A 47,908-nucleotide genomic window follows, 5' to 3' on the forward strand; every position below is an offset into this window, starting at 1 on the left:
GGTGCTAATAGTCCTTTCATGGCATTTTCTATCTCTTCTATAACTTTATAAATTATACTGTGCAATCTAACATCAATTTTTTCTTCTTGAATTTTTTGTTTTGCGTTAGCATCTGGTCTAACATTAAAACCTATAACAACAGCTTTAGATGCAGCCGCTAAGGTAACATCAGATTCATTTATTGCTCCTACACCTGTATGTATTATTCTTACATTAACTCCATCTACTTCGATTTTAGCCAGTGACATTGATAATGCCTCTACAGATCCTTGCACATCAGCTTTTAAAATTATATTTAAATCTTTTGCTTCCCCTTGTTTCATTTGTTCAAATAAACTATCAAGAGATAATGAAGCTTGCGATTCTCTTTGACTTTCTATATATTGTTGCTGTCTAGCTTCTCCTATTTGTCTTGCAGTTTTTTCATCACCAAAAACTACAAATCTATCTCCGGCATTAGGTACGTCTTGTAATCCTGTTATTTCTACAGGAGTTGATGGGAGTGCATTTTTTATTGATTTTCCTCTATCATTTATCATTGCTCTTACTCTACCAAATGTATTACCTACTACTATTGGATCAGATATTTTAAGAGTTCCATTTTGAACTAATAATGTAGCTACTGTTCCTCTTCCTTTGTCTAATCTAGCTTCTATTACAGTTCCTAATGCTAATCTGTTTGGATTTGCTTTTAATTCTTGCATATCAGATACTAATAGTACCATTTCTAACAGTTCATCGACTCCCTTATTTTGAAGTGCAGAAATTGGAACGAATATAGTTTCACCACCCCATGCTTCTGGAGTTAATCCATACTCTGCAAGTTCACCCATAACTTTTTCTGGATTTGCTTGTGGTTTATCTATTTTATTAACTGCTACTATAATAGGAACATTAGCTGCTTTAGCATGATTTATTGCTTCTATAGTTTGTGGCATAACTCCATCATCAGCTGCTACTACTAATATTGTAATATCAGTAATTTGTGCTCCTCTTGCTCTCATAGTTGTAAATGCTGCGTGTCCTGGTGTATCTAAAAATGTGATTTTTCTTCCGTTTAAATTTACTTGATATGCTCCAATATGTTGAGTTATACCACCTGACTCTTCAGATGTTACTTTTGTATGTCTTATATTGTCTAGTAAAGTAGTTTTACCATGATCTACATGACCCATAATTGTAACAATAGGAGCTCTTAACACTAAATCTTTTTCATCTTCTTCAACATCAAAATATATGTCTAAATCTTCTTTGTTGACTTCTAATTCTTTTTGAATTTCTTTTCCATATGCTATTGCAATAAGTTCTATTTGTTCAAAAGTTAATGTTTGATTTATATTAGCCATTATTTTTAATTCAACAAATAATTTTTTTATTAAGTCTGTTGAACTAATTTCAAATTTTTCAGCTAACTCTGCTACTGTCATTACTTCTTTTACTAATATTACATTTGAATTAATATTATCTTCAACAGAGGATACAATTGTTGCTGGTTGTTCTTTACTGTTTTTCTTTCTCTTATCTTTTTTTATTTTTTTCTTTTTATTAAGTTTAGGTTTTTTATTTTTTTTATCTACTATCTTTTTATTTTTTTCTTTATGATGTTCTTTTTTATTAAATATACCCTCTAAATATATAAATCCTTCTTCAGATAAATAAGACATATGTTTTCCTGCTTGTATATTAGCATCAACTAATATATTTATGATTTCTTTTGAAGATTTGCCTACTTTTTTAGCATACTCATATATTCTAATTTTTTCTACCATAAAATATTTCCTCCTTATTTATTTTTTATCATGTTGATAATTTTTTTAATAATTTTTTTGTTTGTTACTCCAATAGCTACTCTATTATCTTTTCCTATTGCTTTGCTTAATTCATTAATAGTAAAACAAGATATAGTATCAATATCATAATAATATGCTTTATTTATTAATTTTTTTTTTGTGTTTTTTCCACAGTCACTTGATACTATCAATAAATTTATATTTTTATTTTTTATATTTTTAATTAAATTTTCTTCTCCACTGACTATATTACCTGACTTTGCCATTAGCCCTATTAAATTAAGTACATCTTCCATTATTTCTTAGGTATTGACTTTCTATAAATTAATCTTATTATTTCATCATAAATAGGTTTTATTTTTTCTTCATTTTCTTCATAAAACTTTTCTAAAAATTTCATCTCTTGTGCTTTTCTTATAATTTCAAGATCAGCAATAACATATGCTCCTCTACCCGAAGCTTTTCCTGTAGAGTCTACTAATATTTCACCATCTTTATTTTTAACTATTCTTAATAAATCTCTTTTTAAATACATTTTATTTGTAATTATACATTTTCTCATAGGAAGTTTCTTTTTTTTCATATTATTCCTCTTGTTTTTTATTTGTTTTTATATCTATTTTCCATCCTGTTAGTCTTGCAGCTAATCTTACATTTTGTCCCTTTTTTCCGATTGCTAATGACAATTGTCCTTCATCAACATTTACTATAGCTGTCTTATCCTCTTCACATAGTTTTATATCTAAAACTTTTGCAGGAGATAATGAGTTGATTATAAATTTATCAACTTCTTTATTCCATGGTATTATATCTATTTTTTCTTCATTTATTTCACTTAAAATATTATTAACTCTTATACCTGATGTACCTACACATGCTCCTACAGGGTCAATATTCTTGTTTTCCGAATAAACCGCTATCTTAGTTCTTTCACCAGCTTCTCTAGATACAGATTTTATTTCTACAGTACCATCATAAATTTCTGGTACTTCTTTTTCAAATAACCTTTTTATAAAATCGGGGTGAGTTCTAGAAACGAGTACGTGTGGTTTAGATCCTTTTGTAGGATTATCTACTTTTACAACATATACTTCAATCGATGTTTGAGGAACATAGATTTCTCCTTTAACTTGATCTTTTTCTCCTAATATTGCCTCTATGTTTCCTAACTTGACATAGACATATCTAGAATCAACTCTATCTACATAACCAGATAAAATTTCTCCTTCATATTTTACATATTTATTATATAAAACTTCCTTTTCAGCTTCTCTTAATCTTTGAATTAAAGCTTGTTTGGCAGCTTGTGCTGCTACTCTACCAAAATTTTCTGGAATGTCCTCTTCTTCATATATATCGCCGACTTCATATGCTGGATTGACTTTTAGTGCATCTTCTAATGAAAATTCTATTCTATCATCGTATACTTCATTTACAACGTCTTTTCTTATTATGAATTTGTAATCTCCAGTATCTCTATCAAAATTAACTCTTACATTTTTAGAAGAATTATAATTTTTTTTATATGCAGATAATAATGCTAACTCTACTGCATCATATAAAATTTCTTTATCAATACCTTTTTCTTTTTCTATTAAATCAATTGCTTTAAGCAAATTCTTGCTCATTTTTCTTCTCCTTTAAATAATAATACTAAATAATTAAATTTTTATTGCTAATCTTATTTTCGAAATTTTTTTATATTCTATTTTTAAATCTTGCCATTTATTTTTATATTTATAATTTATTGTGACACCTATATCATTAACATTTTCTAAATATCCCAAAAATTCTTTAATTCCATTTATTTTTTCATATGTTTTTACTAATACATATTTTCCTTTTGATCTTTTTATTTCTTCTAAATTTCTCAATGTTCTTTCTGCACCTGGCGAACATATTTCTAGATAATATCTTTCTTTTATGAAATCTTCTTCATCTAATTTGCTAGCAACTTTCTCTGTTAACGATACACAATCATCTATTGTAATTCCACTATCTTTATCAATGTAAATTCTTAAAAAATTTTCTTCATTTTCCTTTGTATATTCTACATCATACAAATAATATGTTGTGTCTTTAATTATCTCATATGTCAACTTTTTTATTTTTTCTATTATTTCCATAATTTATTATTTTGCCCTTCTTTTCAAATAAAAAGAGCGGAGAATATAATTCACCACCCTTCGGTTAATATATTAATTATAATTAATATATTAACTTATTTTTTTATTTTTGTCAAATTATAGCATTTTATAAACATTAAAATTTAATAAATATACTTTTTATAATTGTTTATGATATATTTCATAAATCTTTCTTTTAGCCAAATCATATTTTGCTGATACTTCTTTTATTGCATAAGAAGTTTTATATCCTTCTTTTATTAAAATATCAATTTCTTTTATAATTAGTTCATTAGGAATTTCTTCTTTTTGAATTCTATGAGGTGAAATAATAAGCACAAATTCCCCTTTTTGTTTCAAAATTGAATCACTTATTAAATTTTTTATATTTGATACTGTATCTGTTATAATTTCTTCATGAATTTTAGTTAATTCTCTGCCTACACTTATTAATCTTTTTGAATCAATTTTCTCTATTTCTTCTATCAAATTTTTAATTCTATGAGGTGACTCATAAATTATGCTAGTTAGATTATTTTTTAATATTTTATTTATCATAATATTACGATCAGTTTTTTTTCTTGATAAAAAACCAAAAAAAGTAAAATTATATGACTCTATCCCACTTCCAACTAATGCTGTAAGAGCAGCGTTAGCTCCTGGAATAGGAACTACATTTATTCCATTTTCTTTACATTTTTTAACTAAAATATATCCGGGATCTGAAATACAAGGCATACCTGCGTCCGATACTAATGCTATGTTAGTTCCATTATTAAGTAATTTTATTATTTTTTCACTAATTTTATTTTCATTATACTTATGGTATGAAATTAATTTTTTATTCTTAATTTCATAATGATTAAGTACTTTTAATGTGTTACGAGTATCTTCACATGCAATTATATCAACTAAATTTAATATTTTTAATGCTCTTATTGTAATATCATCCAAATTGCCAATAGGTGTTGCTACTAGATATAACATTATAATTTATTTTCCTCATTTATTTTTTTTATTAACATATTTTTTTCACTTGTCATATTTAGAGTAATATATTTTATTTTTTGTTTTTTTGTATATTTTTTTAAAATAAATTCATTTTTTAAAGCTTCACTCTTTGTTTTAAATTCATCATAATAAACTAATTTGACAGGTGTCCTACCTCTTGTGTATTTACTTGCTTTTTTTAAATTATGTTTTAGTATTCTTAAATATAAATTATTAGTATATCCTATATAAAAAGTATTATCATTACATAATAAAATATATGTAAATTGTTTTTGATTACACAATATCATACACTCTTTTCATTTCTTCAGTATACGTTCCATTATCATTATAAATATACAATGGTTTATCAATTTTCACATCTTTACTATTAGAAATATTACCTTCTAATAAAATTATTTTAGAATTTTCCGACTCTTTTTTGCTATAGACAAATCTAATTCTTTTAATAGATATTTTATATTTTCTACATTTTTCTATTATTTCAATCATTCTATATGTTCTATGCACTAAGAAAAAACTACCATTCTGTTTCAAAAGATATTTTATACTTTTTAAAACATCATCTATATTACATAATATTTCATGTCTAGAAATATCATGATTTTCTTTTTTTCTAATTTTAGGCATAGATGACATAGTAAAATATGGCGGATTACATACTATATTATCAAAAGTTGAAGGATTAAAGATATTTTTTATATTCCTTAAATCTCCACATAATGGGGTAATATTTGATATTTTATTTATTTGTATATTTTTTTTTATTAAATCATTTAATTCTTCTTGTATTTCTAAAGTGTATATTTCAGAATTTGTTTTTCTACTCAATAATAAGGAAACAACTCCACTGCCTGCACACATATCTAAAATTTTCTTGTTAGACTTTTTTACAACTTTCGAGAAATATGCTAAAAGAAATGAATCTGTAGAAACAGAATAATGATTTTCCAATTGTATTATTTTTAAATCTTTTGATAAAAAATCTATCTTTTCTACTTTTAACATATTTATTTACCTTATCTCTATATTTGATTTACACATTTCAAACAAAAAAGAATCTAATACTAGTCTAGCATTAATATTATTTTCTAATTCATTTTTTGATTTCAATGCCAGTTCATATAGTTTATTTAAATATTGATTATTTTTAATATTGTTATATGTATATCTTAACAACATACTAAAAAACACAGAAATATCTTTTTTCACCTTTAATTTATCCATAACATAAAAAATAACAAAAAACTCAGTTGGTGAATATTTCTTCAAAAATTCTTCAAAAACTTCTTTAACAAATTCTTCTTCATTACTTATTGTACTTAATTCGTTATTATTAAAATATCCTACATTTAGAATCTGACATCTTGAAATTATTGTACTTATAACACTTTTAATTTTTGTAGTTGTTAAAAATATTAAAACATCTTTTGGAGGTTCTTCTAAAAATTTCAAAACAGCATTAGCTGCTTGAGATGTAATGTTTTCTATGTTTTTTATCCAATATACCTTTTTATTTAATAAAGGAGAAATAGAAAAATTAAATTTTAAATTTTCAATATCTTCCTTTTTTATAGTTCCTTCTGTCTCAAGGCAGTAAAAATTAATATAGTTTTTTACATTTATTTGATTACATATTTTGCAACTATTACAATAATTTATTCCACTAGGGCAAAAAATTTTTTTTGTAAAAAGTAAAATAATATTATCTAACTCTTCTTCATTATTACTATGAAAAATATAAGCATGAGATAATTTATTTTTCATTATAATGTTGTCTAAATAATTTTCTAATTTATTTGCCATTCCTTAAATTTTTCCTGAATTTTTTTTATAACAATCTCTTTTACACATTCTTGATCTTTATTAGCATCGACAACGCATATTCTATTATTATATTTTTTTAATAACTCTACATAACCCTTTTTTACATTATTATAAAATTTTTTATTTTCATTATCTAAAACATTATTTACCAAACGGTTTCTAAGTCTGCTAGATGCTACATCGATATCCACATCCAAATATATAGTAAAATCAGGAGTTAGACCTTCAATAGCAAAATTATTTATATATAAAATATCTTCTTTTTTCAAACCACGACCATATACTTGATACGCTATAGAACTATCCAAAAATCTATCAGAAATTATTATCTTATTATTTTTTAAAGCTGGTATTATTTTATTGACTACATGTTCTCTTCTACTGGCAGCAAACAATAATGCTTCTGTTTTTATATCTATTTTTTTATTAACAATAATTTCCCTTATATTTTCTGATATTTCCGTTCCTCCAGGTTCTCTAGTCAAAATTATATCATAACCTAACTTTCCTAAATAATTATTTATATATTTAATAACCGTACTCTTCCCTGAACCGTCTATACCTTCTATTGTTATAAATTTTCCTTTCATGACCTCACCAATACATTAAACAAAAGTAAAATATTTTTTACTAATTGTTAATAGATTTTAAATAATCATCCTTAAATTTTTTTATTCCTTCATCAGTTAACGGATGTTTTATTAATTGACATATTACTTTATAAGGAACAGTTACTATATCGCACCCTATTTTAGCACATTCTAAAACATGGATAGGATTTCTTATACTTGCAGCTATTATTTTAGAATTTATATTATATACATTAAAAATACTTACAATATCAGAAACTAATTTCATTCCATTATTAGAAATATCATCCAATCTACCTATAAAAGGAGAAACATAGTTTGCTCCTGCTGAAGCTGCTAAAAGAGCTTGAATAGGTGTGAAAATTAATGTAACATTTGTTTTTATTCCTTCTTTTGAAAGTATAGATACAGCTTTCAAACCATTTTTAGTCATTGGTATTTTTACAACCATATTAGGATGAATAGCTGAAATTTTTCTTGCCTCATTTAATATATCCTCAGTTTTGTCTGTAGTAGCTTTTATTTCTCCACTTATAGGACCATTAACTATGCTTGTTATTTGATTAATTACTTCATTAAAATTTTTTCCTTCTTTAGCAATAAGAGAAGGATTAGTAGTAACTCCAGAAATAACACCTAAATCGTAAGCTTTTTTTATATCATCAACATTAGCAGTATCTATAAAAAATTTCATTTATATTCCCCTTAATTATTATTCTATATATTAAACTATGTTATCATAATTATTTTTAAAAATCAATTAAGCTTAATTTCTTATTTTTTAGTATAATAAATACACTTTTAGTTTTTCTCTAACTTTTTAACATATTTTAAAAAACTTTTTGAATATAGGATATATTTAATTATCTATGATATAATAAAAAGAGGAGTTATAAGGAATTAATTAAAATAAAACATTAAACTATACTCCTGTAATTGATTTATTATATATGGAGGTAAAAATGAAAAATCATATCAAATATAGTCCATTTTTTTTATTTGTATTTACATTATTTACATTATCTGGTTTTCTATATTATTTTTCTATTAATAGAGTTCAGTATTTAATTAGTTTAAATTTTATACTTTTTCCAATTATGATTTTTATTATTAATTTTATTTTTTCTTTTATATATGAAAAAATATATATTATTTTTTCTATTTTTATTTGTATTGCATATTTATTTCATTGTTTATTAATTTTAAATTTAGATATGGTGTTTTATATTTTTATTTTTTTTATTATTAGTTTATGTGCTCAATCAACAGGAATCTTAATCAAATTTATAAAAATTAAAATAGCAAAATAAAAAAGTGATTTTATTAAATCACTTTTTTATTTTGCTATTTTAACTGCTCGAACTTCTCGTATAACATTTACTTTAATATTTCCTGGATATTGCATTGTTTCTTCTATTTTATTTTTTATTTCTTTTGCTACTTTAAAAGCTTTTGTATCATCTATTTCTTCTGGATTTACAATTACTCTTATTTCCCTACCAGCTTGTATAGCATAAGTTTTTTCAACACCTTTATGTTGATTTGCAATTTCTTCTAAATTTTGCAATCTTTTTATATATGCTTCAAGTGATTCTCTTCTAGCTCCAGGTCTAGAAGCAGACAAGGCATCTGCAGCAGCCACAATTACTGATATAGGATCAATTACTTCGCAATCACCGTGATGTGAAGCGATAGCATTCACTACAATAGGATGTTCTTTATATTTTGTAGCTAACATAACACCGATTTCTACATGTGAACCTTCTATTTCATGATCTATTGCTTTCCCAATATCATGTAATAATCCTGCTCTTCTAGCTAATTGAATATCTAATCCTAATTCTCCAGCTATTAGTCCAGAAATATATCCTACTTCGACAGAATGTTGTAAAGCATTTTGTCCATAACTAGTTCTATATTTCATTTTTCCTAATATTTTTATCAAGTCTGGATGCATATTATGAATTCCTAAATCAAATGTTGTTTGTTCTCCAATTTCTCTTATAACCTGATCTATATTTTTTCTCGCTTTATCTACTGCTTCTTCTATTTTAGCAGGATGAATTCGTCCATCAGATATCAACATATTTATAGCATTTTTTGCTACTTCTCTTCTTATAGGATCGAAACCAGAAAGAAGAACTGCCTCAGGTGTATCATCTATTATCAAATCAACTCCTGTTAATGTCTCTAAAGCTCTTATATTTCTTCCTTCTTTTCCTATTATTCTACCTTTCATTTCATCATTGGGTAAATTAACAACTGATAATGTTGTTTCAGAAACAACATCAGAAGCATATCTCTGAATAGACTGCACTATTATTTCTCTAGCACGTTTATCTGCTATATTTTTAGCCTCAATTTCTCTATTTCTTATATAGATAGCTGTATCTCTATCCATTTCATCTTCTAATGAAGACATAATTTCATCTCGAGCTTGTTCTTCAGTTAAGTTTGCAATTCTCTGCAACTCTTGTTCTTGTTGAAATTTCAACTCATTCAATTCTATATTTTTTATTTCTATATTTTGAAGTTTTTCTTCTATTTTCAATTCTCTAGAGCTTATTAATTCATCTTTTTTATTAACTAGCTCTGATTGTCTATCTAATATAGTTTCTTTTTGAATTAGTCTTTCTTCATTTTTCTTTATATCTTGTTTTTTTAATTCTATTTCATTATTAGCATTATTTATAATTTCTTTTGCTTCTACCTGAGCAGAAATTAATTCCTTTTCTAAAACAAATTTTGCTTCTTTTTTAGCCTCATTTATTATATATTCTGAATCTCTCTTTGATAAAACTAATTTTTTTTGAATAGTATTTTTGGCAACAAAATACCCTAATAAAATGCCAACAAGCAAAGTTGCAATTATTTCTATATAAAACATTTGCAACCTCTCTTAAATATTTTTTGTGAAATTATACTTATCACATATCAAATTTTACAATATATATATTTAATTGTCAATAAAAGTTAAAATTTAAGTTACTTAAAAAAAAAAGATTGATGTAAAATCAATCTTAAAATTATACTTATACTATGATGCTAATCCTCTTATAGCTACTCTTTCTAACTTAATTTCAGTTTTTTGTGATATTTTTAAAATAACCGTTGATGTCCCAATTTCTACAATTTCACCATATATTCCCGCAAAAGTTACAACTTTATCTCCTACCTTAAGTGATTCTTGTAGTAATTTAAGTTCCTTATTTCTTTTATTTTGTGGTCTTATTACAAAAAAATACATAAGTGCAAAAATCCCAATAAAAATAACTATATTATAAATATTCTGCATAAAATTCTCCTATTCTCTATAAATTTCATTAATCTCAATTCTACTATATATTAATATAAAAATAAACTATTTTTAAAAATTTTTAGGATTATTTTTATTTAATCCATATTTTTCAAAAAATTCATTTTTAAAATCAAGTAATCTATCTTCTAAAATTGCTTTTCTTATATTTTTCATTAATTTTATTAGAAAATATATATTATGTGTTGTTGCAAGTCTTGCTCCAAAAATTTCATTTGATTTAAATAAATGCCTTAAATATGCTCTTGTATAATTTTTACAACAATAGCAATCACATTCTGGGTCTAGTGGAGTATAATCAGCTGAATACTTAGCATTTTTTATAACAATTCGTCCTATACTAGTCATACATGTACCATTCCTTGCTATCCTTGTAGGAAGTACACAATCAAACATATCTATGCCTCTAATAACTCCTTCTATTAATGCATCAGGAGATCCTACCCCCATTAAGTATCTGGGTTTATTTGAGGGTAATAATGAAGTAGTTTCATCTAATACTCTATACATAACATCCTTAGGTTCTCCAACTGATAACCCTCCTATAGCATATCCAGGAAAATCCAATGATACTAAATCTTTAGCACTTTGATATCTAAGATCTTTATATCCCTCTCCTTGAATAATACCAAATAGACTTTGTTTATCAGGATTTTTTTGTTCATTTAAACATCTTTCGGCCCATCTAGAAGTTCTTTCAACAGATTTTTTTATATAATTATAATCATGATTAAATCCTGGACATTCGTCAAAAGCCATCATTATATCACTGCCTAATGCTGTTTGAATCTGAACAGATTTTTCAGGCGATAAAAATAAATCAGCACCAGATAAATGATTTTTAAAATATACTCCTTCTTCTTCTATTTTTCTTAATTTGCTCAAAGAAAAAACTTGGAATCCACCGGAATCTGTAAGAATACTTGAATTATAATTCATAAATTTATGTAAACCACCAGCATTTTCTATTATTTTTTCTCCAGGTCGTAACCAAAGATGATAAGTATTAGATAATATTATATCAGCACCTAAATTTTTAACTTCTTCTGGTGACATAGTTTTTACTGTTGCTTGAGTCCCTACTGGCATAAAAACAGGAGTTTCAAAACTCCCATGAGGTGTATGGACAATTCCTAACCGTGCTCCTGTTTGTTTACATGTTTTTATGTGTTGATACCAAACAGCATTCTTTTTTATATTTCTCATAACATATTCTCCTAAATTAATGTATTAACATTGCATCACCAAAACTGAAAAATCTATATTTTTCTTTAACTGCAATATTATATATATTCAATATTTTTTCTCTATTGTAAAATGCACTGACTAGCATAATAAGTGTTGATTTAGGTAAATGAAAATTTGTCACCAATGAATCTACACATCTGAATTTAAAACCTGGATAAATAAATATATCAGTAAATCCTGAAGACGAAACTATTTTTCCATTATTATTTTTTGCTACTGTTTCTAAAGTTCTTATAGTAGTCGTTCCTACAGCAATAATTTTTTTGTTATTTTTTTTAGTTTCGTTAATTATTTCTGCAGTCTTTTCATCAATTTGGTAAAATTCAGAATGCATTTTATGATTCTCAACTTCATTAACAACCACAGGACGAAAAGTCCCAATTCCAACATGCAAGGTTATATAGCAAACATTTATACCTTTTTCTTTTATATCATTTAATAGTTGTTTTGTAAAATGTAATCCAGCTGTAGGAGCCGCCGCAGAACCTAAATTTTTAGAATATACAGTCTGATATCTTTCATTATCCTTTAATTGTTCTTTAATATATGGTGGTAATGGCATAGTCCCTAATATTTCTAATTTTTCTTGAAATATTCCTTCATAAGTGAATTTAAAATATCTAAATCCATCATCTTTAGCCTCAATACATTCTGCTCTCATAATACCATTAAAATCCACAATAGTTCCTACAGCCACTCTTTTTGCTGGTTTTACTAAACATTCCCACACATCATTAGATTTATTTTTTAATAATAAAATTTCTATTAAAGCACCAGTAGTAATTTTTTTACCAAAAAGCCTAGCTGGCATAACTCTAGTATCATTCAACACTAATGTATCTCCGGAATTTAAGTAATCTATTAAATTATAAAATTTTTTATGTTGATATTGATCAGTATCCTTATCTACAACTAAAAGTCTACTTTCATCGCGTTTATCCATAGGATGTTGTGCTATTAGTTCATTAGGTAATTTATAGTCAAAGTTTTCTAATTTCATTTTTTCTCCTTAATTATTAGAATTAAATAAATAATTATTTATCTATTATTTTCAAGTTTAATAATAGAGTGAATATTCATTATTACTCCCAAAGTAGTAGCCAATATAAACATAGAACTACCTCCAAAACTAAAAAAAGGAATAGGAACACCTGTCATAGGTAACGAAGCACTAACTCCCCCTATATTAATAATAATCTGAATTAATAATAAAGAAGCAAATCCCAAAGAAAATAATGATTCAAAAGTACCATGAGATTTTAATCCTGTGTATATTACTTTTAAAACAACTATAAGTAATAATAATATTAAGAACAAAACACCGATATATCCTAATTCTTCTGCTGTTACTGCTAATATAAAGTCGGTATGTGCCTCTGGTAAATACCCCAATTTTTGAATTGAATTTCCTAATCCTCTTCCAAAAACTCCTCCATTACTGAAAGATATTAAAGAATTAACAATATGATTATCAGAAATGGTATTCCCCGAAAAAGGATTTATAAATGTTTTAAATCTGTTAACTCTATAAGAACTTTTACCAGAAAACAATGAAGATAAAAGTAAAAAAAACATTAAAACTAGAAACGATATAGAAGAAATTTTTAATATTTTTAATATATTACTGAAGCACATATTAGAACATAATAATATTACAAACACTACTGTTGTAGTTATTAACATTGTTCCTGAATCATTTTGAATAAAAATTAAAAATATAATAAATAAAGGAATAGCAAAAATATGGAGTATATTTTTCAAAGAAGTAGGTCTAATTAAAATTTTTCTTCTTGATTCAAACATTAAAGCCATGTACGCTATTACGAATATCTGAGCCGCAGTAGAAGGTTGAAAAGTAAAACCGCCTATTCTTATCCAAGAATGAGCTCCATTTACTGAAGATTGCAAAAATGGTAATAATAACAATATTGCCAAAAAAATTGCAAAAATTTCATAAAATTTTTTTTCCTTAAATATTCTATAAGGAAATATAACAGAAAAAAATAAATAAGACAATAAAGATAAAATTGCCCACAGTATCTGTTTTTTAAAAAAGTAATTTGATGAAACTTGAACACCACCCGTAAACATTCCATATTTATTTCCTATCATGCTTGCACTATATACCATAATACAGCTAAATATAAGTAAAACAATCAATGATAGTGTAACTAAAAAATCAATTCTTTTATATTTTTTGTTTTGTATCGCTATTTTTATTTCTTTTCTAATATTCATTTCTTTCTCTTTGTATATTTATATAATAAATTTAAACTTCTTCTTTTAAAATTCTTAATTCTCTTTTTATTATTGTAACAGATTTTAAATAATCGCTTTGATCTATTAATTTTAATCTATATAATTCTGCTATTTCTAGGCCATATAAGTTTAGCATATAAATTCTATTTTTCATATAAATTAAAATATCAAATTTTTTCAATAATTGTTGAACATCATAAATTGTTTCCATATTTAATTATTCCTTAATACTTATTTCATTTTTAAAATCTTTATATTCTTTTTTATTAGATAATGACAACGCCGTTTTAAGATATTCTAAACTTTTCTTATTATTACCTTTTTTATACTCAATAAGTGCTAATTGAAAATAAAATTCAGGAAACTCATTATCAAAATTAATTCCATCTAAAAAAACTTTTTCAGCATCATAATAAGATTGATTAACAATTTTATACATTCCCAGTTCATAATAAGTAAGTGAAGATTTATTACAAGAATTTAAATCTTTTTCTAAATATTCAATACTTTCATCAATTTTACTAATGTCTTTATTAATTATTCTTTCATTTACATATTTTAAATTATAATTATTAATCCTAATTTTCAAATTATAATTTAAAAAAAGAATACTTAATTCCGCAATAAAAATAAAACAAATGCACATAGCACTAAAATATATATATATTTTTTTTTCAAATAATATATATAAAAAAATACCTAATATAAATATAAAAGAATATAATCCTAAATTAATACTTTTTTTCAATATAACATTAATTAAAAAAATATATGCGATAGGAAGAAAAATAGATATAATCAAATTGAAATTATTTTCTATATTTTTAAACTGAGAAATAAAAATTGCTCCTAAAATTCCAGTAAAGGATAATATATTATAATCTTCTAAAAATTTTAATTGTCCCAATATCATAAATAAATTTAAAATAAAAGATATAATTAATACTATAATCAAAACTTTTTTTATATGCATATTTTTCCCAACTATAAAGGAGGATATAAATATCAAAAAAATTACTATGAAAACAGATAAAAAACTTTTATAAACCAAAATATCTGTAAATAATCTATAAAATTGTCCAGATATAATTTTTTGATAATCATATTCTATTAAAGAATATAAATTAAATTTCAAAAAATACTCAAAAAATTTGTTCAAAAAATATATTAACAAAATAAATACAGATATTAGATTAAATTTAATATTAAAAGGAAAATTTATATTATCTTTTTCCAAATAAGGTTTTAATATCCTATTTTTTAATCTTCCTTCATCATAGATAACGTTTTCAAAAAAGGTTAAATCAGATTCTTCTATAAAATTAAATAGATTTTTATAAGTTAAAATAATTCTTTCAATCGATAACACATTGGATATTTTATATTTTTTATACTCTAATATGTTCTCATTATTTGATAAAAATAATATTTTTATTTTTAAATTACTTAATCTAAAAACTTTTTTTAATCTTTTTTCGTTTTGAACAATATTATAAACTATTGAGTCTACGGAATTATCATCAAATTTTTCCTTATATATAAAACGAATTACTTCATTTTTATTATTTATTAACCAAATATCATCTTGTCCTTGTTTATAATATAAAACCTCATATTTATACTTAGTCGTATATAAGTAAACAAGTTTCCAAAAATTTTTAGAATTAAGCATATGTTACAGTACCTTTTTTAAGTTTATATATTTAATTAAATTAAAAATAAATATATACAGCTAATAACAAGTAATACTAACTACATATACTTAATTTTAACAAATTGATTATACTAATCTTTCTATATTTTAGCATATGAAATAATAAAAGACAATATTATAAAATCAATATTGAATTACAATCAATTTTTTATATAATATTAAATTTTATAATTTTTAAATTATTTTTTCTTTTATATAAAATATAAATGTTTTTTATAAAAAAAATACCAACGTCAAAAACAAATACTCTTTTGTCTTTTGTGTTGATATTTCTTTTTTTATTTTAAAGCTGTTTTTTTCTCTAAATCGTTTATCAACGATTATATTGTACAACCAATATTTTTTTTACAAGTTTTTTTATTTAGAATTATCTTTACTTTTATATTTGTAATAAGCAAAATAATAAAAACTTGCTACTAACCCTATACCTCCTATAGCGTTACCAATCCAAACAAATAACATATTTGTCAAAAATTGTACTAATGTTATATTAGCACCAGCAAACATAGCTGCAGGAATAACAAACATATTTGCTACAACGTGTTGAAATCCTATCGCAACAAACGTCATAACAGGGAACCATGTTCCTAATATTTTTCCTATAACATCTTTAGCACAAAAACATAACCAAGCTCCCATACTTACTAACCAGTTACATCCGATACCTGATACTATCATCTGTAATGGAGTAGAAAAAACTTTTGATTCTGCTGTATGTATTGTTTTTTGGATAACATCACCCTCTGTAAGACCTACTATATGTCCAAAAAAGTATGCAACAAAAAGTCCTCCTACTACATTTGCTAATGTAATAATAACATAATTATTCAATAGTTTAGAAAATGCTATTTTTTTAGATAAACAGGCTGCTCCTACTGCCATCATATTACTTGTAATGAGTTCCCCTCCTCCAATTAATATACAAATTAAACCTACGGGAAAGACACAGGCACCAACAAAAGTACCAAAACCTCCCCACTCATGAGGAAATGTTCCAGCTACTCTTATATATGCTAGATATCCTACACTGATAAATGCTCCCCCTAAAAATCCAAGAATTATCTTATAAATTAGGTTAGCGTTGGCTTTTACTTTTCCTTTTTCAGCTGAGTATTCAAAAATTTCACTCGGCTCTAAATACAATTTGGTCATATATATTACTCCTTATAAATTTATTCACAAAGAAAATTATACTATAACAGATTATTTTTTTCAATAGCTCATTTTCCTGAAAGAACAGATAAAATATCGTTAAATAAATTTATTAGCTGAAGTAGTTTATCTGAATTTGATTCTAAAATTAATGTTATTTTTAAAATTTTATCAAATTTAACTATTAAATTATCATAATTACTTAATGATATAAAAAGCAATTTACCATCTATTTTTCCAATAAAATCTTTTTCAAAATATATATCTATATTTTTTTTATTTTCATTTATTTTAGATATCATAAGATTTTTTGATAAAATTCTTATGATATTTATATTTAATAAATTAGCAACTTCTTTTGGAAAATTAGAATATCTGTCTACTAATTCATTATTTATATTATTTATTTCTTCTATAGTATTGGAATTTGTAATTAATTTATAAAAATATAACTTATCCGCATCACTTGTTATATATTCTTTAGGAATATATGCACTTACATTAAGGTTCATAAGAATATTATTTTCTTCTTTTTCAACAAATAAATTTTTAATATCTTTGCTATTGTTTTTCAAAATATTTTGATAATATTCTATATTTTGATTTTTATCTTTTTTAATTATAGGTTTGATGATTTCTTTTTGTTCTAATATCTCTTTTTCTAACATTTGAGAATATAAGGTATATCCTACTGAATCAATAAAACCATGTTGTTTACCACCTAACATATCTCCTGCTCCCCTTATAGATAAATCTTGCATTGCAACTCTAAAACCACTTCCTAGTGAAGTGAAATTTTTCATTGCTAATAGTCTTTTTTCAGAATTTTCATTTAGTAATTTTTTAGGTTTTATCATGAGGTATGCGTAAGCAATTCTACTACTTCTTCCTACCCTACCTCTTAATTGATAAAGTTGACTTAATCCAAATTTATCTGCGTTTTCTACAATAAGTGTATTTACATTAGAAATGTCGATTCCATTTTCTATTATTGTAGTAGTGAGGAGTATATCATATTTTCTATCTATAAAATCTGTTAATATTTCTTCTATCTGATTTTTTGTCATTCTTCCATGAGAATATGCAATTTTAGCTTCAGGTACAATACTTTTCAAAAAATAATATTTGTTTTCCATTTTTTCTACATTATTAAAAATATAAAATATTTGTCCTTCTCTTTGAATTTCTGTTAAAACAGCATCTCTTATGGTTTTTTCATTTTCTTCTACTATATAAGTTTGAATGGGATGTCTTTGCAATGGTGGAGTTTCTATGATAGATAAATCCCTAATACCAATGAGGCTCATATGCATTGTTCTAGGTATTGGCGTAGCACTTAATGTAAGAACATCTATACTATTTTTTAATTTTTTTATTTTTTCCTTATGTTTAACACCAAATTTATGTTCTTCGTCAATTATCAAAAGTCCTAAATCTTTATATTTAAAAGTTTCATGTAATAATTTATGAGTTCCAATTATAATATCAATTTCCCCATTTTTAAGTTTATCTTTAATTTTATCTATCTCTTTTTTAGTTTTAAATCTACTAACAACATCTATATTTACCGGAAAATTAGCAAATCTTGTTATAAAATTATCATAATGTTGCTTAGCTAATAAAGTAGTAGGAACTAATACTGCTACTTGTTTATTATCCATAATAGCCTTAAATGCAATTCTCATAGCTACTTCAGTTTTACCAAATCCTACGTCTCCACAAAGCAACCTATCCATAGGTTTTTCATTTTCCATATCCTTTTTTATTTCTTCTGTTACTTTCAATTGATCTGAAGTTGGGATAAATAAAAAATCACTTTCAAATTCTTGCTGTAATACATTATCTTTGCTAAATGAAAAACCTCTACTTATTTCTCTAGATATATATAACTTTATTAATTCTTTAGATATATTTTCAATTTCTTTTTTCACTCTTTTTTTTGTTTGATCCCATTTTTTTGTTCCCAATTTACTTAAAACAGGCCTACTTTCATCACTAGATGATTTATATTTTTGAATATATTTCATATTATCTATATCAACAAAAATTTTATCATTATCTCTATATGATACTTCTAAATAATCTTTATAGACTCCATTCGCCTTGATATTTTTTATACCTTTATAAATGCCAATGCCATGAAAAAGATGTACAATATAATCTCCAATTTCTAAATCTTGGTAATTTCTTATTTTTTCAGAATTACTATTTTGTAACAAATATTTTTTGGAATTAATTTTATTTTTCTTGAATAATTCTCTTGGCGTTATTAATATAAATTTATTTTTTTCAATTTCAAATCCTTTAAATCTAAATTCACTTTTTTTTAAACATATTTTTGATTCTTTAATTTTATTAAATAAAAATTCATCTAAATTATAATCATATAAAATTTTTTCTATATACTCTTTTTGATTATTAGTATTATATATAATTAAAATTTTATAATTTTTTTCTAATCTTATTTTCAATTCATATACTAATATTTTAATATTATGAAATAAAGGAATATCCTTAATCTCTAAATTATTACAATTCTGAGCATTATTAGAACTTAATGTAGATAAATAAATTTTATTATTTTTTAAATTTCCTAGTTCTTTTTCAAAATTATATTCCACTCTATCTTCATAAAAATTTAAATTTTTATGAAGATTTTCCCTTAACTCTTTGGTTTCTTCTATTATTTTTTTATAATTATCAAATATAATAACATAATTTTCTTTTATATAATTTAGTATATTAAAACTCTGTTTTTCGTATATAAATTTAGAAAAAATTTCTAAACCATTAAAAATTTTACTTTCTTCATATACATTTATTTTATTTGAAATAACATTTCTATATTTTGATAATTTTTGATCACTGATATTATAATTATTTGACAATATTAATTTTAATTTTTTTACTATTAAATCTTTTTCATCATTTGATAAAAAAAATTCACTCGTTGGATATATACTGCATTTATCTATATTTCTAATTGACTTTTGTGTGTTGATATCGAACTCTTTCATAGAATCCAAATCAGAGTCAAAAAAATCTAATCTTATAGGATTTTTTCCCACCGGACTATATATATCTATGATACTACCTCTCACAGAAAATTCTCCTATATTATATACATTACTTTTTTTTTCATATCCAATATTTATTAATTTATCTTGTAATTCGTCAAAAGAGATATTTTTATTAAAATCTATATTAATTATACTATTAGAAAAATCTTCAGGATTTTTTAAATTTTTTAAAATAATTTTAGGAGTAATTATTAAAATCATTTTTTTATTATTTAACAAATTATTTAAAATATTTATAGAAATATTTTGTAAATCATTACTTTTATTAATAAAAGATTCACTAAATTTAATTTCAGGATATAAAAATACTTCATCAACTATATTGGATAGTGAAGAATGAATATATTCTGCTTCTTTTTCTGAATATGTGAAAATTATCATTGTATTGTTAGTATCAATAAAATATCTATAGATTATTAGTATTTTACTTGTTATATTATTTCCATAATATTCTATATTATAATCAATAGTTTTATTTATCCCTATTATATTTATTAATTCATTTAATATCATTATTCTACCTAATTATATTTATTCATTAATTCAAGAAAAGATAATTTTGAAAAGTCTTCTATGCAAGAAATACTTTTATCAAAAATATTTTTTAATTCTTCTAATTCTATCCTTGAAAATTTTCCTAAAACATAATCTTTTATATCAATTTTATTTGTAGGTCTACCTATGCCAATTTTCAATCTATTAAATTCAGTACTATTTATATTCTCAATTATATTTTTTATACCTCTATGCCCTCCACTTCTTCCTTTATTTTTCAATTTGAAATTAGCTAATTTAGTATCTAAATCATCATATACTACTAATAAATCATCTTTTTTAATATCATAATAATTCATAAATTTTCTTACACTTTCTCCTGATAAATTCATAAAAGTGTTTGGTTTAACTAAAATATTTTTTTCATTATTTATATATGTTATTGTATATTCAGAATTGAATTTTTTTTTATCAAATTTTATGTCTTTACATTTTGCTAAATAATCTAATATTATAAATCCTATATTATGTCTTGTATTTTTATAATTTTCTCCAGGATTTCCTAATCCTACTATTAATTTCATAAAAACCTCCTCAAATAATAAAAGACAACAATTGTTGCCTTTTATTTATTTATTTTTATTTTTACTCAAATAAATCACTTACTGATTCATGTTTATGAATCCTATATATAGCTTTTCCCAATAATTCCCCTGTTGATAATGGAACCATCTTACTTATTTTTTTATTCTCTGGTATGTTTATAGTATCAGCATATACTAACTCTTTAATAGGAGAATTTTCCAATCTTTCTAATGCTGGTCCACTTAAAACAGCATGAGAGCAACTTGCATATACTTCTTTCGCTCCCTGTTTAAGTAAAGCTTTTGCACCTAATGTTATTGTTCCAGCCGTATCTATTATATCATCTATTAATATGCATGTTTTTCCTTGAATATTACCTACTATATTCATTACTTCTGCTACATTAGGTTTTGGTCTTCTTTTATCTATTATTGCTATAGGAGTATTAAGCTTATCAGCTAATTTTCTAGCTCTTGTAACTCCTCCGTGATCTGGAGAAACTACTACTACATCATCCAAATTATCTAATTTATTAGCGAAATATTTTGCTATAATTGGCACACACATTAAATGGTCAACAGGTATATTGAAAAATCCTTGTATTTGTAGTGCATGTAAATCTATGGCAATAACTCTATCTGCTCCTGCAGTTTCTATCAAATTAGCAACAAGTTTAGCTGTAATTGGTTCTCTGCTTCTTGCTTTTCTATCTTGTCTTGCATATCCATAGTATGGCATAACAACATTTATTGTATCTACAGAAGCTCTTTTTAGTGCATCAATCATTATTAAAAGTGTCATCAAAGTTTCATTTGCTGGACTACTAGTAGATTGTAACACAAAAACTTCACTACCTCGAACACTTTCTTCTATATTTATTGATATTTCACCATCGCTAAATTTTTTAACACTACATTTACTAAGTTTTATTCCTAACGTTTCCGCTACTTTCTCTGCTAATGGTATGTTAGAATCTAATGAAAATAACATAAGTGGTTTTTCTTCAACGAGCATTTTATTTCTCCTTAATTTAATATTATTAAAATTTCATTCTTATGTTATTTTATCACAAAGAATACTTCATTTCTATATAATTTATAAATAAAATAAAAATAGTAATAACAAAAATTATTACTATTTTTTTAATTAATTATATTTTTTTAAGATTTCTTTTAAATCTTCTTTACTTCTAAAGCCAGTAAGTTCTTCAATAACTTCATTATTTTTCATTATAAGCAATGTAGGAATAGACATAATTCCATGTTTAGCTGCAATTTCATGATTTTCATCAATATTAATTTTCATAAAATTAATATTTTCTAATTCTGGTTCTAATTCTTCTAATACTGGAGCTAACATTTTACAAGGACCACACCATGGTGCCCAAAAATCTATAAGATTTATCCCTTCATTATCTATTTCTTTATAAAAATTTTCATCATTTATTTGTTTCATTTTTTTCTCCTTATAATTATTTCATATTAACAACAGTGACTCCTAAACCACCTTCATTTTCATTACCAGATCTGAAATTTAATATATACTTGTTTTTTTCTAGATATTTAGCTATATTTTTTCTTAAAATCCCAGATCCTACTCCATGAATTATAGTAAATGAATCATACCCTGCTATAAGAACTTTATCAATATACTTTTCTACTTCAATTAATGCATCTTCAGTATTTTTTCCTATAACATTAACATCTAAAGATATATTATCATTATTTCTTTTAAAAATAAAGTTATTTGTTTTTTTATTTTCATCTTCTTTTTCTTCATTATTTAATAAAATAACTTCTTTTCTATTCAATACTATCTTTAAAAGACCTAATTTCACTTGAATTTTGTCATTTATAATTTTTGTAACTAATGCTTTTTGATTATATTTTATTACCAAAACACTGTCTCCTACAGATATTTTATCACAATTATTATTAGTTATATCTTTATTACAATTATCTGATAAATCATATCTAAGTTTTTCTATTTGTTGTATATAATCATTTATTTCATGTTGCTTTAGTGTTCTAGAATTGTCTTTCATGCTATTGTAAATATTTTTTATTTCTATTTTTTTAGATTCTATTTCTTCATTAAATTTTCGTTTTAAATTATTATTTAATACTTCCTTAGATTTTTTAAAGTCCTTTAATATGTGAATAAATGTACTTTCAATTTCATCTAAAGATTTTATTTGTTCATCTAAAAAAGCTATTTTGTCTGAATATTTTTTTATATTTTCAGAAAGTTTTTCTACATATAAATTATTTTCATTTTTTAAATTTTTCAAATTTTTTTCAGCATCAGCTATAATATCTTTTTCTAAACCTAACATATAAGAAATTTTAATTGCATTTGATTGCCCTGGAAGACCAATTATAAGCTTATAAGTAGGTTTAAGTGTTGTCAAATCAAAATATAAAGATGCATTTTTATAATAATTTGACTCATAGCAATAATTTTTTATTTCTGAATAATGAGTTGTACAAAAAATTGTTGCTTTCTTTTCTTTAAACTTATTTAATATTGCTATAGATAGTGCAGCTCCTTCTATTGGGTCAGTTCCAGAACATAATTCATCTAGTAAAACTATACTATTTTCATCAGAATTTTTTACTATATTTATAATGTTTTTTATATGTGATGAAAATGTAGATAAATTATTTTTTATAGATTGATTATCACCTATGTCTATAAAAATATCTTTATAATATCCTATTTTAGAATTAGCATCAGCTGGAATAAACATGCCTATATGAGCTAGAAAAATAGCCACCGCTAAACTTTTTAATAAAACTGTTTTTCCTCCTGTATTTGGTCCAGTTATTATTAAAGAATCTCCATTATTACTTAAAAATATATCATTTTTTACTCTATGTGATTCGTCAATTAATGGATTATATAAATTTTTTAATTTTATAATTTGATTATTTAAAATTATTGGAGGATTAAAATTTTTAGATATACAAAAATTCATTTTTGAAAAAGAAAATTCTATTTTTGAAAAATTGAGTAATGAATGTTCTAAAGAATTTGTTTCTTTTGATATTGTTTCCGTAACTAATTTTAAAATTCTATTTATTTCTTGCTTTTTCTCTCTTTTTAAAATAGAAATTTTATTGTAAATATTTACTATCTCATTAGGTTCAATATAAAAAGTGTTTCCTGTAGATGATTTATCATGAATAATACCATCAAAATCATTTTTAAATTCTGATTTTACTAATATTACATAATGATCATTTCTTTTAGTTATTATATTTTCAGATAGTTTATTCTGAAATTTTTTTACTATTGTTGCAACAGTATTTTCTAAAGATTTTTCAAATTTTAATATGTTTATATTTAATGTTTTAAGTTCATGAGATGCATCATTTCTTATATATCCATCTTCATCAAGGATTTTATTTAAAAAATTTAATAATTTAGTATGGTCTTCTACATTATCAAGATACCCTGATAATATTGGAAAATCATTTTCATCAAGCGTAGTTTTTTTAAAAAAATTTTTGAAATTTTTATATATTTTTAAATTATTTAATATTTTATATATTTCCTTTTCAGATAAAATACTTTTAATTTTAGATTTTTTTAATATATCATAGTAATCATATATCTTAAAATTTATTTCATTGCCATTATTTTTAATAAAATAATATGTTTCTAAATTTTCTTTGTGTATTTTTAACAATTCTTCATATGATTTAATATATTGTAAATTTTTGATTTTTTTTATAGACATTTCAGAAAAACAATATTTTTCTATATCATCCAATATCAAATCTAAATTTATTTTTTTTATAACAGACGTTTTCACAAAATCTCCTTTTATATATTTAATTTACATTTAATATATCAATTAAATAAAATATTCAAAACAATATTCTATTATATCAGATGTTTTATAGTAAATAAAATTTGAAAGCATTGATTTATTAATTTCATAATATAATATTTCATTTACTTTAAATGTCATTATTATATAAATAAAAATAAGTAATACTATATAGACTTGTAAAAATCCTAATATTCCTCCTAAAAATGAATTAGATATATTTATTAAAGGTAATTTAGATATTTTATTTAATAACCTAAATATAATTCTTATAATAAATTTTACTGAAATGAAAAAAATAAAAAATAAAATTATTTTCATTTGATTCTCAGACAAATTAATATTTTTAGAGAAAAAATCATTATTTTTTACAATATCGTCAATGTTAATGGTGCTGGCTATTAATAAAAAAATTCTCCTAGTCAACATAAATGATATTATTGAAGATATAAAAAAATTAATAAAATTTAATAGTGATTTTATCAATCCTTTTTTATATCCTCTAATAATACCATATAAAAATAAAACAATTATTATAATATCTATCATTATATTCTCCTTAAAGTAAAAAATGTTAATCAATAGACTAACATTTTTTATTCAACACTTATAATATATGGATATACTGGTTGTTGTGATTGTACTTGTTCAATCTCTACATCTGGATAATATTTAGAAATTAAATCTTTTAAAAATAATGTATTTTCCTCAATACTATCTTTTCCCAAATAAATTGTTATTATCTCAGAATCTTCGTCTACAGAATTATTTATAATATATTGCAATGTTTCCTTTATATTATTTTTAGAGCAAACTATCTTATCGTCTATAATTCCTATATAATCTGATTTTTTTATTTCTATTCCATCTAATTTAGTATCTCTAACTGCATATGTAATTTCTAACGTCTTAACCGTTTTTATTGCATTTTTCATATTTTCATAATTTTCATTAGGATCTTTTTCTTCATCAAAAATTAATAATGCCGATATTCCTTGTGGAGCTGACTTACTTTCAATTACGAAAACATTTTCACTAACAAGTTTGGCAGCTTGTTTTGCTGCTAATTTTACATTTTTATTATTTGGCAAAATATAAATATTTTCTGCATAAACAGATTTTATTGCATTTAAAATATCTTCTGTTGAAGGATTCATAGTTTGACCTCCTTCTACTACATAAGATACTCCATATTGTTTAAAAAGAGAAGATAATCCTGAACCCATAGATACTGTAATTATTGCATATTTTTTCTTTTCTTTGTTATTTCGGTTTTTTAAAACCTCTCTATGCTGTTCTCTCATATTTTCTGCTTTTATTTTTATCAATTCTCCATAACTTTGTCCATAATTAAATACATTCCCTGGATATTCAGAATGAATGTGTATTTTTACATATTCATTATCTGAAATGACTAAAAGAGAATCTCCAAATTTATTTAAATCTTCTTTAAATATTTTTTCATTATATGTTTTTTTATTTTTATCTAATCTTACAGTAAATTCAGTACAGTATCCATATTTAATATCCTCTGGAGAAATAAAATCCATTTTAGAATGTTCATTATCAAAATTCATATTAACTATATTAGTTTGAACATCAGAAATATTAGAAATTTCCTCTCCTTTTAATGAAGCTAAAAATCCTTGATATACACACACCAATCCTTGTCCACCAGAATCTACTACTCCTACTTCTTTTAAAATAGGTAACTTATTAGGCGTATCTTTTAAAGTGATTTCTGCAACTTTTAATATTTCTTCCATCACTTTTATTATTGAAGATGTACTATTAGATATTTTCACACCAGCTTCTGCAGATTCTCTTGCTACTGTTAAAATAGTACCTTCGACAGGTTTTATTACCGCTTCATATGCAATATCGACTCCATTTTTAAATGAATTAGCAAAATCTTTTGCATCTATTTCATTTTTATCTTCAATATATTGTGATAATCCTCTAAATAATTGGGACAAAATAACTCCAGAGTTACCTCTTGCTCCCATTAATAAACCTTTAGAGAAACTTTTTCCTACTTTTCCTATGCTTTCTTCTATATTTTTTTTAACTTCATTCGCTCCAGATGTCATTGATAAATTCATATTTGTTCCTGTATCTCCATCTGGTACTGGAAAAACATTTAGTGCATTAATTTTTTCTGCATTTCTTGATAAGTTTTTAGCTCCAATATCAATCATTTGTGCAAAAATTACTCCATTAATCTTTTCCAATTTTTTTAGCCTCCTATTTATCTACAACCTTTATTCCTTGTATATGAATATTTATCGAATTAATTTTAATTCCTAATGTTTTTTCTATTTGATATTTCACTGTTGACTGTACATTATTTGCAATTACTGATATTTTTGTTCCATATATTACAATTATATACATATCTATGTTTATAATATTTTCATCTCTGTTAACTACTATTCCCTTAGAATAATTTTCTTTTCCTAAAATTTCATTAATACCATCTTTTACTTGATTTTTACTTGCCATACCAACAATTCCATAGCAGCTAACAGCAGCACCACCAGCTACAGAAGCGACTACGTTGTCATTTATAAAAATAGTACCTAAATTATTTTTTATTTCGATAGCCATAAATTATCCTCCTAAATTGGTTTCTTCCCTACAAGTAAACATTGGTTAAATTATACAATGTTTATATAGAAATTACAAGTATAGAAAATATCTTATATTATAATTATAATAATTTTTTAAGATATTTCCCTGTATAACTTTTTTCACAACTAATAATTTCCTCTGGTTCCCCTTTTGTAATTATATTTCCTCCTAATTCTCCTCCTTCAGGTCCTAAATCTATAACGTAATCTGCAGATTTAATAACATCTAAATTATGCTCTATTATAACAATAGTATTACCCAAATCGGCTAATAAGTTAAGTATAGATAACAATTTTTTTATATCATCCATATGCAAACCTGTAGTAGGTTCATCAAGTATATATAGTGTTTTTCCTTCCGATTTTTTATGTAATTCACTTGCTAATTTTACTCTTTGTGCTTCTCCACCCGATAGAGTAGTAGAACTTTGTCCCAATTTTATGTATTCAAGACCTACATCAATCATTGTTTTTAATTTCTTCGAAATTTTTGGAATATTTATAAAAAAGTTATAAGCATCTTTTACTGTCATATCTAATATTTCTGATATATTTTTATCTTTATATTTTATTTCTAATGTTTCGTTATTATATCTTTTCCCATTACATTTATCACATAATACATAAACATCTGGTAGAAAATGCATCTCTATCTTAATAATACCATCACCACAACAGGATTCGCATCTCCCACCTTTTATATTAAAACTAAATCTACCTTTTTTATACCCTCTCAATTTTGCTTCATTTGTAATTGAATATAACTCTCTTATATCATCAAAAACACTTATATATGTTGCTGGATTACTTCTAGGAGTTCTACCAATAGGCTTTTGGTCTATCTGTATAACTCTATCAATGTTTTCTATTACTCCCTCTATACTTTTTAAAGAATTAGTATCAATTTTTTTATTATTTATTTTATTCATTGACTGCTTAAACAAAATTTCATTAATTAAAGTAGACTTGCCACTACCTGAAACTCCTGTAATAGCAATAAACTTACCTAAAGGTATTTTTAATGAAATATTTTTCAAATTATTTTTTTTTGCTCCTATTATTTCTATAAATTTACCATTTCCTTTTCTTCTATTTTTTGGAACAAGTATTTTTTTTCTTCCTGATAAATAATCTCCAGTTAATGATTTTTTATTTTTTATTATCTCTTCAGGTGTACCTTCAGCTATTACTTTTCCTCCGTTTACTCCCGCTTTAGGGCCTATATCAATAATATAATCACTAGATAAAATTGTTTCTTCGTCATGTTCTACAACTATAATAGAATTTCCTAAATCTCTCATTGATTTTATAGTATTTATTAATTTATTATTATCTCTTTGATGTAATCCTATAGATGGCTCATCTAAAACATAAGTTATTCCTGTCAGTTTAGAACCTATTTGAGTTGCCAATCTTATTCTTTGTGCTTCTCCTCCAGATAAAGTTCCACTTTCTCTATCTAGAGTTAAATATCCTAAACCTACATCATTTAAAAATTTAATTCTAGACGATATCTCTAATAAAATCAATTTAGAAATATTATATTCTTTTTCTGATAATTTTAGATTATTTATAAAACTATAACTGTTATTTATAGTCATAGAACAAAAATCCATAATATTTTTTCCGCCAATATAAACTGAAAGAATTTCTTTTTTTAATCTTTTACCATCACAATGTCTACATTTATCTTCTTTTATATATTTTTTCATTGCTTCTCTTATAGATTTTGTCATGCCTTGTTTATATCTTTTTAATACTATTTTCTCTAATCCTGAAAAATATTTATCCTTATTTATTATTTTTCCTTCATTGTTCTCATATATATGTTTAATTGTTGTTTCATTATTTCCATATATTAAAATCTGTTTTTTAGAATCTGGTAAATTTTTAAAAGGTATATTTCTATCTATATTAAATTTTTCGCATACTGATTTAATTAAATTCGGATAGAATGGGGATGTAGAATTTTCAAAAATACTTATTGCTCCTTCATTAATTGATAAATTTTGATTTATTATTTTATCTATATCAATCATCTCATTTATTCCCAATCCATTACACATTGAACAAGCTCCTTGAGGACTATTAAATGAAAATATGCTAGGTTCTAAATTAACTAATGAAAAGCCACAATATATGCAAGAATTTTTTGTAGAATAAGTAAATTCCTTATTACTAGTAACATCTTGAATTTCTACAGTAGCATTATTTGATAAATTTAAAGCACTTTCTACAGAGTCTGCTATTCTTTCTTTAATATTTTTTTTTATTATTAATCTATCAACAATAACACTAATGCTATGAAATTTATTTTTTTCTAATTCATGTATATCTTCTACATCATATATTACATTATCTATTTTAAATCTTACATAGCCTGTTTTTTTCAGTTTCTCTAATATAATCTTATGCGAACCTTTTTTATTTTTCACTATTGGGGCTATTATCATTATTTTATTCTTTTCTGGATAATTATATATTCTATCTACTATTTCAGAAATGGAAGTCGATTGAATTAATTCATTATGTATAGGACAATATATTTTCCCTATACGAGCATATAAGAGTCTTAAATAATCATATATTTCTGTTATTGTTGCAATTATTGAACGTGGATTTTGTGATGTAGTTTTTTGGCTAATTGCAATAGAAGGAGAAAGTCCTTCTATATAGTCTACATTAGGTTTTTTTATATTACCAAGAAATTGTCTTGCATAAGTATTTATACTTTCTATATATCTTCTTTGGCCTTCTGAATATATAGTATCAAAAGCTAATGAAGTTTTTCCACTCCCACTAACTCCTGTAATAACAACAAATTTGTTTTTGGGAATTTCTAAATTTATATTCTTTAAATTATTTTCATTTGCTCCTTTTATGATAATTTTATCATTTTTATTCATATTATTTTCCTATCTGCAATTACTCTACATCATTTCCATTTTTTCAGAAATATTATTTTTTTGTTCTTTTATATTTGCCACTATTGCTTCTGTTGATAAAAATAAACTTGATATACTCACTGCATTTTGTAGTGCTGTTCTTGTAACTTTTGTAGGATCAACAATCCCTGATTTAATCATATTTACCCATTTATCAGTAGATATATCATATCCTATTCCTGGTTCTTGTTTTTTTAATTTTGAAACTATTACACTACCTTCTAACCCTGCATTTTTTGATATTTGTCTTACTGGGGCTTCTAAAGCTTTTTTTACAATGTTAATCCCAGTTTTTATATCTCCTTTTGCTTTCAAATTATCTATTGGAATAAGTGCTTGAATTAATGCTGTTCCTCCTCCTGAAACAATTCCTTCTTCAACTGCAGCTTTTGTAGCATTAAGTGCATCTTCTATTCTCATTTTTTTCTCTTTAAGCTCTACCTCAGTAGCTGCTCCTACTTTAATTACAGCAACTCCTCCTGATATTTTTCCTAATCTTTCTTTATATTTATCTTTATCAAATTCAGAAATAGAATCTTTATATAGTGATTTTATCTGTTTTATTCTATCACTAATTTTATTCTTTTCACCTTTTCCATCAATTATAATTGTATTTTCTTTAGAAACTTTTATTTTATTAGATTTTCCTAAATAGCTAATATTAGCATCCTTTAATTTTATTCCAGTTTCATCTGTTATAAAAGTTGCTCCTGTTAATATTGCAATATCTTCTAAAATCGCCTTTCTTCTATCTCCAAAACTTGGAGCTTTAACAGCCACAACATTAAATATTCCTCTTAATTTATTTACAACCAGCTGTTGCGTTGCTTCTGAACCATAATCATTAGCTATAATTAATAATGGTTTTGTTTCTTTTACTACTTCTTCCAGTACTGGTAATATCTCAGAAATATTTGATATCTTATTATCAGTAACTAATATGTATGGATTATCTAAATCTGATATCATCTTTTCATTATCTGAAACCATATATGGAGATATATATCCTCTATTAAATTTCATTCCTTCTACTATTTCTAACGTTGTACTCAATGATTGGGATTCTTCTATAGTTATAACTCCATCATATCCAACTTTTTCCATAGCGTTAGATATATACTCTCCTATTTCTTTATCAGCAGATGATATAGAAGCAACCTGAGAAATTTCTTCTTTAGAACTTACACTTACAGAAATTTCTTTTAACTTCTTAATAGCTTCCTTTAGAGCTATCTCCATGCCTTTTCTTATTTCTATTGGACTTGCTCCGGAAACAACATTTTTTAGTCCTTCATTTATCATACACTGTGCTAATACTGTAGCAGTTGTTGTACCATCTCCTGCAACTTCATTAGTCTTATTAGCTACTTCTGCTACTAGTTTTGCTCCCATATTTTCGTATGGATCTTCTAATTCTATTTCTTTTGCAATTGTAACCCCATCATTTGTTATTATTGGTGATCCAAATTGTTGGTCTAAAACAACATTTCTTCCTTTAGGACCTAATGTAACTTTTACAGCATTAGCTAATTTATCTACACCTAATTTCATAAGTTGTCTTGCTTCTTCTGAATATTTTATTTTTTTTATCATATTAAATCTCCTGAAAAATTATTTTATACTTCATTTAATTATTGCAAATATTTCTTCTTCATTAACAATATAGAATGTTTCATTATTATAAGTAATTTTTTTAAAATTATTTCCAAAAATTACTTTATTATTGTCTTTTAAAAATTCTTTATTCAATTCACATTTTTCACCAATATTTATTATTTTTCCTATGTTTAGATCTTTATTGTAACTTGCATCCAAAATAATACCACTTGTTGTTAAATTATTTTCTTCTGCTTTTTTTAATATAACATTTTTAAATGTTGCTTTTATCATATACTTTCCTCCTTGTCATAATAATATTTTTATTGTTAATTATTTTAACAATTATAAGATAAATTTAATTATTCAGAAATAATAGGATTTAATTGAGATATTATTCTTGCTTTCCCTGATATTTTTAATGACAATATATCATTACTTAAATTTATTAATAAAACTTCTCCTTGATTTATAATTTCAAGATTTTCTTCATTTTTTAATAATTTTGTTATTACTTTAACGTTATTTTCTTCCCCTCTTATTAAAATATATGTTGCATCTTTCATAAAAACCTCTTATCCTTTTATTTTTAAATCTATATTTCTTACTAAATCAGAATTAGTTTCAAAAATCCCTGTTTTTTTAGTTGTTATAGTTTTTGATCCTGTTTTTTTTATTCCTCTCATAGCTATACACATATGTTCTGCTTCTATAATCACATATGTTCCTTTTGGATTTAATTTTTCATCAATAGCTTTTGAAATCATATTAGTCATATTTTCTTGTATTTGTAATCTTTTACTTGCATTCTCTACTACTCTTACTATTTTACTTAGCCCAGTTATCTTATTTTTATTAGGGATATATGCAACATGGCACAATCCATAAAATGGTAACATATGATGCTCACACAATGAATAAAATTCTATATCTTTTATCAAAATTGGTTCATCAGTTTCAGACTCAAAAAAAGTATCTATTTCTTCTTTTGGATCTTCTCCTGTTTTACATAAGAGTTCACTGTACATATTCGCACAGCGTTCAGGAGTTTTTAATAATCCTTTTCTTGTGACATCTTCACCTATATTTATAAGTAGTTTTTGTATTAAATTTTTGAAATCTTCTTTGTTGTTCAAATTCTTCTCCTTTTAAAATAATAAAAAAGTTATCAAATTAATTGATAACTTTTTTAAATACTATTTTACAGCATCTTTTAATGATTTTCCTGCCTTAAATGCTGGAACTTTCGTTGCTGGAATTTCTATTTCAACATTAGTTTGAGGATTACGTCCTTTTCTTGCTGCTCTTTCTCTTACTTCAAAGTTACCAAATCCTATGATTTGTATTTTTTCTCCTTTTGCTAATGTTTCTTCTACTGTTTCAACAAATGCTTCTATAGCCGCTGTAGCTTGTTTTTTTTGCAATTCAGCTTTTTCAGCAACTTTCGCAATTAATTCTGATTTATTCATTAATAAATATCCTCCAATATATTGATATAGCAACAAGTGCTACTCTACTCAATAAATATTACCATACTAGCACTGTTTTATCAATAGTTTAATTTAAAATTTAATTAAAATTCATTTAATTCTAATGATGTAATACCTGTCATTAAGTTTTTCAAACACTCTTTTGCTTCTTTTCCTTCATATAGTACTTTATAAATATTATCTGTTATTGGCATATATACATTTTTTTCTTTAGCCAAATTATAGCACACTTTAGTTGTAAGTACTCCTTCAGCTACCATATTTAATTTGTTTACTGCTTCATTTAATGAATATCCCTTGCCTATCAGCAATCCACAATTATAGTTTCTAGAATGTTTAGACGTACAAGTTACAATTAAATCTCCTATACCTCCTAACCCTAAAAAAGTAAGTTCTTTTGCCCCCATTTTTTTTCCCATTCTTGTTATTTCTATTAAGCCTCTTGTTATAAATGCCGCTTTTGCATTATCGCCTAAATTAAGACCATCTATTATACCACAACCTAGTGCTATAATATTTTTTAATGCTCCGCCTATTTCAACACCTATAACGTCATGATTTACATATATTCTAAAGTATTCATTTTGAAATGTATTTTTAACTATTTTTGCAAGTTCATTATCATCTGTAGCTATGGCTACTACAGTAGGTCTTCTTAATATAAGTTCTTCCGCATGAGACGGTCCACTTAATACACCAACTGATTTTATTTTATTAATTGTATTAACAATTACTTCAGACATTCTATAATTTGTTTTTAATTCTAATCCTTTAGAAACATGAATTATATATTTTTCTGATGTTAAAACGGTATTAATTTTCTCGCAAATACTTCTCATTGCTTTGGTAGGCACTGCAATAACAATTAAATCAGCAAAATTAACTGCCTCTTCTAAATCCATAGTTGCTTTTAATTTTGTAGGTAATATAGTATTTTTTAAATATCTTTTATTAGTATGTTCTATATTTATTTCATTTAATGTCTTTTCGTTTCTACAGTACAACAGACATTCATGATTATTATCTATTATCACTTGAGATAATGCAGTACCCCAACTACCTGAACCAATTACTGAAATTTTCATACTTATTCTCCATTTATATTTAATTTCTTTTTCTTGCTAATAATCTAATAGGTGTTCCTTTAAAATCAAATGCTTCTCTAATCCTATTTTCTAAAAATCTTTCATATGAGAAGTGTAATAATTCTGGATAATTTACAAATAAAACAAATGTAGGAGGACATATCGCTACTTGAGAAGAATAAAATATATTTAATCTTTTTCCCTTATCTTGAGGAGTAGGATTCATTGATATGGCATCGTTAATTAAATCATTTAACAAGGATGACTGTATCCTTTTGTTGTTATTTAAGTAGCTTTCATTAATCAAATCAAATATATTAAAAATTCTTTTTTTAGTTTTTGCTGATACAAAAATAATTTTTGCATAGGATAAATACTGAAAATTATCACGTATATTATCTTCAAACTCTTTTAAAGTATTATTATTTTTTTCGATTAGATCCCATTTATTTACCACTATTATTACACCTTTTCCAGATTCATGTGCGTATCCTGCAATTTTTTTATCTTGCTCTATTATTCCTTCATTTGCATTAATAATAACTAATACTACGTCAGATCTATCGATTGCCTTTAAAGTTCTTAAAACTGAATACTTTTCACAAGATTCATATATTTTTCCTCTTTTTCTTATACCTGCAGTATCAATAACGGTATATTGTTTTTTATTATATATAAAATCAGTATCTATAGCGTCCCTGGTAGTCCCTGCTATCTCAGATGATATAACTCTCTCTTCTCCTAATAAACAATTTATTATACTAGATTTCCCAACATTTGGTCTTCCTATTAAAGAAAATTTCAAATTCTCTTTATTTTTTTCTTCATCAAAATTTTTATTTTTAAAATTTTCACATACTCTATCTAATAAATCTCCTATTCCCAGTCCATGAGATCCTGATATAGCCAAAGGTTCTCCGAAACCAAGTGAATAAAAATCATATGTTAAATATTTTAAATCAAAATTATCTATTTTATTAATAGCAAGTACCACTGGTTTATTAGATTTATATAATAATTTTGCTATTTCCTTATCATCTTCTGTTAAACCATTTTTTCCATCAGCTAAAAAAATTATAACATCTGCTTCATCTATTGCTAGTTCAGCTTGTGCTCTTATTTGTTTTTGAAATGGTTTATTTTCTATTTGTATACCACCAGTATCGATTATAAAAAATTTATTATTTAACCACTCACCTTGTGAATATATTCTATCTCTTGTAACTCCTTCAATATTTTCTACTATAGAAATTTTATCTCCAACAATCTTATTGAAAATAGTTGATTTACCTACATTAGGTCTGCCTATTATTGCAATTGTAGGATTAGACATGTTTAACCTCCTATTTTTAAAAAATAATAGTAATAGAAAAATTCTATTACTATTATGGACAATTTACTATTATTTTAATTCTTTAAATTTATCAGCTAAACTAAATTCAGAATTTTCTGATTTTAAGTATGAAGTATCAAATGAGTTTTCATCATCTTCTTTTTTATCTATTTTTTTTACTGGTTTTTCTTTAGTTTCTTTTATAGATAATGATAATCTTTTTTTATCGAAATCTACATCCAACACTTTTACTTTTACTAATTCATCACGTTTTAGCACATCTTCTATTTTTTCTACTCTATCATATGATATTTGTGAAATATGTACAAGGCCTTCTACTCCGTCCATAACTTCTACGAAAGCACCAAAATCTGTTATATTTTTTACCTTACCTTCTAGTTCATCACCTACAGATATTTCTTTTGTAGCAATTTCCCATGGTGTCGGTAATAATTTTTTTATAGATAAAGCAACTTTATTATTTTCTTTATCAAGGTTTATTACTGCAACTTTTACAATATCTCCTATTTTAAGTACATCTTCTATTTTTTTGAAACGATTATGAGAAATTTCCGAAATATGTACTAATCCATCAATATCCCCTATATTTACAAATGCCCCAAAATTGGCAATTCTTATTACTTTACCTTCTAGTTCATCGCCTACATTAAGTGAATTTAAAATATCTTTTATTTTTTTATCTTTTTCTTCTTCTAATAATGTTTTTCTATCAAGAATTAATCTACCTTTTGCTCTATCAATTTCAGCTATTTTAAACTTATATTCTTTATTTAAATAATTTTGTAAATTTTTAACAAATTTTATATCAATTAATGAAGCCGGTACAAATGCTCTAATTCCTTTTATGTTAGCTAATAATCCTCCTTTTATCACTGAGGATACAGTAGCATCTATTAAATCATTATTTTGATGTTTAGCAATGATTTCTTCCCATTCAGAATCTAATTCTTTCTTATACTCTTGATTTTCTATAGCTTTTCTAGAAAGATATATAACTCCAGGAACTTCTTCAGATTTTTTTTCTCTATCAGCTCTAATCCCTGTAACAATTGCTTCTATTTCTTCTCCTATTTTTAAGAAATCAGATATATTTTTAACAAATTTACGTGATATCTGATTTTTTAAAATAACACAATCATATTGTGCTCCTGAAACATCAACATATGCTTTATTTTCTTCTATTGCCGATACGGTTCCAGTTACTTTATCTCCTTTCTTTAACATTTCTGTGCTATTCAATAATTCTTCAAATGAAGTCGTCATTACTTCTTTGTCCTCCTAATATTACAATACTATATTTAATTATACATCAAAATATCATTAATGTCACTTATTTTGTAATTTATTTTTTTGTATTCTATCTAAAAAAGTTTTCTCTTCTTCATTTAGAGTATATTTCTTTAATAAATCAGGCCTTCTATTATAAGTTTTCATTAAACTATTATATAATTTATATTCCTTTATTTTTTTATGGTTACCTGAAAATAAAACCTCTGGTACTTTCATTCCCTTGAATTCTCTAGGTCTAGTGTATTGTGGATATTCTAAAAGTCCAGTTGTAAATGTATCTTCCATATGTGATTCTTCCTTACTTAAAACATTAGGAATCAATCTTGTTATACTATCAATAATTGTCATTGCAGCTAACTCGCCACCTGTTAAAACGAAGTCTCCCAAGGAAATTTCATCAGTTACTAAAAAATCTCTTATTCTTTCATCATATCCTTCATAATGTCCACAAATAAAAACTAAATGTTCTTCTTTAGATAATTCTTCTGCTTTTTTCTGATTAAATTTCTCTCCTTGAGGACATAATAATATAACTTTAGTTTTTTCATTCTTACCTAAAAAGTTGAGTGCATTATATATTGGTTCTACTTTTAATATCATACCATGCCCTCCCCCATAAGGATAATCATCTACTTGATTATGTTTATTATTTGAAAATTTTCTAAAATCTACTGTATTTAAATGTATTATTTTTTTTTCTTGAGCTTTTCCTATAATTGAATAATTTAATGCATTAAACATCTCAGGAAAAAGTGTTAAAATATCTATTTTCATTAATTTAGCAATCCTTCTATTACATTAATAGTTATTTTTTTTTCATTCACATCTATTTTTTTCACTACTTCTTCTATAAAGGGAATATAAAAAAGATTATTATTATCGTCTTTCATTTCCCATACATCATTAGCTCCAGTTTTAAAAATGTTAGTTATTACTCCTAAATTATTATTTTTTTCATCATAAACCTTGGAATTTATAATTTGATAAAAATAATATTCATTATTTTCTAGGTCATCAACTAAATTTGAATCAATTTTCAATTCACAATTTTTATATTTTTCTGCTTCATCTATACTATCAATTCCTAAAAATTTTACATAATAACACCCTTTATATTTTCTTGACGATGCTACTTTTACATCTCTTATAATTTCACCCCTTTTTGTGATATGTAATACATAATTATGATTTAACCTTTCCTCAATAGAATCACTAGTTGAAATTATTTTCAATTCTCCTTTTAGTGCATGAACATTAACAATCTTTCCTACTTTAAGTAACATACAATTCTCCTATTTTTTTAATTTAATTCTTACATAATATGAAATATTTTCTATGAAAATAACTGTTAAAGATAATAATATTAATATAATTGATACCCTACTCCAATTTCTAAATTCTATATTATTTGAAAGAAGTTGACCTATACCTCCAGCTCCTACCATTCCTAAAATAGTTGAATTTTTAATATTCATCTCAAATCTGTATAGCATTATAGAAATAAATTCAGGAAAATATTCTTTAAATAATACATTTTTATAACATAAAAAATCACTTATTCCCAAAGATTTTAAATATAACAAAACGTTATTTTCTTTATTTTCAATAATTTCTCCAAACATTTTTGTCATAACTCCTACTGTGTATATTAACAACGCAAAAAAACTACTTAAATATCCTGGGCCTAATAAACAGAAAAAAAAGATAGAACTTATAACAGGAGGTATTGTTCTAAATATATTTACCATTATTTTTATACAAAAAGTGAAATATTTATTAAAAAACCTAGAAAAATAAAAATAAGATAAAAAAACAACAATAATAGATGCGACAAATGTAGAAGTAAAACTTATAATTATACTAATAGTTAAAAAAAAGATAGATTTTGAAATATAACCATAATCTATACTAACAATCCCAATAAGCATTATTTTTAAATAAGATATTCCTTTATGTAATTTATCTAAATCAATATTAATAATCTTAAAAAAAAGAATAATATTTATTAAAAATATTACAAAATAAAATACTTTACTATATCTATTTTCGCTAAAAATAAAGGCATATTTTCTAAAAAAATAACTAATTAGGTCAATTAAAGCTATTATAACAATAAGTATACATATAATCAATATTACAGAACTATATCTTAAATAATTTAATTCTCTCCATAATATTCTACCTATGCCACCAGCACCCACTAAACCTAAAATACTCGCTCCTCTAATATTAGATTCTAATACTAAAAAAAAGACACTCATTATATTTGGTTTTAAATTTTCCTTTAAAATTATTTTATATATCTTAAACTTTGAAAATCCTAATGAATAAAGTGTTTTTAAATTTTTTTCATTAGTTTCCTCTGCAATTTCTTTTAAAATTTTTGATGACATAAGAACACTTATAATATAAAGACATAAAAATCCGCTAAAATTCCCTACACTAAATAAACTTACTAATATAGCTGCAATTATTAAAGAAGGAATTGTTCTTGCTATAGAAAAAATACTAGAAAATATTTTAGGAAATATCTTTTTATTAAACAATATATTAATTTGAATTGGTAATATAAAAATAGTGGTAAATATACCAAAAATAGTAGAAGATATGGCTAAGAATAAGGTTTCTAATAAGGGATAATACAGCATTTCCATTATATTAAAATCTCTCATATTAATTCTTGATGAAAAAATATTAAAATTTAAACTCGTTATTCTTATGCTATTTAGATTATAAAAATTATAAAATAATATAGCAAAAAGAAAAATAATCAAATATTTTAAAATAATATTTAACTTATTTTTAAACATATAAGTCTTCAATTTCATCATTAGTTACTTCCTCTGTATTTTTATAAAATATAACTTTACCTTCTTTGATGCCTATAATCTTATCAGAATATTTTTTTGCAATTTTTACATCATGAAGGCTCATAATTATAGTAATTTTTCTATTTTTATTTAAATCGCTAAATAGTGTCATAATTTCTTCAGAATTTTTTATGTCTAAACTACTTATCGGTTCATCTGCTAATATTAAATCAGGTTCTTGACAAAGCATTCTTGCAATTGCTAATCTTTGTTTTTGCCCTCCGGATAAATATTTTGTTTTTCTATATATATCTTTATCTGATAATCCTACTTTATGAAGTGACATTATGGCCTTTTTATATTCATTTTTAGTATATACATTTAATAAAGTTTGAAATATATTTTTTCTTGATAAAAAAGGTAACATAGTGTTTTCTAAAACATTCAAATTATTAAAAACATTATAATCTTGAAATATTATTCCTGTTTTCCTTCTTATTTTTTTCATATTTTTAGTACTTAATTTTCCAATATCTTTATTGTCTATTATCACCTTACCTGTAAATTTTATGAATTTATTAATACTATTAAGAAGAGTTGATTTTCCTGCTCCACTTTTTCCTAAAATAACTATAAAATCTCCATTATTCACAAAAAAATTTAAATTATCTAATATTATCTTATTGCCATATTTTACCGTTAAATTTCTAATTAATATCTTTTGCAAAAAAATCACTCCTATAAAATCTTAAAAATTATTATAACATTTAATTTTCTAAATATAAACAATTTTAAAATTTAAAATAATAATAATTTAGTATAATTTTAAAGAAATTCTCTTTTTTTCAGACTAAAATCCGCTATCAAAAAGTTTATTATAGAATCAAAAAAAATATCAACTTTAAAAACAAGCTTTTTTTGTCTTTTTTGTTGATATTCGTATTTTATTATATGATTTATTTATTATATTTTTTAAAATGTTTTTATGTTGCTAAATGGATAATATATTACCATAACTTTACCTACTAATTTTTCTTTTTTTACAAATCCAAAAATTCTACTATCAGTACTATTAGGTCTATTATCTCCCATAACGAAATATGTGTTATCTGGCACTTTTTTTGACTTCGTACTAACTAAATATTCTATATTAAAATCTGGAGTTAAATTTTTATTTGAATCAGTTTTTTTAAATTCTTTTTTCTTCTTATCAAGATATGGTTCATTAAACTTTTCTCCATTTATATATAAAACATCATCTATCATTTCTATAGTATCTCCAGGAACACCTATTATTCTTTTTATGTAATCGTCTGTTTCATTAGCGTGAAAAACTACTATATCTCCTCTATTAAAATCTTTACTTACTCTATTAATTATTACCTTGTCATTATCAGAAAATGTATAATCCATAGAATGACCCTTTACATTGTATGGAGCTAATAAATAAGTAGATATTAGAAAATATAATACTGCCGATATAGCTATAACAATTATCCATTCAAATAATTCTTTTAAAAATCTCACTTTTTTCCCTCTTTTATTAATAATATTAATTTTAATTATATCATACGCATATACATATTACAATTTGAGCTGTTTGTTTAAAATATTGGTTTTAAAAATTCTGACCATGATTCGTAATTTGATATTTTTTTAGCATCAGAAGTATTTAACCATCTAATCAATAAGGAATCTTTTTCTTTTTCTATTACATTTTTCTTATCAATTTCCACAATATATACTAATCCTATATGAACTTTTCCTACTTCAGTATTATCATCATTTATAAGACCTACTAACCTTATATTATTAATAACCAAAGAAATATTTATTCCTATTTCTTCTTCTATTTCTCTTGCAGCATTTATTTTTACGATATCTAAAATATTTTTATTTTCAACATCATTCATATGCCCACCGACACCAACAGAAGATTTCCCGTGTAGTCTGCCTTCTCCTCCTCCAGATAGTCTAGTATAAACTAATATTTCTCCAGTATTTTTATCTTTAATTATAGTATATCCAATAAGCTGTTTATATGAAAAATCATTTTCCATATTACCACGTCTTTTGACTTCATAATTTTTAAAGTTTTCTATAATATTTTTTACTTTTTCATTTTCTATATTCAAAAAACCATTAAAAAAATTTTTTTCATTATCAAATAAATTTTTTCTTTTTACAACTAATATTTGTTCATCATATTTATTCACTATCATTCTCCTCATTACTAATATCATAACTTTTATCAAATAAACTATATATATATTTTTCTGAATCAAATTTTTCTAAATCATCCAATCCTTCTCCCAATCCAACGAGTTTTACCGGAATATCCAATTCATTTTTTATAGAAATAACAATACCGCCTTTTGCTGTACCATCTAATTTTGTTAAAATAACCCCAGAAACATTACAAATTTCTTTGAATGCTTTTGCTTGTATTATTCCATTTTGTCCTGTTGTAGCATCTATAGTTAATAGAACCTCTTGAGGCTCATGAGCATTTTCTCTTTTTATTATTTTTATAATTTTTTCTAATTCCTTCATTAGATAATCTTTATTTTGAAGCCTACCAGCTGTATCGCATAATAAAACATCATAATTATTAGCTTTAGCTGATTGTAAAGCGTCATAAATAACTGATGCAGGATCAACTCCTTCTTTTGATTTTATTATATTAACTCCACTTTTTTTTGCCCAATCATCTAATTGATCAATTGCTCCAGCTCTAAAAGTATCTCCAGCAGCTATAAGAACTTTCTTGCCATTTTTTCTTAGTTTATAAGCTAGTTTCCCTATAGAAGTGGTTTTTCCAACACCATTAACTCCCACAAATAAAAAAACTGTTAAATTATTTTTTTGAAAATTTAGTTCAGTTTTTTCTTCTTCATCTATATATATATTTACTAATTTTTCTATTATGATATTTTGTAATTCTACTGATGATTTAATATTTTTTATTTTAGCTTCCTGTTTTAAGGAATCTGTTAATTCCAATACTGTATTATAGCTAATATCAGATTCTATTAAAATTTCTTCTAATTTTTCGAAAAATTCTTCATTTATGCTTCTATGAGAACTTAATAATAAATTTAATGAACTTTGAAAATTATCTCTAGATTTTTTTAATCCTCTTTTAAATTTTTCTATTACAATTTCGGATTCTACAAATTTTTCATATTCATCTAATGTTATTAATTCCTCTTTTAATTCTTCTTTTTTTGAAAATTTTTTCTTTATTTTTTCTAAAAAATTACTCATTTATATTTTCCTCCTCAAAAAAATCATTTATATCTATTGATAATAATGAACTAACTCCTTTTTCTTGCATAGTAATTCCATATAATTTTTCCATTACTTCCATAGTTCCTCTTCTATGAGTAATTACTAAAAATTGATTATTTTTAGAATATAGTTTTAAAAATTTTGCAAATCTATTAACATTTTCTTCATCTAGCGCCGCTTCAACTTCATCTAATATAACAAATGGTGTGTTTTTAATTTCTAGTATTGAAAAAAGTAAGCTAATTGCTGTAAGAGCTTTTTCTCCTCCTGAAAGTAACGACATATTGCGTAATTTTTTACCTGGTGGACTTGCCTCGATATTAACCCCAGTTTCTAAAATATCTTTACCTAATTCTAATGTTAATCTAGCATTTCCTCCATTGAATAACATTTTATAAATTCTATTAAAATTACTAGATACCTCAGTAAATGTTTTATAAAATCTTTCTTTAACTTCCTTATCTATTTGAACTATTGTAGTTAATAATTTTTCTTTTGATACTGATAAGTCTTCTATTTGTTTTTTATAAAAAAGATATCTTTCGTTTAACTCTTCATATTCTTTTATTGATTCTAAATTAATATTTCCTAAAGAATTAATTTTTAATTTTAGATTTTTTATATCATTTATATATGATGATATCTCATTAGAATCCAAAGAATAATTCTCTAAATTTTGAATTGTTATATTATAATTTGAAAATAAGTATGTTACTATATCATTAAATTCCTTTTCATTTTTTTTAATTTTAAATTCCAAATTATTTATTTTCTTACTAGCTAAATTAATATAACTATATATTTTTTTTTGTTCAGAGCTCAATTCAATATCTTTATTGTATTCACTATCTTTAGATTGTTTTATTATATCTATTTCTTTTGAGATTTCTAATAATTTATCATTTACTAATAATAGTTTCTTATTATCTTCATTATTATCACATGATACATAATTTAATAAATTATTTTCTTCTATTTTTTTATTTTTTATTTCTTCTTCTATATAATTAATATCAGAACTAAAGTTAAATAATAATTCTTTTTTTATATTTATTTTTTCTAATAAAGAATTTTTATTAATTTTCATTATATTTATTTCTTTATTATTTTTTTTGAATTGTATAGTCAGTTCATTTTTTTCTACTATTTTATTTTCTATATCATCATTTATTTTTTTTATTTCTAAATCTAATTGATATAGTTTCTTTTCTATATTATTTTCTAAAAATAATTTTGAATTTTCTTCATTAATTTTTTTTAATCTTTCTTCATTTTTATTCAAAAATTGGTTTAATGATAATAAACTTTCTTCTTTTAATTTTACTTTTAATTTTTTTTCAATTATTTCAGTATTAAATTTTTCTAAATTTTTCTTAATATTAAAAATACTAATATCTAGTTCTTTAATTTTGTTATTGTTTTCATCAATTTTTTTATTTAATTGAAGTTTATTTTTATTTAATTCATAAATATTATTTGTTAATTCTTGAAGATTTTTTTTATTTTTTATAATTGAATTACTTTTTATTGTTGCTCCTCCTGTAATAGAGCCTCCAATATTTATAACTTGTCCATCTATAGTAATTACTTTTAATTTATGATTTATTTTTTTTGAAATAATATTAGCATTTTTTAAATTGTCTACTATTAAAACATTCGATAATAAATAATGTACTATATTATAATACTTTTTATCTACTTTTACCAAATTAGATGCAATATTTATATAACCTTCCTCATTTTTTATATTTTGCAAAGTGTCGTAGTTAACTATCCTTTTTTTTATATTATTTATAGGTAGAAAAGTTGCTCTTCCTTTGTTACTTTTTGCTAAATATTCTATACATTTTTTAGCTACTTTTTCATCTTCTACAATTATATTTTGTTGAGAAGATACTAATGCTGTATCTAATGCTATTGAATATTTTTTATCAAAATCAAAAATATCGGCAACAATTCCTATTATTCCTAATATATTTTTTTTATTTTTTATTATTTCTCTTACACCTTGATTATAAAAAGAATAATTATTTATTTGAGAAAATAAGAAATTTTTTTTATTTTCGTATTTTAAAATTTTTTCTTTTAATTTTTTATTAGTTTCCTCTAATTCAACACTCAAAGTTTCTAAAAGTTCTTTATTTTTATTTGATTTTTTTAACAAAATGTTTAAAGCAGTAATTTCACCATTAATTTCATTAATACTTTTTTTAATATTGTCGATTTCTAATTTCTCTACATTTATGTCTTTTTTTATATTTTTTATTTCTGATAAAATATTTATTTTTCTACTGTTATTATTGTCCTCAACTTTTTTTGCAAAATTCTTTTCGTTTTGTAATTTTGATTCTTCATTAGATAATGTGAAAAAAGTTGATTTTAAACTTTCTATATCTTTTTCTGCTAAATTTATCCTGTTTTCCAAATCGGTATCTAATAAAGCTAATTCTTCTGATATTTTTTTATATTTCTCTTCAAATATTTCTTTTTCTTTTTTTATGTTTTTAATCTTTATTAATATATTACCTTTTCTTTCCACTAAAACATTTATATTTTCTTGAACTGTTTTTAATAAATTTTTTTTATTTTTTTTACTTTCATTATTTATTTTTATTATTGAATTTATCTTTTCTTTTTCTTTTATTAAAAATATTTCTTTCTCTTTTTTTTCTTGATAAGATAAATCTACTTTTATTAATCTTTCTTTAGTATCAGATATATCTTTTTCTACCTTATCTAATTGTTTTAGTAAGTTATCTTTTTCTTTTAAATATTTATTTAAATTATCAACATCCTTCTTCAAACTAATTTCACATTTTTTTATATTGAATGAATTAATAACTATATCTTTTTCTTTCAATTCTTTTTTGTAATTTATAAATTTTTCAGCTCTATTTTTTTGTATTAATAATTTTCCATGATTTTCTTTTATCTCATTAAATATATCTTTTATTCTTTTTAAATTTTCCTCAGTTTTATTTATTTTTAATGAACATTCTTTTCTTTTATTCTTATATTTAAGTATCCCTGCTACATCCTCAATAATTAATCTTTTATCTTCAGATTTTGATGATATAATAGATTCAACTTTCCCTTGAGTTATTAAACTATAGCTCTCTTTATTTATTCCTAAATCAAGGAAAATATCTGTTATATTTTTCAATCTAACTCTTTTGTTATCAACTAAATATTCACTATCACCATTTCTATATAATTTTCTTGAAATAATTTTTTTTACATTATTAATTAAAAAAATTAAAGATACTTTTGCATAATTCTTAGAACTTCTTTTTTCTGAACCAGAAAATATGACATCTTGCATGTTAGTTCCACGTAAATTTTTAGCAGATTGTTCTCCTAAAACCCATCTTATAGCATCTACTATATTACTTTTGCCAGAACCATTAGGTCCTACTATTCCTAATAAATTAGTATCTATTTTAATTTTTGATTTTGAATAAAAGGATTTAAATCCATCAATTTCAATACCTACTAAATTCATATTACCTCACTATTAAATTAATTTTAATTTAGTTAACACCTCTTTTGCCGCAAGTTGTTCTGCTTCTTTTTTTGTTCTTGATTTACCTTTACCAAGATTTTTTTCATTAACATATAAAGCAATTTCAAAAATTTTTTCATGAGAAGGACCGGAAGAAGATATAAGATCATATCTAATTACACCCCTATTATTGTGACTATAATATTCTTGAAGCAAAGTTTTATAATCTATAAACACGTGATAATTTGATGTTTTAACTTCCTTAAACAATGTATTATCTAAAAATTTTTTCACTGAATCTAGGCCTTTATCTAAATAAAGTGCTCCTAAAAATGCTTCAAATATATCAGCTAATAAAGATGCTCTGCATCTACCACCATTTTTTTCTTCTCCTTTTCCTAAAAGAATATATTTAGAAAAATTTAATTTTTTTGTTTCTCTAACTAATGATAATTCACATACAAGAGAAGATCTTATTTTTGTTAATTCCCCTTCTGTTAAATCAGGAAATTTTTTATATAAAAATTCACTTGTAGATACTTCAAGGACAGCATCCCCTAAAAATTCTAATCTCTCATAATCATCACTTTTGGAATATTTTTTATTTTCATTTACATATGAAGAATGTGTAAATGCCTTCTTATAATTTTCCTTATTATTTATATTTAACTTATATTCGTTGTTTAATTTTTCTAATAATTCAGATATATATATCATTTTTTCTCCTATCATTAATAAAAAGATTATATCATAAAATATAACTATATTCCATTTGATTATAATGGTTCTTTTTTCAAAGTATAATAAAAAAAATTCTAATCTAGATAACTAAATTAGAATTCATCATATTTTCTAAAATGGGGCGATTGATGGGAATCGAACCCACG

The 47,908-nt window shown here is 23.8% G+C and carries 45 protein-coding genes (1 of these 45 running past the window's edge); all 45 read right to left on the bottom strand.

The window, feature by feature from the left end; translation table 11 throughout:
• Positions 1-1,769: the 5' portion of a translation initiation factor IF-2 gene (infB, locus tag HMPREF1871_RS01965; protein ID WP_066129335.1), read on the bottom strand. Its footprint begins 301 nt before the window's first position; only the first 1,769 of its 2,070 coding nucleotides appear in the window; its start codon is at positions 1,767-1,769; the stop codon falls past the left edge of the window.
• A 14-nt stretch (positions 1,770-1,783) separates the two neighbouring features.
• Positions 1,784-2,086, bottom strand: a complete 303-nt coding sequence (locus HMPREF1871_RS01970; protein WP_066129338.1) for a L7Ae/L30e/S12e/Gadd45 family ribosomal protein — start codon at positions 2,084-2,086, stop codon at positions 1,784-1,786.
• Positions 2,086-2,373: an RNase P modulator RnpM gene (gene rnpM, locus HMPREF1871_RS01975; RefSeq protein ID WP_066129341.1), complete on the bottom strand. Its 288-nt coding sequence runs from the start codon at positions 2,371-2,373 to the stop codon at positions 2,086-2,088. Before rnpM ends, HMPREF1871_RS01970 begins: the two co-directional genes overlap by 1 nt.
• Before the next feature lies 1 nt (position 2,374).
• Positions 2,375-3,418, bottom strand: coding sequence for a transcription termination factor NusA (gene nusA, locus HMPREF1871_RS01980; RefSeq protein ID WP_066129344.1), 1,044 nt, complete (start codon positions 3,416-3,418; stop codon positions 2,375-2,377).
• A 33-nt stretch (positions 3,419-3,451) separates the two neighbouring features.
• Positions 3,452-3,916, bottom strand: a complete 465-nt coding sequence (locus tag HMPREF1871_RS01985; protein WP_066129346.1) for a ribosome maturation factor RimP — start codon at positions 3,914-3,916, stop codon at positions 3,452-3,454.
• Positions 3,917-4,075: 159 nt separating this feature from the next.
• The gene (gene rsmI, locus HMPREF1871_RS01990; RefSeq protein WP_066129350.1) at positions 4,076-4,903 is read right to left on the bottom strand and encodes a 16S rRNA (cytidine(1402)-2'-O)-methyltransferase; all 828 of its coding nucleotides are present in this window, start codon (positions 4,901-4,903) and stop codon (positions 4,076-4,078) included.
• Complete coding sequence (locus HMPREF1871_RS01995; protein ID WP_066129352.1) at positions 4,903-5,217, bottom strand: GIY-YIG nuclease family protein; 315 nt, start codon at positions 5,215-5,217, stop codon at positions 4,903-4,905. The genes rsmI and HMPREF1871_RS01995 overlap by 1 nt, the downstream gene beginning before the upstream one ends.
• Complete coding sequence (locus tag HMPREF1871_RS02000) at positions 5,204-5,935, bottom strand: tRNA1(Val) (adenine(37)-N6)-methyltransferase (protein WP_066129355.1); 732 nt, start codon at positions 5,933-5,935, stop codon at positions 5,204-5,206. The genes HMPREF1871_RS01995 and HMPREF1871_RS02000 overlap by 14 nt, the downstream gene beginning before the upstream one ends.
• Positions 5,936-5,941: 6 nt before the next feature.
• Positions 5,942-6,733: a hypothetical protein gene (locus tag HMPREF1871_RS02005; RefSeq protein ID WP_066129358.1), complete on the bottom strand. Its 792-nt coding sequence runs from the start codon at positions 6,731-6,733 to the stop codon at positions 5,942-5,944.
• Complete coding sequence (gene tmk / locus HMPREF1871_RS02010; RefSeq protein WP_066129360.1) at positions 6,718-7,344, bottom strand: dTMP kinase; 627 nt, start codon at positions 7,342-7,344, stop codon at positions 6,718-6,720. The genes HMPREF1871_RS02005 and tmk overlap by 16 nt, the downstream gene beginning before the upstream one ends.
• Before the next feature lie 40 nt (positions 7,345-7,384).
• Positions 7,385-8,038, bottom strand: coding sequence for a fructose-6-phosphate aldolase (fsa, locus tag HMPREF1871_RS02015; RefSeq protein WP_066129362.1), 654 nt, complete (start codon positions 8,036-8,038; stop codon positions 7,385-7,387).
• 642 nt (positions 8,039-8,680) lie between these two features.
• The gene (gene rny, locus HMPREF1871_RS02025) at positions 8,681-10,231 is read right to left on the bottom strand and encodes a ribonuclease Y (protein ID WP_066129367.1); all 1,551 of its coding nucleotides are present in this window, start codon (positions 10,229-10,231) and stop codon (positions 8,681-8,683) included.
• 150 nt (positions 10,232-10,381) lie between these two features.
• The gene (yajC, locus tag HMPREF1871_RS02030; RefSeq protein WP_066129369.1) at positions 10,382-10,639 is read right to left on the bottom strand and encodes a preprotein translocase subunit YajC; all 258 of its coding nucleotides are present in this window, start codon (positions 10,637-10,639) and stop codon (positions 10,382-10,384) included.
• 72 nt (positions 10,640-10,711) lie between these two features.
• Entirely contained in the window at positions 10,712-11,866 is a 1,155-nt protein-coding gene (tgt, locus tag HMPREF1871_RS02035; RefSeq protein WP_066129371.1) for a tRNA guanosine(34) transglycosylase Tgt, read from the bottom strand.
• A 16-nt stretch (positions 11,867-11,882) separates the two neighbouring features.
• Positions 11,883-12,908, bottom strand: coding sequence for a tRNA preQ1(34) S-adenosylmethionine ribosyltransferase-isomerase QueA (gene queA, locus HMPREF1871_RS02040; protein ID WP_066129374.1), 1,026 nt, complete (start codon positions 12,906-12,908; stop codon positions 11,883-11,885).
• 38 nt (positions 12,909-12,946) lie between these two features.
• Positions 12,947-14,146 (bottom strand): FtsW/RodA/SpoVE family cell cycle protein, encoded by a 1,200-nt coding sequence (locus tag HMPREF1871_RS02045; protein WP_066129377.1) that lies wholly within the window; start codon positions 14,144-14,146, stop codon positions 12,947-12,949.
• Between the two features lie 31 nt (positions 14,147-14,177).
• Positions 14,178-14,378, bottom strand: a complete 201-nt coding sequence (locus HMPREF1871_RS02050; protein ID WP_066129380.1) for a YqgQ family protein — start codon at positions 14,376-14,378, stop codon at positions 14,178-14,180.
• Positions 14,379-14,384: 6 nt separating this feature from the next.
• Entirely contained in the window at positions 14,385-15,839 is a 1,455-nt protein-coding gene (locus HMPREF1871_RS02055; protein WP_066129383.1) for a tetratricopeptide repeat protein, read from the bottom strand.
• Between the two features lie 399 nt (positions 15,840-16,238).
• Positions 16,239-17,033, bottom strand: coding sequence for a formate/nitrite transporter family protein (locus HMPREF1871_RS02060; protein WP_066129386.1), 795 nt, complete (start codon positions 17,031-17,033; stop codon positions 16,239-16,241).
• A 68-nt stretch (positions 17,034-17,101) separates the two neighbouring features.
• Entirely contained in the window at positions 17,102-20,626 is a 3,525-nt protein-coding gene (gene mfd, locus HMPREF1871_RS02065) for a transcription-repair coupling factor (protein WP_066129389.1), read from the bottom strand.
• Positions 20,627-20,634: 8 nt separating this feature from the next.
• Positions 20,635-21,192: an aminoacyl-tRNA hydrolase gene (pth, locus tag HMPREF1871_RS02070; RefSeq protein WP_066129392.1), complete on the bottom strand. Its 558-nt coding sequence runs from the start codon at positions 21,190-21,192 to the stop codon at positions 20,635-20,637.
• Positions 21,193-21,253: 61 nt separating this feature from the next.
• Positions 21,254-22,207, bottom strand: coding sequence for a ribose-phosphate diphosphokinase (locus tag HMPREF1871_RS02075; protein ID WP_066129395.1), 954 nt, complete (start codon positions 22,205-22,207; stop codon positions 21,254-21,256).
• A 132-nt stretch (positions 22,208-22,339) separates the two neighbouring features.
• On the bottom strand, positions 22,340-22,648 hold the full coding sequence (trxA, locus tag HMPREF1871_RS02080) for a thioredoxin (RefSeq protein ID WP_066129398.1): 309 nt from the start codon (positions 22,646-22,648) through the stop codon (positions 22,340-22,342).
• A gap of 16 nt (positions 22,649-22,664) precedes the next feature.
• Entirely contained in the window at positions 22,665-25,010 is a 2,346-nt protein-coding gene (locus HMPREF1871_RS02085) for an endonuclease MutS2 (RefSeq protein ID WP_066129400.1), read from the bottom strand.
• A 42-nt stretch (positions 25,011-25,052) separates the two neighbouring features.
• The gene (locus HMPREF1871_RS02090; protein WP_066129403.1) at positions 25,053-25,577 is read right to left on the bottom strand and encodes a CvpA family protein; all 525 of its coding nucleotides are present in this window, start codon (positions 25,575-25,577) and stop codon (positions 25,053-25,055) included.
• Positions 25,578-25,624: 47 nt separating this feature from the next.
• Positions 25,625-27,226 carry a DAK2 domain-containing protein gene (locus HMPREF1871_RS02095; protein WP_066129465.1) on the bottom strand — a complete coding sequence of 534 codons (1,602 nt, stop codon included), beginning with the start codon at positions 27,224-27,226 and terminating at the stop codon, positions 25,625-25,627.
• A 46-nt stretch (positions 27,227-27,272) separates the two neighbouring features.
• Positions 27,273-27,635, bottom strand: a complete 363-nt coding sequence (locus HMPREF1871_RS02100; protein ID WP_066129407.1) for an Asp23/Gls24 family envelope stress response protein — start codon at positions 27,633-27,635, stop codon at positions 27,273-27,275.
• A 103-nt stretch (positions 27,636-27,738) separates the two neighbouring features.
• The gene (gene uvrA, locus HMPREF1871_RS02105) at positions 27,739-30,564 is read right to left on the bottom strand and encodes an excinuclease ABC subunit UvrA (protein ID WP_066129410.1); all 2,826 of its coding nucleotides are present in this window, start codon (positions 30,562-30,564) and stop codon (positions 27,739-27,741) included.
• Between the two features lie 24 nt (positions 30,565-30,588).
• Positions 30,589-32,196 (bottom strand): chaperonin GroEL, encoded by a 1,608-nt coding sequence (gene groL, locus HMPREF1871_RS02110; protein ID WP_066129413.1) that lies wholly within the window; start codon positions 32,194-32,196, stop codon positions 30,589-30,591.
• 30 nt (positions 32,197-32,226) lie between these two features.
• Positions 32,227-32,493 carry a co-chaperone GroES family protein gene (locus HMPREF1871_RS02115; RefSeq protein WP_066129416.1) on the bottom strand — a complete coding sequence of 89 codons (267 nt, stop codon included), beginning with the start codon at positions 32,491-32,493 and terminating at the stop codon, positions 32,227-32,229.
• Between the two features lie 68 nt (positions 32,494-32,561).
• Positions 32,562-32,765, bottom strand: coding sequence for a trp RNA-binding attenuation protein MtrB (mtrB, locus tag HMPREF1871_RS02120; protein WP_066129418.1), 204 nt, complete (start codon positions 32,763-32,765; stop codon positions 32,562-32,564).
• 9 nt (positions 32,766-32,774) lie between these two features.
• A complete protein-coding gene (gene folE / locus HMPREF1871_RS02125) occupies positions 32,775-33,335 on the bottom strand; it encodes a GTP cyclohydrolase I FolE (protein WP_066129422.1) in 561 nt (186 codons plus the stop codon).
• 60 nt (positions 33,336-33,395) lie between these two features.
• Positions 33,396-33,668, bottom strand: a complete 273-nt coding sequence (locus tag HMPREF1871_RS02130) for an HU family DNA-binding protein (RefSeq protein ID WP_066129425.1) — start codon at positions 33,666-33,668, stop codon at positions 33,396-33,398.
• Between the two features lie 104 nt (positions 33,669-33,772).
• A complete protein-coding gene (locus HMPREF1871_RS02135) occupies positions 33,773-34,774 on the bottom strand; it encodes an NAD(P)H-dependent glycerol-3-phosphate dehydrogenase (protein ID WP_066129428.1) in 1,002 nt (333 codons plus the stop codon).
• A 19-nt stretch (positions 34,775-34,793) separates the two neighbouring features.
• Positions 34,794-36,107: a ribosome biogenesis GTPase Der gene (gene der / locus HMPREF1871_RS02140; RefSeq protein WP_066129431.1), complete on the bottom strand. Its 1,314-nt coding sequence runs from the start codon at positions 36,105-36,107 to the stop codon at positions 34,794-34,796.
• 69 nt (positions 36,108-36,176) lie between these two features.
• On the bottom strand, positions 36,177-37,391 hold the full coding sequence (gene rpsA, locus HMPREF1871_RS02145) for a 30S ribosomal protein S1 (protein ID WP_066129434.1): 1,215 nt from the start codon (positions 37,389-37,391) through the stop codon (positions 36,177-36,179).
• Between the two features lie 63 nt (positions 37,392-37,454).
• Complete coding sequence (gene trmD / locus HMPREF1871_RS02150; protein ID WP_066129437.1) at positions 37,455-38,192, bottom strand: tRNA (guanosine(37)-N1)-methyltransferase TrmD; 738 nt, start codon at positions 38,190-38,192, stop codon at positions 37,455-37,457.
• A complete protein-coding gene (rimM, locus tag HMPREF1871_RS02155; RefSeq protein WP_066129440.1) occupies positions 38,192-38,701 on the bottom strand; it encodes a ribosome maturation factor RimM in 510 nt (169 codons plus the stop codon). Before rimM ends, trmD begins: the two co-directional genes overlap by 1 nt.
• A 9-nt stretch (positions 38,702-38,710) precedes the next feature.
• Entirely contained in the window at positions 38,711-40,249 is a 1,539-nt protein-coding gene (locus tag HMPREF1871_RS02160; RefSeq protein WP_232297344.1) for a PhnE/PtxC family ABC transporter permease, read from the bottom strand.
• Positions 40,221-40,955, bottom strand: a complete 735-nt coding sequence (phnC, locus tag HMPREF1871_RS02165) for a phosphonate ABC transporter ATP-binding protein (RefSeq protein ID WP_083505609.1) — start codon at positions 40,953-40,955, stop codon at positions 40,221-40,223. Before phnC ends, HMPREF1871_RS02160 begins: the two co-directional genes overlap by 29 nt.
• A gap of 245 nt (positions 40,956-41,200) precedes the next feature.
• Complete coding sequence (lepB, locus tag HMPREF1871_RS02170; protein WP_066129443.1) at positions 41,201-41,755, bottom strand: signal peptidase I; 555 nt, start codon at positions 41,753-41,755, stop codon at positions 41,201-41,203.
• Positions 41,756-41,832: 77 nt separating this feature from the next.
• The gene (locus HMPREF1871_RS02175) at positions 41,833-42,444 is read right to left on the bottom strand and encodes a DNA mismatch repair protein MutT (RefSeq protein WP_066129446.1); all 612 of its coding nucleotides are present in this window, start codon (positions 42,442-42,444) and stop codon (positions 41,833-41,835) included.
• The gene (gene ftsY, locus HMPREF1871_RS02180; RefSeq protein WP_083505610.1) at positions 42,437-43,495 is read right to left on the bottom strand and encodes a signal recognition particle-docking protein FtsY; all 1,059 of its coding nucleotides are present in this window, start codon (positions 43,493-43,495) and stop codon (positions 42,437-42,439) included. Before ftsY ends, HMPREF1871_RS02175 begins: the two co-directional genes overlap by 8 nt.
• The gene (smc, locus tag HMPREF1871_RS02185) at positions 43,488-47,021 is read right to left on the bottom strand and encodes a chromosome segregation protein SMC (protein ID WP_066129449.1); all 3,534 of its coding nucleotides are present in this window, start codon (positions 47,019-47,021) and stop codon (positions 43,488-43,490) included. Before smc ends, ftsY begins: the two co-directional genes overlap by 8 nt.
• A gap of 12 nt (positions 47,022-47,033) precedes the next feature.
• Complete coding sequence (gene rnc, locus HMPREF1871_RS02190) at positions 47,034-47,738, bottom strand: ribonuclease III (protein WP_083505611.1); 705 nt, start codon at positions 47,736-47,738, stop codon at positions 47,034-47,036.
• Between the last annotated feature and the right edge of the window lie 170 nt (positions 47,739-47,908).

It is taken from the genome of Gemelliphila asaccharolytica, from assembly GCF_001553005.1.
In the GTDB taxonomy this organism is placed as follows: Bacteria; Bacillota; Bacilli; order Staphylococcales; family Gemellaceae; genus Gemelliphila; species Gemelliphila asaccharolytica.

Bases quoted from the DNA above. Each gene is read 5' to 3' on its own strand.
- HMPREF1871_RS01970 (WP_066129338.1), bottom strand. From the start codon at position 2,086: ATGGAAGATGTACTTAATTTAATAGGGCTAATGGCAAAGTCAGGTAAT.
- rnpM (WP_066129341.1), bottom strand. From the start codon at position 2,373: ATGAAAAAAAAGAAACTTCCTATGAGAAAATGTATAATTACAAATAAA.
- nusA (WP_066129344.1), bottom strand. From the start codon at position 3,418: ATGAGCAAGAATTTGCTTAAAGCAATTGATTTAATAGAAAAAGAAAAA.
- HMPREF1871_RS01985 (WP_066129346.1), bottom strand. From the start codon at position 3,916: ATGGAAATAATAGAAAAAATAAAAAAGTTGACATATGAGATAATTAAA.
- rsmI (WP_066129350.1), bottom strand. From the start codon at position 4,903: ATGTTATATCTAGTAGCAACACCTATTGGCAATTTGGATGATATTACA.
- HMPREF1871_RS01995 (WP_066129352.1), bottom strand. From the start codon at position 5,217: ATGATATTGTGTAATCAAAAACAATTTACATATATTTTATTATGTAAT.
- HMPREF1871_RS02000 (WP_066129355.1), bottom strand. From the start codon at position 5,935: ATGTTAAAAGTAGAAAAGATAGATTTTTTATCAAAAGATTTAAAAATA.
- HMPREF1871_RS02005 (WP_066129358.1), bottom strand. From the start codon at position 6,733: ATGGCAAATAAATTAGAAAATTATTTAGACAACATTATAATGAAAAAT.
- tmk (WP_066129360.1), bottom strand. From the start codon at position 7,344: ATGAAAGGAAAATTTATAACAATAGAAGGTATAGACGGTTCAGGGAAG.
- fsa (WP_066129362.1), bottom strand. From the start codon at position 8,038: ATGAAATTTTTTATAGATACTGCTAATGTTGATGATATAAAAAAAGCT.
- rny (WP_066129367.1), bottom strand. From the start codon at position 10,231: ATGTTTTATATAGAAATAATTGCAACTTTGCTTGTTGGCATTTTATTA.
- yajC (WP_066129369.1), bottom strand. From the start codon at position 10,639: ATGCAGAATATTTATAATATAGTTATTTTTATTGGGATTTTTGCACTT.
- tgt (WP_066129371.1), bottom strand. From the start codon at position 11,866: ATGAGAAATATAAAAAAGAATGCTGTTTGGTATCAACACATAAAAACA.
- queA (WP_066129374.1), bottom strand. From the start codon at position 12,908: ATGAAATTAGAAAACTTTGACTATAAATTACCTAATGAACTAATAGCA.
- HMPREF1871_RS02045 (WP_066129377.1), bottom strand. From the start codon at position 14,146: ATGAATATTAGAAAAGAAATAAAAATAGCGATACAAAACAAAAAATAT.
- HMPREF1871_RS02050 (WP_066129380.1), bottom strand. From the start codon at position 14,378: ATGGAAACAATTTATGATGTTCAACAATTATTGAAAAAATTTGATATT.
- HMPREF1871_RS02055 (WP_066129383.1), bottom strand. From the start codon at position 15,839: ATGCTTAATTCTAAAAATTTTTGGAAACTTGTTTACTTATATACGACT.
- HMPREF1871_RS02060 (WP_066129386.1), bottom strand. From the start codon at position 17,033: ATGACCAAATTGTATTTAGAGCCGAGTGAAATTTTTGAATACTCAGCT.
- mfd (WP_066129389.1), bottom strand. From the start codon at position 20,626: ATGATATTAAATGAATTAATAAATATAATAGGGATAAATAAAACTATT.
- pth (WP_066129392.1), bottom strand. From the start codon at position 21,192: ATGAAATTAATAGTAGGATTAGGAAATCCTGGAGAAAATTATAAAAAT.
- HMPREF1871_RS02075 (WP_066129395.1), bottom strand. From the start codon at position 22,207: ATGCTCGTTGAAGAAAAACCACTTATGTTATTTTCATTAGATTCTAAC.
- trxA (WP_066129398.1), bottom strand. From the start codon at position 22,648: ATGAAACAAATAAATGATGAAAATTTTTATAAAGAAATAGATAATGAA.
- HMPREF1871_RS02090 (WP_066129403.1), bottom strand. From the start codon at position 25,577: ATGATAGATATTATAATAATTGTTTTATTTTTATATGGTATTATTAGA.
- HMPREF1871_RS02095 (WP_066129465.1), bottom strand. From the start codon at position 27,226: ATGATTGATATTGGAGCTAAAAACTTATCAAGAAATGCAGAAAAAATT.
- HMPREF1871_RS02100 (WP_066129407.1), bottom strand. From the start codon at position 27,635: ATGGCTATCGAAATAAAAAATAATTTAGGTACTATTTTTATAAATGAC.
- uvrA (WP_066129410.1), bottom strand. From the start codon at position 30,564: ATGAATAAAAATGATAAAATTATCATAAAAGGAGCAAATGAAAATAAT.
- groL (WP_066129413.1), bottom strand. From the start codon at position 32,196: ATGATAAAAAAAATAAAATATTCAGAAGAAGCAAGACAACTTATGAAA.
- HMPREF1871_RS02115 (WP_066129416.1), bottom strand. From the start codon at position 32,493: ATGATAAAAGCAACATTTAAAAATGTTATATTAAAAAAAGCAGAAGAA.
- mtrB (WP_066129418.1), bottom strand. From the start codon at position 32,765: ATGAAAGATGCAACATATATTTTAATAAGAGGGGAAGAAAATAACGTT.
- HMPREF1871_RS02130 (WP_066129425.1), bottom strand. From the start codon at position 33,668: ATGAATAAATCAGAATTAATTGCGAAAGTTGCTGAAAAAGCTGAATTG.
- HMPREF1871_RS02135 (WP_066129428.1), bottom strand. From the start codon at position 34,774: ATGAAAATTTCAGTAATTGGTTCAGGTAGTTGGGGTACTGCATTATCT.
- der (WP_066129431.1), bottom strand. From the start codon at position 36,107: ATGTCTAATCCTACAATTGCAATAATAGGCAGACCTAATGTAGGTAAA.
- rpsA (WP_066129434.1), bottom strand. From the start codon at position 37,391: ATGACGACTTCATTTGAAGAATTATTGAATAGCACAGAAATGTTAAAG.
- trmD (WP_066129437.1), bottom strand. From the start codon at position 38,192: ATGAAAATAGATATTTTAACACTTTTTCCTGAGATGTTTAATGCATTA.
- rimM (WP_066129440.1), bottom strand. From the start codon at position 38,701: ATGTTACTTAAAGTAGGAAAGATTGTTAATGTTCATGCACTAAAAGGA.
- HMPREF1871_RS02160 (WP_232297344.1), bottom strand. From the start codon at position 40,249: ATGATGAAATTGAAGACTTATATGTTTAAAAATAAGTTAAATATTATT.
- ftsY (WP_083505610.1), bottom strand. From the start codon at position 43,495: ATGAGTAATTTTTTAGAAAAAATAAAGAAAAAATTTTCAAAAAAAGAA.
- smc (WP_066129449.1), bottom strand. From the start codon at position 47,021: ATGAATTTAGTAGGTATTGAAATTGATGGATTTAAATCCTTTTATTCA.
- rnc (WP_083505611.1), bottom strand. From the start codon at position 47,738: ATGATATATATATCTGAATTATTAGAAAAATTAAACAACGAATATAAG.